The following is a 56,433-nucleotide window of genomic DNA, read 5'->3' on the forward strand; positions in this document are numbered from 1 at the left end:
GGGGGCTGCCGGAGCCGATGCCCAGGCGCCCGCCGCGGGCCAGGTAGTCCACCGCCGGGAAGATGCCGTCGCCGAGGTTGGCCTCGGTGGTCAGGCACAGGCCGGCCACCGCGCCGCTGGCGGCCATGGCGGCGACTTCGTCGGGCTCGGCGTGGGTGGCGTGGACCAGGCACCAGCGCTCGTCCACCTCGATGTTGTCGTACAGCCACTGCAGCGGCCGGCGCTGGCTCCAGGCCAGGCAGTCGTCGACTTCCTTCTGCTGCTCGGCGATGTGGATGTGGATCGGCCCTTCGCTGCTGTCGGACTCCAGCACCTCGGTGATCTGCTGTGGCGTCACCGCGCGCAGCGAGTGGAAGCACAGGCCGACGCGCTGCGCCGGTTGCGCCGCCAGGCGCGGCTGCAGGCCATGGATCAGCTCCAGGTAGGCGTCGGTGCCGTTGATGAAGCGGCGCTGGCCCTCGCTGGGCGGCTGGCCGCCGAAGCCGGAATGGCTGTAGAGCACCGGCAGCAGCGTCAGGCCGATGCCGGCCTCGCGCGCGGCCTGGCTGACGCGCAGCGCCAGCTCGGCCGGCTCGGCGTAGCGCCGGCCGTCCAGGTCGTGGTGCACGTAGTGGAATTCGGCGACGCCGGTGTAGCCAGCCTTGAGCATCTCGATGTACAGCTGGCGGGCGATGACCTGCAACTGCTCCGGGGTGATGCGGCCGACCAGGCGGTACATCAGCTCGCGCCAGGTCCAGAAGCTGTCGTTGGGGTTGCCGGCCACCTCGGCCAGGCCCGCCATGGCGCGCTGGAAGGCGTGCGAGTGCAGGTTGGGCATGCCTGGCAGCACCGGCCCGCGCAGGCGCTCCGCGCCCTCGGCGCTGGCGTTGGCCTCGACCCGCGTCAGCAGGCCGTCGGCGGCAACCTCGAAACGGACATCGCGGGCCCAGCCGCTGGGGAGCAGGGCGTGTTCGGCGAACAGGGCAGGCATGCTGGGGTCCTCGCAGGGCTCTTCGAATTTGTATATACATATACAGACGTTTAGGATGGCCGTAAACTAGGTGATGCGCCCGGCGGTCGCCGCGGGACTTGTATGCACCGGTCGATTCCGGTACATGCCGGAGGACAAGAGCGCATTGCGCCGCTGCCTTCCCGCCACTGCCCACCGTCGCCCCGACAAGGAGTACCCCCGTGCCCGCATCATCCCCGCCCAACCCGCCCGCGGAGGGCTCCTCGCTGGCCTCGCAGATGGGCGAGCTGCCCGCCCCGCTGTACGCGCGGGTGAAGCAGATGATCGTCCAGCAGATCCAGTCCGGCGCCTGGCCGCCGCACCACCGGGTGCCCTCGGAGAGCGAACTGGTCAGCGAGCTGGGCGTCAGCCGCATGACCATCAACCGCGCCCTGCGCGAGCTGACCAACGACGGCCTGCTGGTGCGCATGCAGGGCGTCGGCACTTTCGTCGCCGAGCCCAAGGGCCAGTCGGCGCTGTTCCAGGTGCAGAACATAGCCGAGGAAATCCAGGCCCGCGGCCATCGCCACCATTGCGTGGTGGTGCGCCTGGAAGAGGAGAAGGCCAGCGCCGAGCGCGCCCTGACGCTGGACGTGCGCGAAGGCCAGCGGGTGTTCCATTCGCTGATCGTGCACTTCGAGAACGACGTGCCGGTGCAGATCGAGGACCGCTACGTCAACGCCGCCGTGGCGCCGGACTACCTCAAGCAGGACTTCACCGGGCAGACGCCCTTCGCCTACCTCACCCAGGTGGCGCCGCTCAGCGAGGGCGAGCACGTGGTCGAGGCGGTGCTGCCCGATGCCGAGGAATGCAGGCTGCTGAATATCGACCGCCACGAGCCCTGCCTGATGATCCGCCGGCGCACCTGGTCGGGGCGCAACACCGTGACCAGCGCGCGCCTGCTCTACCCGGGCTCGCGCTACCGCCTGGAAGGGCGCTTCTCGTCATGAACCATCGCCTGCTGCGGGCCGCCGACTACCCGGTGATGCCCTGGAAGAACGGCGCGGGCAGCACCCGCGAAATCCTCCGCGACGCCGGCGACGGCCTGGAGGGCTTCGGCTGGCGCCTGTCCATCGCCGATGTCGGCGCGCCGGGGCCGTTCTCCGCCTTCAGCGGTTACCAGCGGGTGATCACCGTGCTGGAAGGCGAGGGCATGCGCCTGACCGTGGACGGCGAGCCGTCCCGCGAGCTGCGCGCCCTGGACGCCTTCGCCTTCGATGGCGCCAGCGCGGTGGACTGCGAGCTGCTCGGCGGCGCCATCCGCGACTTCAACCTGATCTATGCGCCCGCGCGTTACCGCGCACGCCTGCAGTGGCTGCGGGTGGGCGGTGAGGCGCACTTCTTCAGCAGCGCTTCGACTGTGCTGCTGTTCAGTGCGGGCGAGGGGGTTCACGTCAGCCGGGATGGCGGGGCCGCTGCTGTGCTGGGGCTGCATGACACGCTGCTTGCCGAGGGCGAGGAGCGGCTGCGGGAGTGGCGGCTGAGCGTGGCGGGAAGTGCCGACATCTGCGTGATCGAACTCGAATCACGCTGAGGGAAAAGACTGCCGGGGGAGCCCTTTTTCGTTAGTGGGAGAAGCGCCTTGCAGGTGCTTTCGCGGGCATGGCCCAGCAAACACGACACCCCGTAGGATGGGTTGAGCGAAGCGATACCCATCACCATGGCGCGATGGGGGTCGCTTCGCTCAACCCACCCTACGAAGAGCACCTCGGCAAGGCGCTGTAGGCGCGGGCCACGTCTGCGGTGGCGCAGAACGCCACCGTCGTCCGATCAGCCGTACAACCGCGAGTAGTCCAGCCAGCGGCTGAGCGCGCCTTCCTCCACCCAGGCGCGGGCCGCGGCGATATCCGGGGCGAAGTAGCGGTCCTGCTCGTAGGCCGGGACCTGGGCGCGGATCATCTTCAGCACTTCCTGCAACTGCGGCGAGCTTTGCAGCGGCGCGTGGAATTCCACGCCCTGGGCGGCGGCCAGCAGCTCGATGGCGACCACCGCCGAGCTGTTGCCGGCCATGTCCTGCAGGCGGCGCGCGGCGAAGGTGGCCATGGACACGTGGTCTTCCTGGTTGGCCGAGGTCGGCAGGCTGTCCACCGAGGCCGGGTGGGCGAGGGTCTTGTTCTCCGAGGCCAGGGCCGCCGAGGTCACCTGGGCGATCATGAAGCCGGAGTTCAGCCCGCCTTCCTTGACCAGGAACGCCGGCAGGCCGGACAGCGCCGGGTCCACCAGTTGGGCGATGCGCCGTTCCGACAGGGCGCCGATCTCGGCGATGGCCAGGGCCAGCACGTCGGCGGCCATGGCCACCGGCTCGGCGTGGAAGTTGCCGCCGGAGAGCACGTCGCCGTCGGCGCTGAACACCAGCGGGTTGTCCGACACCGCGTTGGCCTCGCGCAGGAACACCCCGGCGGCGAAGCGCAGGTGATCGAGGCAGGCGCCCATCACTTGGGGCTGGCAGCGCAGCGAGTAGGGGTCCTGCACGCGCTTGCAGTCGATGTGCGACTGGTTGATCTGGCTGTCGTGCAGCAGTTCGCGGTAGAAGGCCGCCACGTCGATCTGCCCGGGCTGGCCACGGACCGCCTGGATGCGCGCGTCGAAGGGCACGTAGGAGCCCTTGAGCGCTTCCACCGTCAGGCTGCCGGCGACCACCGCCGAGACGAACAGCTTCTCCGCCGCGAACAGCCCGCGCAGGGCCAGGGCGGTGGACACCTGGGTGCCGTTGATCAGCGCCAGGCCCTCCTTGGGCCCCAGCACCAGCGGCTGGCAGCCGGCGATGGCCAGGCCTTCGCTGGCCTCCATGACGCGGCCCTGGTGGCGCACCTGGCCGACGCCGATGAGCGCCGAGGACATGTGCGCCAGCGGCGCCAGGTCGCCGGAGGCGCCCACCGAGCCCTGGGACGGGATGCACGGGTAGACGCGCGCCTGGTAGAGCTTGAGCAGGGTGTCGATGACCGCCATGCCCACGCCGGAGAAGCCGCGGGCCAGGGAGCCGATCTTCAGCGCCATGATCAGCGCCACGCTGGCGTCGTCCAGCAACGGGCCGGTGCCGGTGCAGTGCGAGAGGATCAGGTTGCGCTGCAGGGTGACCAGCGAATCCTCGGGGATGGAGGTGCGCGCCAGCAGGCCGAAGCCGGTGTTGATGCCATACACGGTGCGCTGGTCGGCGATGATCTGGCTGACCGTGCGGGCGCTGTTCTCGATGTTCGCGCGGCAGGCTGCATCCAGTTGCAGCGCGGGTTGCCGCTGGTGGATGGCGCGCAGCTGGTCGAGGGAAAACTGGCCGGGGGTGATCTGCAGGGTTTCGGACATGACGGCTCCCGTGTTCCGGAGTGTTACCGCGCTCGGCGGCGAGACTATCTATTCCTGTATATACAAGTATGAGCAATAAGCGAGCCATTCCATTGGGCCGGATTGCGCCGACGCCATGCCTGCGTGCGCGAGCGGGGCGCGGCGTCCCTCTGTAGGAAATAAGGAAGGGCAGCGGCGCCCCCGGGAAATGAGGCGAGCTGTAACGGCGAGGCGTTACCGGATGCTACGAAATGGAGCAGGCGATCACCGTTCTGGTGCGTATGATCGACAGATGTAGCTGCCTTCCTGGACCCGCCCGGCTGTACGAAGTCATCTATTAATACTTTTTAAATCAATAGGTTGAGTTCTATTTTCGCTGTGCACGATGTGCCCGGCGAGGGACTTGGCCTTTCCTTTGCTTATACTTGTATGTACAAGCATATACGTGACAGGAGGCGACGCTTCCTGCACCGATGCCCAACCCGAATCCCGTTGCCGGAAGCCGAACGCCCCGGCTTTCGCATCCGAGCCCAAGACTGCCTTGAAGGAGCCTGCCGTGACCGAATCCAGCAAATTCCGCGACGTCGAAATCCGCGCCCCGCGCGGCACCCAGCTGAACGCCAAGAGCTGGCTGACCGAAGCCCCGCTGCGCATGCTGATGAACAACCTCGACCCGGAAGTCGCGGAGAACCCCAAGGAACTGGTGGTGTACGGCGGCATCGGCCGCGCCGCGCGCAACTGGGAGTGCTACGACAAAATCGTCGCCACCCTTAAAGAGCTGAACGACGACGAGACCCTGCTGGTGCAGTCCGGCAAGCCGGTCGGCGTGTTCAAGACCCACGCCAACGCCCCGCGCGTGCTGATCGCCAACTCCAACCTGGTGCCGCACTGGGCCACCTGGGAACACTTCAACGAACTGGACGCCAAGGGCCTGGCCATGTACGGCCAGATGACCGCCGGCAGTTGGATCTACATCGGCAGCCAGGGCATCGTCCAGGGCACCTACGAAACCTTCGTCGAAGCCGGCCGCCAGCACTATGACGGCAACCTCAAGGGCCGCTGGGTGCTGACCGCGGGCCTGGGCGGCATGGGCGGTGCCCAGCCGCTGGCCGCGACCCTGGCCGGCGCCTGCTCGCTGAACATCGAGTGCCAGCAGAGCCGCATCGACTTCCGCCTGCGCAGCCGCTACGTCGACGAACAGGCCAAGGACCTCGACGACGCCCTGGCGCGCATCGCCAAGTACACCGCCGAAGGCAAGGCCATCTCCATCGCCCTGCTGGGCAACTCCGCCGAAATCCTCCCGGAGCTGGTGCGCCGCGGCGTGCGCCCGGACATGGTCACCGACCAGACCAGCGCCCACGACCCGCTCAACGGCTACCTGCCGATCGGCTGGAGCTGGGAGCAGTACCGCGACCGCGCGCAGACCGAGCCGGCCGCCGTGGTCAAGGCCGCCAAGCAGTCCATGGCCGTGCACGTGAAGGCCATGCTCGACTTCCAGAAGCAGGGCGTGCCGACCTTCGACTACGGCAACAACATCCGCCAGATGGCCAAGGAAGAGGGCGTGGCCAACGCCTTCGACTTCCCCGGCTTCGTTCCGGCCTACATCCGCCCGCTGTTCTGCCGTGGCATCGGCCCGTTCCGCTGGGCCGCGCTGTCGGGCGACGCCGAGGACATCTACAAGACCGACGCCAAGGTCAAGGAGCTGATCCCCGACGACGCCCACCTGCACCGCTGGCTGGACATGGCCAAGGAGCGCATCAGCTTCCAGGGCCTGCCGGCGCGCATCTGCTGGGTCGGCCTGGGCCAGCGCGCCAAGCTCGGCCTGGCGTTCAACGAGATGGTCCGCAGCGGCGAGCTGAAGGCGCCGGTGGTGATCGGCCGCGACCACCTGGACTCCGGCTCGGTGTCCAGCCCGAACCGCGAGACCGAGGCCATGCAGGACGGCTCCGACGCCGTGTCCGACTGGCCGCTGCTCAACGCCCTGCTGAACACCGCCAGCGGCGCCACCTGGGTGTCGCTGCATCACGGCGGCGGCGTGGGCATGGGCTTCTCCCAGCACTCGGGGATGGTGATCGTCTGCGACGGCACCGACGAAGCCGCCGCGCGCATCGCCCGCGTGCTGACCAACGACCCGGGCACCGGCGTGATGCGCCATGCCGACGCCGGCTACCAGATCGCCATCGACTGCGCCAAGGAACAGGGCCTGAACCTGCCGATGATCACCGGCAAGTGAGGCACAGGGGCGGCCCCGCCGCCCCGGGCCAGGGAGGAACCGCCGCGCGGGTGGGGGCGCGGCGGTCGGGCCGAGCGGAATCCGTCCTCTGACACAACAAGAACCCCGGCCCGGCGCCGGGGTGGAGAAGAAAAGCGATGTCCCAGGCCAGTGAGAACTCCAGCAAGCCGCTGATCGAGCGGCGCTCGATCAACTACATCCCCGAGGCCGAGCGCCACGGCAAGCTCTACAGCCAGTTCACCCTGTGGCTGGGCGCCAACCTGCAGATCACCGCCATCGTCACCGGGGCCCTGGCCGTGGTGCTGGGCGGCGACGTGTTCTGGTCGCTGATCGGCCTGCTCATCGGCCAGCTGCTCGGCGGCGCGGTCATGGCCCTGCACGCGGCCCAGGGGCCCAAGCTGGGCCTGCCGCAGATGATCTCCAGCCGGGTGCAGTTCGGCGTCTACGGCGCGGCCATCCCGATCGTGCTGGTGTGCCTCATGTACCTGGGCTTCACCGCCACCGGCACGGTGCTTTCCGGGCAGGCGCTGGGCCAGCTGTTCGGCGTCAGCGACAGCGCCGGCATCCTGATCTTCGCCAGCGTCATCGTCCTGGCGACCGTGCTCGGCTATCGGGTGATCCACTTCATCGGCCGCCTCGCCAGCGTCATCGGGGTGATCGCCTTCGTCTACCTGTTCAGCCGCCTGATGACCCAGACCGACGTCGGCGCGCTGCTGCAGATCCGTCATTTCAGCTGGAGCAGCTTCCTGCTCGCGGTGTCCCTGGCCGCGTCCTGGCAGATCGCCTTCGGCCCCTACGTGGCCGACTACTCGCGCTACCTGCCGAGCAAGACCTCGTCGGTGAAGACCTTCCTCGCCGTCGGCGCCGGTTCGGTGATAGGCGCGCAGGTGGCGATGGTCCTCGGGGTGTTCGCCGCGGCCATGGCCAACGGTCAGTTCGCCGGCCGCGAGGTCGCCTACATCGTCGGCCTGGGCGGCAGCGGCGCCACCGCGGCGCTGCTGTACTTCAGCATCGCCTTCGGCAAGGTGACCATCTCCACGCTGAACTCCTACGGCAGCTTCATGTGCATCGCCACCATCATCAGCGGCTTCCGCGGCCACGTCGAAGTCACGCCCCGGCAGCGCCTGGTGTTCGTGCTGCTGATCGTCGGCGCCGCCACCCTGGTCGCGCTGCTCGGCCAGCATTCGTTCCTCGGCGCGTTCAAGTCCTTCATCCTGTTCCTGCTGGCCTTCTTCACCCCGTGGAGCGCGGTCAACCTGGTGGACTACTACCTGATCACCCGCGAGCGCTACGACGTGCCGGCGCTGGCCGACCCGGACGGCCGCTACGGCCGCTGGAACCTGCCGGGGATCAGCGTGTACGTGATCGGCGTGCTGGTCCAGTTGCCGTTCATCGCCACCAAGTTCTACACCGGCCCGCTGGTGGACTACCTGGGCGGCGTGGACATCTCCTGGATCATCGGCCTGGTGGTGCCCGCCGTCCTCTATTACCTGGTCGCCCGGCGCAGCAGCCGGGCGGTGCCGGACCGGCTGATCCTGCCGGCCCGTACCTGAACCGGCCCGGCCGCGCCCCGCACGGGCGTGGCCCTTGTACTGCCCAACTCCCTTTCCACGTTTAGGAGCATCAGATGAACAATTCCAAGAAGACGCTGCTGGGCCTGATCCTTTGCGCCGGGTTGCTGGGTTCCATGGCATCGGCCCAGGCGGCGGGCTGGTGCGAGAGCGGCAAGCCGGTGAAGTTCGCCGGGCTGAACTGGGAGAGCGGCATGCTGCTCACCGACGTCATGCAGTTCATCCTGAAGAACGGCTACGGCTGCGAGACCGACAGCCTGCCGGGCAACTCCATCACCATGGAGCAGGCCCTGGCCAACAACGACATCCAGATCTTCAGCGAAGAGTGGATCGGCCGCAGCGACGCCTGGAACAAGGCCGCCGCCGCCAACAAGGTGGTCGGCGTGGGCGCGCCCATCGTCGGCGCCACCGAGGGCTGGTACGTGCCGCGCTTCGTGATCGAGGGCGACAAGGCCCGCGGCATCGAGGCCAAGGCGCCGAACCTCAAGGCGGTCACCGACCTGGGCCAGTACGCCGAGCTGTTCCGCGACCCGGAAGAGCCGGGCAAGGGCCGCTTCTACAACTGCCCGGCCGGCTGGACCTGCGAGCTGGAGAACTCCGAGATGCTCAAAAAGTACGGCCTGGAGGACAAGTACACCAACTTCCGCCCGGGCACCGGCCCGGCGCTGGATGCCGCGGTGCTGTCCAGCTACAAGCGCAAGGAGCCGATCCTCTTCTACTACTGGTCGCCGACGCCGCTGATGGGCCAGGCCGACCTGGTCAAGCTGGACGAGCCGGGGGTGAACAAGGACGTGAAGATCCAGGTCGGCCTGTCGCGCAGCTTCCATGACCAGGCGCCGGAGCTGGTCGCGGTGCTGGAGAAGGTCAACCTGCCCATCGACCTGCTGAACCAGAACCTGGCGAAGATGGCCAAGGAGAAACTGTCCTCCGAACAACTGGCCAAGGCTTTCCTCAAGGAGCACCCTGAGGTGTGGACCGCCTGGGTCAGCGAGGACGCCGCGAAGAAGATCCAGGCCGCGCTCTGACGCTGCCCGAGCCGGGGAGGCCAGGCCTCCCCGGCGATGCCTAATCCTTGCGAGTACGAGCCATGTTCCCTGAACGCTTCACCTTCTCCATCGCCGACGTGGTCAACGGCTGGGTCGACGCCCTGGTGACCAACTACGGCGACGTCTTCCGGCACATTTCCGACACCCTGCTGTGGGCCATCGTCAACCTCGAAAGCCTGCTGCGCGCCACGCCCTGGTGGCTGATGCTGGCCATAGTCGCCGGCATCGCCTGGCACGCCACCCGGCGCCTGGTGCCGACCCTGGTGATCACCGGCCTGCTGTTCCTGGTCGGCGCGGTGGGCCTGTGGGACAAGCTCATGCAGACCCTCGCGCTGATGATGGTGGCCACCATCATTTCGGTGCTGATCGGCATCCCCCTGGGCATCCTCGCCGCCCGCAGCGACCGCCTGCGCGCCATCCTGCTGCCGCTGCTGGACATCATGCAGACCATGCCCAGCTTCGTGTACCTGATCCCGGTGCTGATGCTGTTCGGCCTGGGCAAGGTGCCGGCGATCTTCGCCACCGTGATCTACGCCGCGCCGCCGCTGATCCGCCTCACCGACCTGGGCATCCGCCAGGTCGACCGCGAGGTGATGGAAGCGGTCACCGCCTTCGGCGCCAACCGCCGCCAGCAGCTGTTCGGCGTGCAACTGCCGCTGGCCCTGCCGAGCATCATGGCGGGCATCAACCAGACCACCATGATGGCCCTGTCGATGGTGGTGATCGCCTCGATGATCGGCGCCCGCGGCCTGGGCGAGGACGTGCTGGTGGGCATCCAGACGCTCAACGTCGGCAAGGGCCTGGAGGCGGGTCTTGCGATCGTCATCCTCGCCGTGGTCATCGACCGCATCACCCAGGCCTACGGCCGCTCGCGTCACCACGAGGCCAGCAAATGAGCAAGATCCAGGTCAAGAACGTCTACAAGATCTTCGGTGCCCGCGCCGACGCCGCGCTGGCGATGATCCGCCAGGGCAAGAGCAAGGCCGAGGTGCTGGCCGCCACCGACTGCGTGGTCGGGGTGAACGACCTGTCGCTGTCCATCGAGGCCGGTGAAATCTTCGTGATCATGGGCCTGTCCGGCTCCGGCAAGTCGACCCTGGTGCGCCACTTCAACCGCCTGATCGACCCCACCAGCGGCGAGATCCTGGTCGACGGCGAAGACATCCTGCGCTACGACTCGCGCCAGCTGGAGAACTTCCGCCGGCGCAAGATCAGCATGGTGTTCCAGAGCTTCGGCCTGCTGCCGCACAAGAGCGTGCTCGACAACGTCGCCTACGGCCTCAAGGTGCGCGGCGAGAGCAAGGCGCTGTGCCAGGAGCGCGCGCTGCACTGGATCGCCACCGTGGGCCTGAAGGGCTACGAGAAGTCCTACCCGCACCAGCTTTCCGGCGGCATGCGCCAGCGCGTCGGCCTGGCCCGCGCGCTGGCCGCCGACACCGACGTGATCCTCATGGACGAGGCGTTCAGCGCCCTCGATCCGCTGATCCGCGCGGACATGCAGGACCAGCTGCTGGAACTGCAGAAGACCCTGCACAAGACCATCGTCTTCATCACCCACGACCTCGACGAGGCGGTGCGCATCGGCAACCGCATCGCCATCCTCAAGGACGGCCAGTTGATCCAGGTCGGCGCCCCGCGGGAAATCCTCCACCAGCCGGCCGACGAGTACGTCGACCGCTTCGTCCAGCGCCGCGTGGCCAACCTGTAGTCCGGGAGTTCCGATGTCCTCCGCTTCCATCATCACCTTCGGCGACGCGCCCCTGCACTGGCAGGACGTGGTCGCCGTGGCCCGCCATGGCGCGCGCCTGGAGCTTTCGGCGGCGGCCTGGGCGCGCATCGACAACGCCCGCGGCATCGTCGAGCGCATCGTCGAACGCGGCGAGCGCGCCTACGGCATCAGCACCGGCCTGGGCGCCCTGTGCAACGTGGTGCTCGAAGGCGAGCAACTGGCCCAGCTGTCGCGCAACACCCTGCTCAGCCACGCCTGCGGCGTCGGCGAGGCGCTGAAGGACGAGCAGACCCGCGCAATCATCTGCGTCGCCATCGCCAACTACAGCCTCGGCAAGTCCGGCCTGCACCGCCGCGTGGTGCAGGCGCTGCTGGAACTGCTCAACCGCGGCATCACCCCGCGGGTGCCGGCCCAGGGCTCGGTGGGCTACCTGACGCACATGGCCCACGTCGGCGTGGCCCTGCTGGGCGTCGGCGAGGTGAGCTACCAGGGGCGCATCGTCAGCGCCGCCGAAGCGCTGAGCGCCGAGGGCCTGGCGCCGGTGGAGCTGGGCGCCAAGGACGGGCTCAGCCTGGTCAACGGCACGCCCTGCATGACCGGCCTGTGCTGCCTGGCCCTGGAAGACGCGACGCGCCTGGCGCACTGGGCCGACGTCATCGGCGCCATGAGCTTCGAGGCCCTGCGCGGGCAGACCGACGCCTTCGACGCGGAAATCCTCGCGCTCAAGCCGCACCCCGGCGCGCAGCTGGTGGGCGAGAACCTGCGCGCGCTGCTCGACGGCAGCGAAGTGCTCGCCAGCAGCCGCGGCATCCGCACCCAGGACGCCCTGAGCATGCGCTCCATGCCGCAGATCCACGGCGCCTGCCGCGACCAGCTGGCCCACGCCGCGCGCCAGGTGGAGATCGAACTGAATTCGGCCAACGACAACCCGCTGGTGCTGGGCACCCCCGAGCACTACCGAGTGGTGTCCCAGGCCAACCCCCACGGCGAGTCCGTGGCCATGGCCGCCGACCTGCTGTGCATCGCCGTGGCCGAACTGGGCGGCGTCGCCGAACGCCGCCTGGACCGCCTGATCAACCCGCTGGTCAGCGGCCTGCCGGCGTTCCTGGTGAGCCAGCCGGGGGTCAACTCGGGGATGATGATCGTGCAGTACGTGGCCGCCGCCCTGGCCGGCGAGAACCGCCAGCTGGCGCAGCCGGCGGTGGTCGACAACTACGTCACCTCCGGTCTGCAGGAAGACCACCTGAGCCTGGGCACCAGCGCCGCGCTCAAGCTCGGCCGCTGCATCGGCAACTGCCAGCAGATTCTCGCCATCGAGTACCTGCTGGCCGCCCAGGCCTTCGAATTCCTCAAGGAACAACGTTTCGGCGCCGGCACCCAGCGTGCCTGGGAACTGCTGCGCGAGCAGGTGCCGGCCTACGACGCCGACCGCTGGCTGGCCCCGGACATCGCCCGCGCCGCCGCGCTGCTGGCCGACCGCCGGGCGCTGCAGAACGTCGGCGCGAGCATCGGGAGACTGCAATGAAACAGCTCTGGCACAACTGCCACGCCGCCACCATGGCCGGCGGCAAGTACTCGATCATCGAGGACGCCGCGATCCTCACCGAGGGCGCGCGCATCCACTGGATCGGCCCACACGCCGAACTGCCGCTGCACGAGGTGCAGCGCAGCCACGACCTGGGCGGCGCCTGGCTGACCCCGGGGCTGATCGACTGCCACACCCACCTGGTGTTCGGCGGCGACCGTAGCGCCGAATTCGAGCTGCGCCTGCAGGGCGCCAGCTATGCGGAGATCGCGGCGGCCGGCGGCGGCATCGCCAGCACCGTGCGCGCCACCCGCGAGGCCAGCGAGGAAGAATTGCTGGCCAGCGCCATCAAGCGCGCACGGCCGCTGCTGGCCGATGGCGTGACCGTGCTGGAAGTGAAGTCCGGCTACGGCCTGGACCTGCCCAGCGAGCGCAAGATGCTGCGCGTGGCGCGGCGCCTGGGCGAGGTGCTGCCGGTGACGGTGCGCGCCACCTGCCTGTCGGCCCATGCCCTGCCGCCGGAATACGCCAATCGCGCCGACGACTACATCGAGCTGATCTGCGCGGAAATCCTCCCGGCGCTGGCGCAGGAAGGGCTGGTGGATGCGGTGGACGCCTTCTGCGAGCACCTGGCGTTCTCCCCGGCGCAGGTCGAGCGGGTGTTCCAGGCCGCCAAGGCGCTGGGGCTGCCAGTGAAGCTGCACGCCGAGCAGTTGTCGTCGCTGCATGGCTCCAGCCTGGCCGCGCGCTACCAGGCGCTGTCCGCCGACCACCTGGAATTCATGACCGAGGAAGACGCCATCGCCATGGCCAGGGCCGGCACCGTCGCGGTGCTGCTGCCGGGCGCCTTCTTCGTCCTGCGCGAAACCCAGCTGCCGCCGATGGACGCCCTGCGCAAGCACGGCGTGGCCATCGCCCTGGCCAGCGACCTCAACCCCGGCACCTCGCCGGCGCTGTCGCTGCGCCTGATGCTGAACATGGGCTGCACCGCCTTCCGCCTGACCCCGGAAGAAGCGCTGGCCGGCGTCACCCTGCACGCCGCCCGCGCCCTGGGCCTGGAAGCCGACCACGGCAGCCTGGAGGCGGGCAAGCTCGCCGACTTCGTCGCCTGGGACATCCAGCGCCCGGCCGAGCTGGCCTACTGGCTCGGCGGCGACCTGCCCAAGCGCATCATCCGTCACGCAGAGGAAGTCTCCTGTGGATAACGTACTGAGCTTCAGCCGCGGCCGCGTACCGCTGCTGGTGAGCATGCCGCACCCCGGCACGCGCCTGACCCCGGCCGTGGAAAGCGGCCTGGTGGACGAGGCGAAGGAACTGGCCGACACCGACTGGCACATCCCGCGCCTCTACGACTTCGCCCGCGAACTGGGCGCCAGCACCCTGGCGGCGAACTACTCGCGCTACGTCATCGACCTGAATCGCCCGGCCGACGACAAGCCGCTGTACAGCACAGCCACCACCGGCCTGTACCCGGACACCCTGTTCGACGGCCGCCCGCTGTTCCACGAAGGCCAGGCGCCCTCGGCCGAGGAGCGCGCGCGTTACCTGGCGGAAGTCTGGACGCCGTACCACCGCACGCTGGCCGAGGAGCTGGCGCGGTTGAAGGCCGAGTTCGGCTACGCGCTGCTGTGGGACGCGCACTCGATCCGCTCGCACATCCCGCACCTGTTCGACGGCCGCCTGCCGGACTTCAACATCGGCACCAACTCCGGCAACAGCTGCCCGGCGGACCTCGCCGAGCGCCTGCAGGCGGTGTGCGCCGAAGCCGAGGGCTACAGCCACGTACTGAACGGGCGCTTCAAGGGCGGCCACATCACCCGCCATTACGGCCAGCCCGAGCAGAACGTGCACGCGGTGCAACTGGAACTCGCGCAGTGCAACTACATGGATGAACAGGCGCCTTTCGCCTACCGCGAAGACCTGGCCGGCCCGACCGCCGAGGTGCTGCGCAAGATGCTGGAGACCTTCCTGGCCTGGGGCCGCGAGCGTTACGGCCGTTGACGAAACGCCCGCGCACGGTGCTTGCCGAGATGCTTTTCGTAGGATGGGTTGAGCGAAGCGAAACCCATGCGGCCACGGTGATGGGTATCGCTTCGCTCAATCCATCCTACGGGTGGAGGGCGTAGCGGGCCCTGCCCGCGATATCGCGCGCAGGGCGCGCTCCTACAGGGGAATGGCGTGGGTGGGGCAGCGTAGGAGCGGATCCCATCCGCGAATCGCGCCGATATGTCCGGCTATCGCGGACAAGGTCCGCTCCTACGGGGGGAGGAATACCGTGCTTCCCGACAACCTGTAGGAGCGGGCCCTGCCCGCGATTCGCGCGCAGGGCGCGCTCCTACATGGGGGCGATGTGGGTGGGGCGGCGTAGGAGCGGATCTCATCCGCGAATTGCACCGGTATGTCCGGCTATCGCGGACAAGGTCCGCTCCTACGGGGGGAGGAATACTGTGCTTCCCGACAACCTGTAGGAGCGGGCCCTGCCCGCGATTCGCGCGCAGGGCGCGCTCCTACATGGGGACGCTGCGGGTGGGGCAGCGTAGGAGCGGATCTCATCCGCGAATCGCGCCGGTATGTCCGGCTATCGCGGACAAGGTCCGCTTACGGGGGAGGAATACCGTGCTTCCCGACAACCTGTAGGAGCGGGCCCTGCCCGCGATTCGCGCGCAGGGCGCGCTCCTACAGGGGAATGGCGTGGGTGGGGCGGCGTAGGAGCGGATCTCATCCGCGAATCGCGCCGATATGTCCGGCTATCGCGGACAAGGTCCTACTACGAAGAGCACCTCGGCGCGGGGCGCGCGGTCATTCCCAATCCAGCCGGGCCAGCTTCCACTCGCCGTCGTCCAGCCACCACTCCAGCTTCACGTCGTACAGCCGCGCGCTGTCGGGGATCAGTCCCTCGGCGCCGGTCAGGCCGACCTTGGCCTCGGTGTAGCCGCGGCGCGAGACCGCCGGGTCGATCCAGCTGTTCTTCGCCGGGGCTAGCACGCCAACTTTCTGGTGGCGGAGGAACAGCACCGCCATGGTGCGCCGGGCCCAGTCGCGGTCGTTGACCTGCTGGGCGCGGAAGTCGTCGGCCAACTGGTCGAGCACGGCGCCGGTCTTCTTCGCTTCGATGTTCGCCTGCAATTGCTGCACGGCGGCTTCCAGGGCGGCTTGCGGGTCGTCCTTGCCGCAGCCGGCGAGCAGGGCGAGGCACAGCAGCAGGGGCAGGGCGAGGGGCCTGGCCAGCATGTCGAACTCCTTTTCGGAATGAAGGTGAGCCCGGCACCGTAGCGCAGACGCGCGCCCCGCGGCCACGCCGGGAGTGTTTCCAAAGTTCGCCGTTCAGCGCGCCAGGAGGAACTGCCCGGGGTCGACGAAGAACATCTTCTTCCAGCCCTGGGTCTCATCGGTGGCCGCCCAGGGCCGCGGCAGCAGCGACAGCACCGCGTAGTGCAGGTGCGGCGGCTTGCCGGCGGCGTTGCCCGAGCTGCCCACCGCGCCGACCACCTGGCCGCGGCCCACCGGCTGCAGCGGCGCCACGTTCCAGGCCTGCAGGTGCGCCAGGTAGTGCAGACGCCATCTCGGCCCGAGGATCAGCACCACCTTGCCGCCCAGGCCGATCTCGCCGCGGTACAGCACCAGCCCCGGCACCGGCGACAGCGCCGGGGCGCCGGCGTCGGCGAAGATGTCGATGCCCTTGTGCACCCCGGAAATGCCCCAGGGTTCGTACCAGAACGAACGGCGGTTCCAGTCGCGCTGGCTGGCGCCCTGCACCGGGATGACCGGGCGTTCCGGCAACAGCATCGGCAGGACCAGCAGCGCCGCGAGCAGCAGGAGCCAGCGGCGTTTCATACCTGCAGGCCCAGGTGGCGGATCAGCGGCGCCGGCGCGGCCAGGCGTTCCCAGACGTCGTCGAGCAGTTCGGCGGGATAGAAGGAGGGCAGGGCGGTCAGGTCGGCGCGCGGCACCCAGGCCACCTCGTGGATGGCGAACTCGTCGCCGCCCAGGCCGCGCAGGTTGTCCAGGCTCAGGTCGCCGCGCCAGGCGTCGACGCGGTAGAACAGCTCCATGTGGAAGCGCCCGGCCAGCGGCTCGGCGAATTCGCGGACGTACACCAGCGGCCCGACCTCCACCTCCAGCCCGGTTTCCTCGCGGCATTCGCGCTTCACGGTGTCGCGCGTCGATCGGTCGCTGTGCGACTCGAAGCCGCCGCCCGGGGGAATCCAGTAGACGTCGCCGTCGACCTCGTGGCGCACCAGCAGGATGCTCTGCTCGCGGACCAGCAGGCCGGCGGCGCGGATGCGGTGTTGCAGTGGGTTCATCGCCAGTCGAGCCTCGCCAGCTTCCAGGTGTCACCGTCACGTCGCCATTCCAGGCTTACGCTGTAGGGGCGGTTGCGCCTGCGCTCGGGCAGCAGGTCGTCGCCGCCGGTCAGCGCCAGTTCCGCCCGGGTATGGCCGACGTCGGCATAGTTGCGGTCGACGCGGCTGCTGCGGCCCAGGGTGATGAAGCGCACCCGCGGCTGCTGGACGAACAGCTGCGCCAGGGTCCGGCGCACCCAGTCGCGGTCGTACTCGCCCTGGGCGCGGAAATCCTCGTGCAACTGCGCCAGCACGGCGCTGGTGGCGCGCTCGTCGAGGTTGCGCTGCAGCTGGCGCACCGCGTCGTTCAACTGGTCCTGGGAGGAGTCGCTGCTGCACCCGCCCAGCAGACAAATGACGCACAGCAGGCAAAGATACAACTTCCTCGGCATCCCGAGTGAACTCCTTTATCGGTTTTGCGCGGGCACAGGTATCATGCCGGACACGCAAGGGATGGTATCCGGTCGAGGGACGGACCGTACGTAAAGATTCAGGAGTGCGCCATGCAGCTTTTGTATCCGGAAATCAAGCCTTACGCCCGGCACCAGCTGGCCGTCGATGAACCGCACGTCCTCTACGTGGATGAAAGCGGCATACCGGACGGCCTGCCGGTGCTTTTCGTGCACGGCGGCCCGGGTGCCGGTTGCGACGCCCTGTCCAGGCGCTTCTTCGACCCCAACCTGTACCGCATCGTCACCTTCGACCAGCGCGGCTGCGGGCGCTCCACGCCCTTCGCCAGCCTGGACGACAACACCACCTGGCACCTGGTGGCCGACATGGAGCGCATCCGCCAGCACCTGGGCATCGAGAAATGGGTGCTGTTCGGCGGCTCCTGGGGCTCGACGCTGTCGCTGGCCTACGCCCAGACGCACCCCGAGCGCGTCCACGCCCTGGTCCTGCGCGGCATCTTCCTGTGCCGCCCGCAGGATCTGCGCTGGTTCTACCAGGAAGGCGCCAGCCAGCTGTTCCCCGACTACTGGGAGGACTACCTGGCGCCGATCCCGGCGGACGAGCGCGGCGACCTCATGCAGGCTTTCCGCAAGCGCCTGGTGGGCAGCGACCAGATCGCCCAGATGCACGCCGCGCGCGCCTGGTCCACCTGGGAAGGGCGCACCGCGACGCTGCGGCCCAACCCAGCGGTGGTCGACCGCTTCAGCGATCCGCACCGCGCGCTGTCCATCGCCCGCATCGAGAACCACTATTTCGTCAACGCCGCCTTCCTCGAACCGGACCAGCTGCTGCGCGACATGCACCGCATCGCCCACCTGCCCGGCGTCATCGTGCACGGCCGCTACGACGTGGTCTGCCCGCTGGACAACGCCTGGGCGCTGCACAAGGCCTGGCCGAACAGCGAATTGCAGATCGTCCGCGACGCCGGCCACGCCGCCAGCGAGCCGGGCATCGCCGATGCCCTGGTGCGCGCCACCAACGAAATCGGCCGGCGCCTGCTGAACCTGCCCCCGGAGGCCGAATGAAGGGGCTGATCCAGCGGGTGAGCGCCGCACGGGTGGAAGTCGACGGGGAAATCGTCGGCGCCATCGACCAGGGCCTGCTGGCGCTGGTCGGCGTGGAGCCCCAGGACGACGAGGCGAGCGCCCAGCGGCTGCTGCACAAGCTGCTTAACTATCGAGTGTTCGCCGATATTGAAGGTAAGATGAACCTTTCTCTGGGCGATGTCGGCGGCGGCCTGCTGCTGGTCTCGCAGTTCACCCTGGCCGCCGACACCCGCAAGGGCCTGCGGCCGAGCTTTTCCAGTGCGGCGCCGCCAGCCCGGGGCGCCGAGTTGTTCGAACATCTCGTGGATCAGGCACGAGCCCGTCATCCGCTGGTCGCTACCGGCCGGTTCGGCGCCAACATGCAGGTCCACCTGGTCAACGACGGGCCGGTGACCTTTCTTCTGGAGGCGTGAACAGGCGGCAGTCCGTAATCGGGCCGCAGGATGATGGCAACTCGCATGCGACTAGAACAATGGCTCCCCGGAAGCCCAGGCCACAAGGCCGGGCAAGGGTTCTTCGCAATCGCGGGGAATCATTCGGGCTCACCGGGGTCGGAATTCAATCGCCGGCACTTTGGCATTGCCAGGGTCGGCCTTGGTTTTTTCAAGTTCACGGACGAGGGGGACTCGTGATTTTTCGTTCCGTTCAACACACCGCTTCCCGTAATTTCCTGCGCGACCTGATGCTGGTCGGCTCCGCTTTCCTGGCCCTGGGCGCCTCTCACGCCTGGGCTTTCACCATCGATGACGTCGCCGGCGAGGCGAAGAAGCTGGCCAGCGAGAAGTACAGCGCGCCGACCAGCAACCTGCCGTCGGTATTCAGCGAGATGAAATTCGCCGACTACCAGCAGATCCGCTTCCGCATGGACAAGGCCTACTGGGCCGACGAGAAGGAGCCGTTCAAGCTCAGCTTCTATCACCAGGGCATGCACTTCGACACCCCGGTGAAGATCAACGAGGTGACGGCCACCAGCGTCAAGGAGATCAAGTACGATCCCGCGCGTTTCGACTTCGGTACGCTGCAGTTCGACGCCAATGCCACCAAGGACCTCGGCTACGCCGGGTTCCGCGTGCTCTACCCGATCAACAAGGCCGACAAGCTCGACGAGATCGCCACCTTCCTCGGCGCCAGCTACTTCCGCGTGGTCGGCAAGGGCCACGTCTACGGCCTCTCCGCCCGCGGCCTGGCGCTGGACACCGCGCTGCCCTCCGGCGAGGAGTTCCCGCGCTTCCGCGAGTTCTGGATCGAGAAGCCCAAGCCCCAGGACAAGCACCTGGTGATCTACGCCCTGCTCGACTCGCCGCGCGCCACCGGCGCCTACCGCCTGGTCCTGCGCCCCGGCAAGGACACCGTGGTCGACGTGCAGGCCAAGGTCTTCCTGCGCGACAAGGTCACCAAGCTCGGCCTGGCGCCGCTGACCAGCATGTTCCTGTTCGGCTCCAACCAGCCCTCGGAGCAGCACAACTTCCGTCCGGAGCTGCATGACTCCACCGGCCTGCAGATCCATGCCGGCAACGACGAGTGGATCTGGCGCCCGCTGAACAATCCCAAGCACCTGTCGGTGAGCAGCTACGCGGTGGAGAACCCGAAAGGCTTCGGCCTGCTCCAGCGCGGCCGCGAGTTCAGCCGCTACGAAGACCTGGACGACCGCTACGACCTGCGCCCGAGCCTGTGGATCGAGCCGCGCGGCGACTGGGGCAAGGGCAGCGTCGAACTGGTCGAGATCCCCACCCCGGACGAGACCAACGACAACATCGTCGCCTTCTTCAACCCGGAGAAGCGCCCGGAGGCCGGCCAGCCGCTGGAATACGCCTACCGCATGCACTGGACCATGGACGAGGACGCCCTGCATTCGCAGAAGGTCGCCCAGGTCAAGCAGACCCTGCGCTCGGTGGGTGACGTCAAGCAGGCCAACCTGATCCGCCAGCCCGACGGCAGCACCGCCCTGGTGGTGGACTTCGAGGGCGCCAACCTCAAGGTCCTGCCGGCCGACGCCGCGGTGACCACCCAGGTGAGCACCGACGACAACGCCGAGGTCAAGGAAAACAACCTGCGCTACAACCCTGTGACCCAGGGCTGGCGCCTGACCCTGCGGATCAAGGTGAAGGATCCGAAGAAGCCGACCGAAATGCGTGCGGCCCTGGTCAAAGATGGACAGACCCTGTCCGAAACCTGGAGCTACCAGCTGCCTGCCGATGAATAACACGACCACCCACAAGGCTCCGCTGGGCGAATACCTCGAGCACCTTCCGCTGACCGCGGAAGGGCGCGAGCGCCTGGCGCGCAGCGCTTCCTTCAGTGACCTGCACCAGCGCCTGGCGGAGGAGGCCGGCACCGAGCCGGTCGCCACCGACGATGCGGCGCTGGGCTCCATCGGCCCGCGCCTGCTGCTCGGCTACGGCCAGGAGCTGCAGGAAACCGGCATGCTCGGCCTGGACGACAACGGCCGCGCCTACCTCAAGGCGGCGCCTCCGATCCAGCGCACCAAGGTGCTGCCCGAACCCTGGCGGACCAACGTGTTGGTGCGCGGCTGGCGCCGCCTGCTCGGCCGCGGCAACCCGTCCAAGCCCGTGCGCGACCTGCCCAAGGCGCGCTGGCAGCGGGTCGGCTCGCTGCGCCGGATGATCCTGCTGCTGCTGATGCTCGGCCAGACCAGCATCGCCACCTACTACATGAAGGGCATCCTGCCGTACCAGGGCTGGGCGCTGATCGACCTGGAAGAGATCAACCGCCAGACCTGGCTGCAGACCCTGCAGCAGGTGCTGCCGTACCTGATCCAGTTCGGCGTGCTGCTGCTCTTCGCCATCCTCTTCTGCTGGGTCTCGGCCGGTTTCTGGACCGCGCTGATGGGCTTCTGGGAGCTGCTCAGCGGCCGCGACCGCTACCGCATCTCCGGCAGCAGCGCCGGCAACGAGCCGATCGCGGCCGACGCGCGCACCGCCATCGTCATGCCGATCTGCAACGAGGACGTGCCGCGGGTCTTCGCCGGCCTGCGCGCCACCTTCGAGTCGGTGGCGGCCAGCGGCGAGCTGGACCACTTCGACTTCTTCGTCCTCAGCGACACCTACCAGGCCGACATCGCCGTGGCCGAGGAGCAGGCCTGGATCGAGCTGTGCCAGGAGACCAAGGGCTTCGGCAAGCTGTTCTACCGCCGCCGCCGTCGCCGGGTGAAGCGCAAGAGCGGCAACATCGACGACTTCTGCCGGCGCTGGGGCAGCCAGTACAAGTACATGGTGGTGATGGACGCCGACAGCGTGATGAGCGGCGACTGCCTGGCCAAGCTGGTGCGGCTGATGGAAGCCAACCCGGAGGCGGGGATCATCCAGACCGCGCCCAAGGCCTCGGGCATGGACACCCTCTATGCGCGCATGCAGCAGTTCGCCACCCGCGTGTACGGCCCGCTGTTCACCGCCGGCCTGCACTTCTGGCAGCTGGGCGAGTCGCACTACTGGGGCCACAACGCGATCATCCGCATGAAGCCCTTCATCGAGCACTGCGCCCTGGCGCCGCTGCCGGGCAAGGGCTCGTTCTCCGGGGCCATCCTCTCCCACGACTTCGTCGAGGCCGCGCTGATGCGCCGCGCCGGCTGGGGCGTATGGATCGCCTACGACCTGGAGGGCAGCTACGAGGAATTGCCGCCGAACCTGCTGGACGAGCTCAAGCGCGACCGCCGCTGGTGCCACGGCAACCTGATGAACTTCCGCCTGTTCCTGGTCAAGGGCATGCACCCGGTGCACCGCGCGGTGTTCCTCACCGGGGTGATGTCCTACCTGTCGGCGCCGCTGTGGTTCTTCTTCCTGGTGCTGTCCACCGCGCTGCTGGCGGTGCATCAGTTGATGGAGCCGCAGTACTTCCTGGAGCCGCGCCAGCTGTTCCCGATCTGGCCGCAGTGGCACCCGGAGAAGGCCATCGCGCTGTTCTCCACCACCCTGACCCTGCTGTTCCTGCCCAAGCTGCTCAGCGTCATGCTGATCTGGGCCAAGGGCGCCAAGGCCTTCGGTGGCGTGGTCAAGGTCACCCTGAGCATGCTCCTGGAGATGCTCTTCTCGGTGCTGCTGGCGCCGGTGCGCATGCTCTTCCACACCCGCTTCGTGCTGGCCGCGTTCCTCGGCTGGGAAGCGCAGTGGAAGTCGCCGCAGCGTGACGACGACGCCACGCCGTGGAGCGAGGCGCTGCGCCGCCACGGCATGCAGACCCTGCTGGGCCTGGCCTGGGCGCTGCTGGTGGTGTGGCTGAATCCGCGCTTTTTGTGGTGGCTGTCGCCCATCGTCGGTTCGCTGATGCTGTCCATCCCGGTGTCGGTGATCACCAGCCGCGTCAACCTGGGCCTGGCCTCGCGCGACGAGAAGCTGTTCCTCATCCCGGAGGAATACGACACACCGCGCGAGCTGCGTTCCACCGACGAGTACACCTACCAGAACCGCTGGCAGGCGCTGAAGGACGGCTTCGTCCGCAGCGTTTCCGACCCGCTGCTCAACGCCCTGGCCTGCGCCATGGGCACCGCGCGCCATGCGCGCTCCGAGGCCATCGAGGCGGCGCGCCAGCGGCGCGTGCAGCAGGCCCTTGAAGGCGGCCCGCAGGCCGTCGTCGGCGAGGCCCGCCTGGCCCTGCTGAGCGACCCGGTGGCGCTCTCGCGCCTGCACCTGCAGGTGTGGGAAGGCGGCCACGAGAACTGGCTGGAGCCCTGGCGCAAGTCGGTGCAGGCCGACGCGCACAGCCCGGCATTGCCGCTGGCGCCGCCGGCCGGCGCCGGCGTGGGCCTGCCCGCCGCGCAGTCCTGACCGCGAGCCGCTCCCCGTCGCCAGGCGGGGAGTGGCAACGCCTTGCAACGGTTTTCCCGGCGCTTTACTGCTGCTAACCTGCGCCATCGATCCAGAAAGACTCCCGACGGACGGCGACAGAGGGTAGGATTCGCACCCTTCAGCGCCCGGCGAGGCTTCGCGCGGCATAAAGACCGCAGCTGGATGCCGTGCCGACGTGCGCACGACTCAATTTCGACTGTCTGGGAGTGTGGGGAATGAAAAAGTATCTGGCATCGCTGCTGCTGGGCGTCTGCGCCCTGGCCGGCGTGGGCGCGGCACAGGCCGGCGCGGTGGATGACGCGGTCAAGCGCGGCAGCCTGCGGGTGGGCATGGACCCGACCTACATGCCGTTCGAGATGACCAACAAGCGTGGCCAGATCGTCGGCTTCGAGGTCGACCTGCTCAAGGCCATGGCCAAGGCCATGGGCGTCAAGCTGGAGCTGGTCTCCACCAGCTACGACGGCATCATCCCGGCGCTGCTGACCGACAAGTTCGACATGATCGGCTCGGGCATGACCCTGACCCAGGAACGCAACCTGCGGGTCAACTTCTCCGATCCCTTCATCGTGGTCGGCCAGACCCTGCTGATCCGCAAGGAGCTGGAAGGCACCATCAAGTCCTACAAGGACCTGAACGATGCCAAGTACCGCATCACCTCGAAGATCGGCACCACCGGCGAGTTCGTCGCCAAGAAGCAGCTGTCCAAGGCCCAGTACCACGGCTTCGACAACGAGCCCGAGGCGGTCATGGACGTGGTCAACGGCAAGGCCGACGCCTTCATCTACGACTCGCCCTACAACGTGGTCGCGGTCGGCAAGTTCGGCGCCGGCAAGCTGGTGTTCCTCGACCAGCCGTTCACCTACGAACCGCTGGCCTTCGGCCTGAAGAAGGGCGACTACGACTCGATCAACTGGATCAACAACTTCCTCAAGCAGATCCACGAGGACGGGACCTACGATCGTCTGCACGACAAGTGGTTCAAGAGCACCGACTGGCTGAAGGACATGGAGTAATCCGCGTCCGACGCTGTTCGACCCGACGCGCAGGCCCCGGCCTGCGCGTTCGCATTTTCACGGTAAAGATACGTGACTAGAAGCAAACGCCCCACCTGGCCCTGGCATGGGCTGACCGCGCTGATCCTCCTGCTGATCGGCCTGGCCATCTGGTATTCCACCTCGCTGATTTCCTACGAGTGGCGCTGGAACCGCGTTCCCCAGTACTTCGCCTACCAGGCGGAGGAACCGCAACGTGCGGACGCCGTCTCGCGGGTGGAGAAGATCGAGGATTCCGGCCGCGAGGCCCGCGTCACCCTGGTCGACGACGACGGCAAACAGCAGGTGCTGAACGTGGCCGGCGACAGCCTGCAGTTCTCCGAGAACGACGACGTCGGCGAAGGCGACGTGGTCGGCGTGCAGCGCCACTGGGCCGCCGGTCCGCTGGCCTGGGGCCTGTGGACCACGCTGTGGATCTCCTTCGTCTCCGGCGCGATCGGCCTGGCCATCGGCCTGTTCACCGGCCTCTGCCGGCTGTCGAAGAACCCCACGCTGCACGACCTCTCGACGCTCTACGTCGAGCTGGTGCGCGGCACGCCGCTGCTGGTGCAGATCTTCATCTTCTACTTCTTCATCGGCACCGTGCTCAACCTGTCCCGCGAGTTCGCCGGGGTGGCGGCGCTGGCGCTGTTCACCGGCGCCTACGTGGCCGAGATCGTCCGCGCCGGCGTGCAGTCCATCGCCCGCGGCCAGGACGAGGCGGCGCGCTCCCTGGGCCTGAGCGCGGCGCAGTCGATGCGCCACGTGATCCTGCCGCAGGCCTTCAAGCGCGTGCTGCCGCCGCTGGCCGGGCAGTTCATCAGCCTGGTCAAGGACACCTCGCTGGTCTCGGTGATCGCCATCACCGAACTGACCAAGAGCGGCCGCGAGGCCATCACCACCTCGTTCTCCACCTTCGAGATCTGGTTCTGCGTGGCCGCGCTCTACCTCGTCATCAACCTGCCGCTGTCGCATATGGCGAGCCGGCTGGAACGGAGGCTCGGACAAAGTGATTGAAGTCCGCAACCTGACCAAGGTGTTCGACACCCGCGGCCACGTGGTGCGCGCGGTGGACGACGTGACCACCCGCGTGGACAGGGGCGAGGTGGTGGTGGTGATCGGGCCCTCCGGCTCGGGCAAGTCCACCTTCCTGCGCTGCCTCAACGGCCTGGAGGAGTTCGACTCCGGCTCGGTGAGCATCGACGGCGTCGACCTGGCCAACCCGAAGACCGACATCAACGCCTACCGCCGCGAAGTCGGCATGGTGTTCCAGCACTTCAACCTGTTCCCGCACATGACCGTGCTGGAGAACCTGTGCCTGGCGCAGAAGGTGGTGCGCAAGCGCGGCAAGGCCGAGCGCGAGGAGAAGGCGAAGGCGCTGCTGGCCAAGGTCGGCATCGGCCAGAAGGCCAACGAGTACCCCTCGCGCCTGTCCGGCGGCCAGCAGCAGCGCGTGGCCATCGCCCGCGCGCTGTGCATGGAGCCGAAGGTGATGCTGTTCGACGAACCGACCTCGGCGCTCGACCCGGAGATGGTCGGCGAGGTGCTCGACGTGATGAAGGCCCTGGCAGTGGAAGGCATGACCATGGTCTGCGTCACCCACGAAATGGGCTTCGCCCGCGAAGTGGCCGACCGCGTGCTGTTCTTCGACCACGGCAAGCTGCTGGAAGACGCGCCGCCGGCGCAGTTCTTCGAACAGCCGGCCGATCCTCGGGCGCAGAGCTTTTTGCGGCAGGTGCTTTGAGCGGTCGGTGAATGAAGAAGCCGCCTCTTGGGGCGGCTTTTTTGTCACTTGTAGGAGCGAGCTTGCTCGCGAATGGTGTTTCCCTTTGGCAACGACGTGTCGGCTCAACTCCGCTCCCTCTCCCTAACCCTCTCCCTGAAGGGAGAGGGGACCGTTCGGTGTGCCCGGGTGTTTCGGCGTTAGCCGGCTACCACGAAGTTTCCGATTGGCGCCAAAACCTTTCTCGGCACGGACAAGCCCCCCTCTCCCTGAAGGGAGAGGGGCCGTTCGGTGTGCTCGGGTATTTCGGCGTTAGCCGGCTACCACGAAGTTTCCGATTGGCGCCAAAACCTTTCTCGGCACGGACAAGCCCCCCTCTCCCTGAAGGGAGAGGGGCCGTTCGGTGTGCTCGGGTATTTCGGCGTTAGCCGGCTGCTACGAAGTTTCCGATTGACGCCAAGACCTCTCTCGGCACGGACAAGCTCCCTCTCCCTTCAGGGAGAGGGCTGGGGAGAGGGTGCTCTTCGCAAACTCCTGTCGCGAACCCCATTCGCGAGCAAGCTCGCTCCTACAGGAGCAGGCCCTGCGCACAGCCAAGAAAAAACCGCCCCTCGGGGCGGTTTCTTCAGTGGCTGGCACTCAGCGGTTGCGCGTCAGCAGCGCCGGGCGTTCGCCCTTGTCGCGGCGCGGTTCCAGTTCTTCCAGTTGCTCGGCGGTGGGGAAGCGGTCGCCGCGGACCAGGTCGCGCTTGTTGATCACCACCGGCTGGCGGGTCGGCTTGGCGGCGCCGTACTCGCTCGGCTCGCGCAGCGGCGCATCGCTCATCAGCGAGGGTTGGCCCTTGCCGCCGCGCTTGCGGGCGGCGCGCTGCTTGCCCTGGGCGTTGCCGCCCTGGCCGCCGCGGGCCTGGCCGTTGGCGTTCTTGCCACGAGGGCCCTGGCCGCCCTGGCCGGTGCCTTTCTGACCCGGCTTGCCCTGCTTCTGGCCTTGACCTTGGCCCTGAGCCTGGCCGCGGGCACGCTGGCCTTGGGACGCCTGGCCCTGGGGCTGGCCGCCGCGACGGCGCTGGCCGCGTTGCACGTCCTTGTCCGGGAAGGGGCTGACGTAGTCGGCGCGGTTGCCGAAGTTGTCGTAGTCGTCGTCGAGGAATTCCTCGGGGTCGCGGTCGTTGCTCTGCGCGGCCGGCTTGGGTGGCCTGGGCTGCTTGGCCTGGCCGTCGCCGCGCTGGGCCTGCTGGCCCGGCTGCTGGTCGCCCTGGGCCTCGCCCTTCTTCTTGCCGCGGCCGCCACGACGGCGGCGCTTGCCGGCCGGCTTGTCGCCCTGCTCGGCGCCCGCTTCGGCATGGGCTGCCTCGGCGGCGGGTTGCGCCTGCTGCGGCTCCTTGTCCCTGGGCTTGCGCTCGCGTTTGGCCTTGTCCTTGCGCGGCTGGCGCTGGGGCTGTTCCTTGGGCTCGGGCAGGGCCACTTCCGGCAGCACCGCCTCGGGGTCGAAGCCCTGGGTGTCGCCGGCGGGAATCTGTTGCCTGGTCAGGCGCTCGATGGCCTTGAGCAGCTTTTCCTCGTCCGGGGCCACCAGCGAGATGGCCTCGCCGCTGCGCCCGGCACGGCCGGTGCGGCCGATGCGGTGGACGTAGTCTTCCTCGACGTTGGGCAGCTCGTAGTTGACTACGTGGGGCAACTGGTCGATGTCCAGGCCACGGGCGGCGATGTCGGTGGCCACCAGGATGCGCACATCGTTGGTCTTGAAGTCGGCCAGGGCCTTGGTGCGCGCGTTCTGGCTCTTGTTGCCGTGGATCGCGGCGGCCGGCAGGCCGTGCTTGCTCAGGTACTCGGCGAGGCGGTTGGCGCCGTGCTTGGTGCGGGTGAAGACCAGCACCTGCTCCCAGGCGCCCACGGTCACCAGGTGCGCCAGCAGGGCGCGCTTCTGTACCGAGGGGATGCGGAACACGCGCTGTTCGATGCGCTCGACGGTGGTGTTCGGCGGGGTGACCTCGATGCGCTCGGGGTTGTGCAGCAGCTTGTTGGCGAGGTCGGTGATGTCTTTCGAGAAGGTCGCCGAGAACAGCAGGTTCTGGCGCTTGGGCGGCAGCTTGGCGAGGACCTTCTTGACGTCGTGGATGAAGCCCATGTCGAGCATGCGGTCGGCTTCGTCGAGGACCAGGATCTCCACGCGGGAGAGGTCGACGCTGCCCTGGCCGATAAGGTCGAGCAGGCGGCCGGGGCAGGCCACCAGCACGTCGACGCCCTTGGACATGGCCTGGACCTGGGGATTCATGCCGACGCCGCCGAAGATGCAGGCGCTCTTCAGGGGCAGGTCGCGGGCATAGACCTTGAAGCTGTCGTGGACCTGGGCGGCCAGTTCGCGGGTCGGCGTCAGCACCAGCACGCGCGCCTGGCGCGGGCCGTGGCGGTGTTCACGGTCGGGGTGGCCTTCGGGGAACAGCCGCTCGAGCACCGGAAGGGCGAAGCCACCGGTCTTGCCGGTGCCGGTCTGGGCCGCGACCATCAGGTCGCGACCTTGCAATACGGCGGGAATCGCCCGCTCCTGGACAGGGGTGGGCTGGCTGTAGCCCGCCGCCTCTACTGCGCGGGCCAGCGCCTCGGAGAGACCGAGGGAGGAAAAGGACATGCGGGGTATTCCTATATGAGCCGGCGGCTGGCCGGCGAATGTGAAGTCACCAAGTTCTTCGAACTCCTCTGTACCCTCGTTCCCGTGGCGGGAAGAGGGACGGCGCGGGGCGCTGCGTATGCACCCATGGCCGAGCTACTGGCAGGGGCCCTCGCGGGCTCCTCCGGGGGCCGGCGGCAAGGGCCGCCGGCCTGGGGTTTGCGCCCGGCCCCGGAAGGGCAGAGGCGCTGCCAGCGCCGGCCTGCCGTTCAGAGCAGGTCCTGCTGGCGTAGGTGCTGGCGTATCTCCTTGAGCCTTGGGCCGAGGAGATGGCGCAACACCTTGTGGTTCAGCCATTCACCGAGCTGCTCTTGCACCGGCTGGTCGGGATGGCGTGCGATGACGTTGGTCGCGGCCTTTTCCCACCAGACGGGGCCGCAGGCCCGGTCGAACTCGTTGTCGTAGTCGTGGCACCCGTAGAACAGCTCCAGGCTGAACTGGCGCATCGGGACCGGCAACGGCAGTGTTCTCAGCTTGTACAGCAGGCGCGCGGCACGTGGTGGACGCGGCAGGCGGTCGGTCACCAGCAGGGTGTCGTCGAGAGCCAGGGGGCTGAGAAGGGACGTTCGGTGCTTGTGCAGCCAGGCCTGGACTTTCGCCCGGAACAACTGCTTGCGGCTCCAATAATGGTGGATGAGGTCGGTACAGCCGACCGGTTCCAGTTGTCTGTAGGCCGCAATCGCCAGAACGAACTCTTCAAGATTATAGGCTGCGCGGGCAATTGGGTAGAGGTCATCCATCAATTCCAACGAACGGTCGAGTACGAGGGCGTCTTCGCGGGTCAGCCCGATCACCCCGGAATTGATCAGCGGCGTCCGTTCGTCGGCCAGCCCGCGGGCCTTCAGGGGCTCGATCAGTTGGCGATAGACGGGCGCCTGCGAGTCGCCAAGCCGGTGCCGCACGGCGTTGCACAGCAGGGCGCCGGGCCGCACCTGGGCGAACAGCCGGGCCGGCGATACGCGGAAGAAGGTGTCGGTGTCGATCAGCACGGCGGCGGGCAGTTCGTCGAGCGCCTGGCGCAGGGCCACGTGCTTGGCGCGGAAGTGATAGCCGTGGGGCCCGTACCAGCCGGCCAGGGTGCCTGCGTCGATGTGGCGCACCCGCACCGGCAGCCCTGCGTAGGGGGCGCCGTCATCGGTGACGACCTGGATGTCCAGGCGCAGCTGCGGCGTTTCCCGTGCCCGGGCGATGGCGCTGGCGATGCTGAACAGGGCTTCCTGATGGTAGGTCTGGCGACCGTACACGAGGTAGATCAGAGAGGGGGCATGTGCCATGCCATGTGCAACCTCTAGCGTCCTGGCCGGTGAACCGCCGCCCGTGGCGGGCGGCGGAACGCCGTTGCGCTAGCGGGGCAGCTTCAGGTTTTTCCACAGTGCCAGGCTGGGGTCGGCCTGGTTCAGCGTGTAGAAATGCAGCCCGGGGGCGCCGCCGTCCAGCAGACGTTCGCACATCTCGGTGATCACCTGCTCGCCGAAGGACTGGATGCTGGCGATGTCGTCGCCATAGGCTTCCAGCTGCTTGCGGATCCAGCGGGGGATTTCGGCGCCACAGGCGTCCGAGAAACGCGCCAGCTTGGAGTAGTTGGTGATCGGCATGATGCCCGGGACGATCGGGATGTCGACGCCCAACTTCTGTGCACGCTCGACGAAGTGGAAATAGCTGTCGGCGTTGAAGAAATACTGCGTGATTGCACTGTCAGCACCGGCCTTGACCTTGCGTACGAAATTGGCCAGATCGTGCTCGGAATTGCGTGCCTGCGGATGTACTTCCGGGTAGGCAGCGACCTCGATGTGGAAGTGGTCGCCGGTCTCGGCGCGGATGAACTCCACCAGCTCGTTGGCGTAGCGCAGCTCGCCGCTGGCCATGCCCATGCCCGAGGGCAGGTCGCCGCGCAGGGCGACGATGCGGCGGATGCCGGCGTCCTTGTAGTGGGCGAGCAGGGCGCGCAGTTCGGCCTTGGTGTCGCCGACGCAGGACAGGTGCGGCGCGGTGGGGACGTTCACCTCGCCGTCCAGCTGCAGGACGGTGACCAGGGTGCGGTCGCGGGTGGAGCCGCCGGCGCCGTAGGTGCAGGAGAAGAAGTCCGGCTTGTAGCCGGCCAGCTGGCGCGCGGTGGCCAGCAGTTTTTCATGCCCGGCTTCGGTCTTGGCGGGGAAGAACTCGAAGCTGAAGCGGCGATCTTGGGACATGGCTTTTTCCAAGCTTGAAGCTTGAAGCCTGAGGCTGGAAGCGGAGCCGCCAGGGCTTCCAGCTTCCAGCTTCCGGCTTTCGGCTTAGTAGCGGTAAGTATCGGGCTTGAACGGACCTTCGACGGTCACGCCGATGTACTCGGCCTGTTTCGGCGTCAGTTGGGTGACCACGCCGCCGAAGCCGCGGACCATCTCCAGGGCGACTTCCTCGTCGAGCTTCTTCGGCAGCACTTCGACGCTCAGGCGCTTGGCCTTCTCGGCGGCCGGCTGGTCGGCGAACTTGCGCTCGAACAGGTGGATCTGCGCCAGCACCTGGTTGGCGAAGGAACCGTCCATGATGCGGCTCGGGTGACCGGTGGCGTTGCCCAGGTTCACCAGGCGGCCCTCGGCGAGCAGGATCAGGTAGTCGTCGTTGTGCGGATCGAAGCCGTCCTTGCCGGTGCGGTGGATCTTGTGCACCTGCGGCTTGACCTCTTCCCAGGCCCAGGTCTTGCGCATGAAGGCGGTGTCGATCTCGTTGTCGAAGTGGCCGATGTTGCAGACCACGGCGCGCTTCTTCAGGGCCTTGAGCATGCCGGCGTCGCAGACGTTGACGTTGCCGGTGGTGGTGACGATCAGGTCGATCTTGCCCAGCAGGGCGGCATCGACGCTGGCCTCGGTGCCGTCGTTCAGGCCGTTCTTGTACGGCGAGACGACTTCGAAGCCGTCCATGCAGGCCTGCATGGCGCAGATCGGGTCGACTTCCGAGACCTTGACGATCATGCCTTCCTGACGCAGCGACTGCGCCGAGCCCTTGCCCACGTCGCCGTAGCCGATCACCAGCGCCTGCTTGCCCGACAGCAGGTGGTCGGTGCCGCGCTTGATGGCGTCGTTGAGGCTGTGGCGGCAGCCGTACTTGTTGTCGTTCTTGCTCTTGGTCACCGAGTCGTTGACGTTGATCGCCGGGACTTTCAGGGTGCCGGCCTTGAGCATGTCGAGCAGGCGGTGCACGCCGGTGGTGGTCTCTTCGGTGATGCCGTGGATCTTCTCCAGCATCGCCGGGTATTTCTTGTGCAGGATCTCGGTCAGGTCACCGCCGTCGTCCAGCACCATGTTGGCGTCCCACGGCTGGCCGTCCTTGAGGATGGTCTGCTCGATGCACCACTCGTATTCCTGCTCGGTCTCGCCCTTCCAGGCGAACACCGGGATGCCGGCGGCGGCGATGGCGGCGGCGGCCTGATCCTGGGTGGAGAAGATGTTGCAGGACGACCAGCGCACTTCGGCGCCGAGGGCGACCAGGGTCTCGATGAGCACGCCGGTCTGGATGGTCATGTGGATGCAGCCGAGGATCTTGGCGCCTTTGAGCGGCTGGCTGGCGGCGTACTTGCGGCGCAGGCCCATCAGTGCCGGCATCTCGGACTCGGCGATGATCAGCTCGCGGCGGCCCCAGGCGGCCAGGGAAATGTCGGCGACTTTATAGTCGGTGAAACCGGCAGGCGTCATGACAGCGCTCATGCGTAACTCTCCATTCGTTGTCTGCGAATGGGCGCCGTTGATGCGTTAACGGCCGGCGGACGCCGACCGGGACGCGCCCCGTCCGAGCCTGACAAGCCTTGGCTTGCTGCAGCGCCCCTCGGAACGGGTGGCGGGAACGGCCGGAGCGGAGCCGGCCGGTGAAGCCTGCGGATTATAGCGATGCCGGGCGGCAAGCCAAAGGTTTTCCGTCGTCCGCCGGGCGGCGCCCGCGCCAGGGGCCGTGAATACCCTGGCGCGGGCGCCGCGCCGAACTCAGATCACGCCCTGCTCGCGCAGCTTGCCGATGGCGGCGGCGTCCAGGCCGAGCACGCTTTCGAGGATCTGCTCGGTGTGCTGGCCGAGGGTCGGCGGGGCGTTGCGGTACTCGACGGGGGTCTGCGACAGGCGGATCGGGCTGGCCACCTGGGGCACGGTCCCGGCCAGCGGGTGCGGCAGGTCCACGCGCAGGCCGCGGGCGATCACCTGCGGGTCGGCGAACACCTGGGCCAGGTCGTTGATCGGCCCACAAGGCACGCCGGCCTGCTCCAGCGCGGCGATCCACTGCGCGGTGGTGCGCATCACCGTGGCCTGGCGGATCAGTGGGATCAGCACGTCGCGGTGGGCGACCCGCGCCTTGTTGCTGGCGAAGCGTTCGTCGTCGGCCCATTCCGGGTGCCCGGCCAGTTCGCAGAATTTGCGGAACTGCCCGTCGTTGCCGACGGTGAGGATCATGTCGCCGTCGGCGGTGGGGAAGTCCTGGTAGGGCACGATGTTCGGGTGGGCGTTGCCCAGCCGGCGCGGCGGGATGCCGGTGGTCAGGTAGTTCAGCGTCTGGTTGGCCAGGCAGGCCACCTGCACGTCGAGCAGGGCCATGTCGATGTGCTGGCCGATGCCGCTGACGTCGCGGTGGGCGAGGGCGGCGAGGATGGCGGTGGACGAATACAGGCCGGTGAGGATGTCGGTCAGCGCCACGCCGACTTTCACCGGGCCGGCGCCTTCTTCGCTATCGGAGCGCCCGGTGATGCTCATCAGGCCTCCCAGGCCCTGGATCATGAAGTCGTAGCCGGCGCGCTTGGCGTAGGGGCCGGTCTGGCCGAAGCCGGTGATGGAGCAGTAGATCAGCTTCGGGTTGAGCTGCTTGAGCGACTCGTAGTCCAGCCCGTAGCTCTTCAGCCCGCCGACCTTGAAGTTCTCCAGCACGATGTCGGCCTTGGCCGCCAGCTCGCGCACCAGGCGCTGGCCCTCGGGCCGGGTGAAGTCGATGGTGAGGGATTTCTTGTTGCGGTTGGCCGACAGGTAGTAGGCCGCCTCGCTGGTGTCGCGGCCCTCGGCGTCCTTGAGGAACGGCGGGCCCCAGGCGCGGGTGTCGTCGCCGCTGCCGGGGCGTTCGATCTTGATCACTTCGGCGCCGAGGTCGGCGAGGATCTGCCCGGCCCAGGGGCCGGCCAGGACACGGGAAAGGTCGAGAACGCGGATATGGGACAGGGCGCCGGACATGGATGACCTCGCAGAGGAGCTGGAAGCGGGAAGCTTGAAGCCGGAAGCCCGCGCCGGAGAGGCTTCCAGCTTCGGGCTTCCAGCTTATGGCTCGTCTTAGAAGAACGCCTGGATCCCGGTCTGCGCGCGGCCGAGGATCAGCGCGTGGACGTCGTGGGTACCTTCATAGGTGTTCACCACTTCCAGGTTGACCAGGTGGCGGGCCACGCCGAACTCGTCGGAGATGCCGTTGCCGCCGAGCATGTCGCGGGCCATGCGGGCGATGTCCAGGGCCTTGCCGCAGCTGTTGCGCTTCATGATCGAGGTGATTTCCACCGCGGCGGTGCCTTCGTCCTTCATCCGGCCCAGGCGCAGGCAGCCTTGCAGGGCGAGGGTGATTTCGGTCTGCATGTCGGCCAGTTTCTTCTGGATCAGCTGGTTGGCGGCCAGCGGGCGGCCGAACTGCTTGCGGTCCAGGGTGTACTGGCGGGCGGTGTGCCAGCAGGCCTCGGCGGCGCCCAGGGCGCCCCAGGAGATGCCGTAGCGGGCCGAGTTCAGGCAGGTGAACGGGCCGCGCAGGCCGCGCACTTCGGGGAAGGCGTTCTCTTCGGGGACGAACACGTTGTCCATCACGATCTCGCCGGTGATGGAGGCGCGCAGGCCGACCTTGCCGTGGATGGCCGGGGCGGACAGGCCTTCCCAGCCTTTCTCCAGGACGAAGCCGCGGATCTGGCCTTCGTCGTCCTTGGCCCAGACCACGAAGACGTCGGCGATCGGGCTGTTGGTGATCCACATCTTGGCGCCGGACAGGCGGTAGCCGCCGTCGACCTTCTTCGCGCGGGTGATCATCGAGCCCGGGTCGGAGCCGTGGTTCGGCTCGGTCAGGCCGAAGCAGCCGATGTATTCGCCGCTGGCCAGTTTCGGCAGGTACTTCTGCTTGGTGGCTTCGTTGCCGAACTCGTAGATCGGCACCATGACCAGGGACGACTGCACGCTCATCATCGAGCGGTAGCCGGAGTCGACGCGCTCGACCTCGCGGGCGATCAGGCCGTAGCACACGTAGTTCAGGCCGCTGCCGCCGTACTCGGCGGGGATGGTCGCGCCGAGCAGGCCGGTCTCGCCCATCTCGCGGAAGATCGCCGGGTCGGTCTGCTCATGGCGGAAGGCCTCCAGCACGCGCGGGGCCAGCTTGTCCTGGGCGAACTGCTGGGCGCTGTCGCGAACCATGCGCTCTTCTTCGGTGAGTTGCTGATCCAGCAGCAGCGGGTCTTCCCAGTTGAAGCTTGCTTTGGTGGCCATCGGGTTACCTCGGGGCAGTGACAGGGTGTCCGACCAGTTTAGGCGGACGCAGTGCGGTCGATCCTAGTCAGCCGCCGACCGGTGCGGCAACCGACTAATTCGCACGCTGTTGTGCTATTTTCTCACTCCGTGATCGCCTGGGCCCCATGAAACGAATGTTTGAATGGCCTGTTTCCCGGGCTTCGCGGATCACGAGATTCCCAAGAGGCATTCGATGCGGCGCAAGATCCCCACCACCGCGGCGCTGGTCAGCTTCGAGTCGGCGGCGCGCCACGAGAGCTTCACCAAGGCCGCCGAGGAACTGTCGCTGACGCAGAGCGCCATCTGCCGGCAGATCGCCGCTCTGGAAGCCTTCCTCGGCGTCGAGCTGTTCCGCCGTTCGCGGCGCGGCGTCAAGCTCACCGAGGCGGGGCTGGGCTACAGCCGGCGCATCGCCGTGCGGCTGGACGCGGTGGAGCGCGACACCCTGGCGGTGATGGGCCAGCAGGGCGGCGGCAGCATCGAGCTGGCGGTGGTGCCGACCTTCGCCACCCAGTGGCTGTTGCCGCGGCTCAAGGCCTTCAAGGGGCTGTACCCGGAAGTCACGGTGAACCTGACCAACCGCACCCGGCCCTTCCTCTTCGCCGACACCGACTTCGACTGCGCGCTGTACTTCGGCGACGGCGCCTGGTCCGGCACGGTGAAGCATTTCCTCATGCGCGAGAACCCGGTGCCGGTGTGCAGCCCCGAGCTGCTCGAAGGCCGCGCCAGCCTCAGCGCCGAGGCGATCGCCGCGCTGCCGTTGATGCAGCAGACCACCCGGCCCTACGCCTGGCGCCAGTGGTTCGGCTCCCTGGGCATGAGCGTCGCCCACGACATGAGCGGCACCCGCTACGAGCTGTTCTCCATGCTCGCCCAGGCGGCCGAGCAGGGCATGGGCGTGGCGCTGATCCCGCCGATGCTGATCCAGCGCGAATTGGCCGAGGGCCGGCTGATCGTGGCGATGCAACATGCCTATTTGAGCGAGCATGCCTATTACCTGATGATTCCCGAGCGCAAGGTGGAGTCCGCCATCGTCCGCGCCTTCCGCGACTGGCTGGTGGAACAGGCGCGCATCTACCGCGAGGAGGCCGGCCTGGGCTGACTCCAGGCAGGACGCGCAGCGGCGATCCGCGCGATAATTGCGCAGCCGGCGGGGCTCGACCCGTCAACTTGCCGACAAGGCATCGCGCTCACGAGGCGCAACCAGCAAGGAGTTCCCATGAATTTCCACACCCGCAAATGGGTAAAACCCGAAGACCTCAACCCCAACGGCTCGCTGTTCGGCGGCAGCCTGCTGAAGTGGATAGACGAAGAAGCGGCCATCTACGCCATCGTCCAGCTGGGCAACCAGCGCGTGGTCACCAAGTTCATCTCCGAGATCAACTTCGTCAGCTCGGCGCGCACCGGCGACATCATCGAGATGGGCATCACCGCCACCGACTTCGGCCGCACCTCGATCACCTTGACCTGCCACGTGCGCAACAAGATCACCCGCAAGAGCATCCTCACCATCGACAAGATGGTCTTCGTCAACATGGGCCCGGACGGCCTGCCGGCGCCCCACGGCAAGACCGAGATCACCTATATCAAGGACCAGTTCAAGGACGGGGACGACCTCGAACCCTGAGCCTGCGGGCCTGCAGCGACGCATCCAGGCTTTGCATCCGCGCGGTTTCGTGTGAGCCTGTGCCCGCCCACGGCGGGTGCGGGCCAAGGCTCCCTCGTCGTACCACCACAGAAAAAGACCGGGGAGACACCATGCAAGCGCCCATCGCATCCACGCTGCGCCGCCTCGTCGCGGCCACCTGCTGCGCCGTCCTGCTGGGCGGCGCCGCCCAGGCCGCCGAGCCCAAGGCCGACCTCAAGCCCGAGGCCGGCACCTTCAAGATGGGCATGCAGCCCTGGCTGGGCTACGGCCAGTGGTACGTCGCCGAGCAGGCCGGGGCCTTCAAGGCCAACGGCCTGGACAAGGTCGAGCTGGTCAACTTCACCGAAGACAAGGATATGAACGCCGCCCTGGCCAGCGGCCAGATCGACGGCGGCAACCTCGCCACCCACACCGCCATGGCCATGGTCGCCGCCGGCCTGCCGGTGAAGATCGTCCTGCTGCTGGACCAGAGCACCAGCGCCGACGCGCTGATCGTCGACCCCTCGATCAAGACGCTGAAGGACCTCAAGGGCAAGCAGGTCGCCTATGAAGAGGGCACCACCAGCGACATCCTCCTGCACAGCGCCCTGCGCAAGGCCGGCCTGAGCCTGGCCGACGTGCAGCCGGTGCCGATGCCGGCGGCCAACGCCGGTTCCGCGCTGATCGCAGGCCAGGTGCCGGCGGCGGTGACCTACGAGCCCTACCTGAGCGCCGCCAGGCAGCAGAACCCGAAAGTGAACCTGCTGTACAAGGGCTCGGACGACCCGGGCATCATCAGCGACGTGTTCGTGGTCCGCGACGAGGTGCTCAAGCAGCGCCCCGGCCAGGTGCTGGCCCTGCTCAAGAGCTGGGAAGCCGGCCTGAAGCACTACCAGGCCCACACCGCCGAAGGCCGCGCGGCCATCGCCAAGGGCGTCGGCGCCGAGCCGGCGGAGCTGCAGAGCGCCTTCGACGGCGTGCGCTTCTATTCCCTGGGCGAGAACAAGGCCGAGCTGAAGGGCGCCTTCGTCAAGGACTCCTTCGCGCACATCCAGAAGGCCGCCAGCGAAGCCGGCATCATCCAGCAGCCGGTGACCCCGGAGCAGGCCGTCGACGCGCGCTTCGCCGAGGCGCTCTGACGCACCCCGCGCGCCGGCCGCAGGGTCGGCGCGTTTTCCCCGTTACCCCGAGCCTCGCATGAACGCCCGTAAACCCTCCCCGCTGTTCGTCATCGGCAAGCCGCTGGCGCGCACCCACCTGCTGCTGATCGGCGGCGGCGTATTCGTCCTGCTGGCCCTGGCCTGGTGGGCGGCCGGCGCCAGCGGCGCGGTGCCGAAGATCTTCCTGCCGGCGCCCGGCGACGTCTGGGCGCGCATGCTCAGGCTGGCCGCCGACGGCACCCTCTGGGCCGACCTGAAGGTCAGCGTCTACCGCATCCTGGTGGCCTTCGCGATTTCCTCGGCGATGTCCATCGTCATCGGCGTGTTCGCCGGCTGCTACGGCTTCTGGAAGGCCGCCACCGAACCGCTGGTGGACTTCGTGCGCTACATGCCGGTGGTGGCCTTCGTGCCGCTGAGCATCCTCTGGGCCGGCACCAGCGACTTCCAGAAATTCCTCATCATCTGGATCGGCACCTTCTTCCAGCAGGTGCTGATGGTGATGGACGCCATCAAGCGCGTGCCGCCGGACTTCGTCGGCCTCGGCCGGACCCTGGGCATGCCCGACCGGCGCATCCTCCTGAAGATCGTCCTGCCCAGCGCCCTGCCGGGCATCTGGGACGCCCTGCGCATCAGCCTCGGCTGGGCCTGGACCTGGCTGGTGCTGGCCGAGCTGGTGGCCGCCACCTCGGGCCTGGGCTACCGCATCGTGGTGTCGCAGCGCTTCTTCCAGACCGACACCATCATCGGCTACATCCTGCTGCTCGGCCTGCTGGGGCTGGTCACCGACCAGGCCATGCGCGCCGCCGAGCGCGTCCTGTTCCGCTACAACCGGAGGCGCGGCTGATGGCGACCCTGGAGATTTCCGGCCTGAACAAGAGCTTCGCGGTCGGCAGAGAGCGCCGCGAGGTGCTGCGCAACATCGACCTGACCCTGGCGGACAACGAGTTCGTCTCCATCGTCGGCACCTCCGGCTGCGGCAAGAGCACCCTGCTGTCCATTGCCGCGGGGCTCGAGGACTTCGACAGCGGCAGCGTCAAGGTCGATGGCGTGCCCATCGCCGGCCCCGGCCTGGACCGCGGCGTGGTGTTCCAGGCCTACACCCTGCTGCCCTGGCTGACCGCGCGGCAGAACGTCGAGTTCGCCCTCAAGGCCGCCGGCCGCTCCCGCGCCGAGTGCCGCGAGATCGCCGCCGAGCACCTGCAGCTGGTGAAGCTGGAGAAGTTCGCCGACGCCTATCCCACGGAGCTGTCCGGCGGCATGAAGCAGCGCGTGGCGATCGCCCGGGCGCTGTCCTACCGGCCGAAGATCCTGCTGATGGACGAGCCCTTCGGCGCCCTGGACGCCATGACCCGCCACCAGATGCAGGAGCTGCTCACGCGTATCTGGGAGACGCACCGGCTGACGGTGATGTTCGTCACCCACGACGTCGAGGAGGCGGTCTACCTGTCCGACCGCATCGTGGTCATGGGCCTGGGCCCGGGGCGGATCAAGACCACCTTCGACGTGGGCCTGCCGCGCCCACGCCGCGAGGAGATGGCCGGCAGCGCCGAGTTCATCGAACTGCAGCGCCAGGTGCTGCGCTCGATCCGCGAGGAAGAGGCCGGCGCCGCGGTGCTCTGAGGCTCACCAGCGGCCGGAGGCCCCGCCGCCGCCGCTGGAACCCCCGCCCCCGCCGAAGCCGCCGCCACCCCGGCCACCGAAGCCGCCCCCGCCGAAACCGCCGCCGCGCCCGCCGCGGAAAAAGCCGGCCGGCAGCAGGAAGAAGGGGTAGGCGATGAGGGCGAAGACGAAGGCGCTGACGCCGTTGTTGACCAGCGCGGCGAAGCTGAAGGTCAGCACCAGGCTGAGCACGCCGGCCAGCACCCCGACGACCACGCTGCACACCACATAGCGGCCGAAGCTGCGCTGGCGCATGAACGGCAGCGGCAGCAGGCGCCCCAGCAGCGGCACGCCGGCCAGCAGGGCGAACAGCGGCAGCAGGCTGCCGGCCGGCAGGCCCAGGTCGTCGCCCTGCGCAGCCTGCTGGGGCTCGGGCAGCGCCTCGCCGTCGATCAGCTTCTCCAGGCTGTCCACCCCGGCCTGCACGCCGCCGGCGAAGTCGCCTTCGCGGAAGTGCGGGACTATCTGCTCGCGGATGATGCGCCCGGCCAGGACGTCGGTGATGGCGCCTTCCAGGCCGTAGCCGACCTCGATGCGCAGGGCGCGGTCGTCCTTGGCCACCACCAGCAGCACGCCGTCGTCCACGCCCTTGCGGCCCAGCTTCCACTGCTCGAAGGCGCGCACCGCGTACTGCTCGATGCTCTCCTCGCCGGTGCTGGGGATCATCAGCACCGCCAGTTGCGCGCCCTTGCGCTGCTCCAGCGCCGCCAACTGCTGTTCAAGGCGGCCGCGCTGCTCGGCGTCGAGGGTGGCGGTGAGGTCGGTGACCCGCGCGCTCAGCTGCGGCACGGCCACCTCGGCCCGCGCCAGGCCCGCGCAGCACAGCAGGGCCAGCGCCAGCAGCCAGGCGCGCATGCTCATTGCGCCGGTTGCGGCTGCGGCGTGCCGAAATCGACCTTGGGCGCGGTGGAGATGGCCGCCTCGTTCTCCACGCTGAAGTTGGCCTTGGGCTGGTAGCCGAAGATCTTCGCGGTGATCACCTGCGGGAACTGGCGGATCAGCACGTTGTAGTCCTGCACCGCCTTGACGTAGCGGCCGCGGGCCACGGTGATGCGGTTCTCGGTGCCTTCGAGCTGCGTCAGCAGGTCCTTGAACAGGCCGTCGGCCTTGAGCTGTGGATAATTCTCGGTGACCACCAGCAGCCGCGAGAGTGCCGAGCTGAGCTCGCCCTGGGCCTGCTGGAAGCGCTGCATGGCCGCCGCGTCGCCGAGCTGGTCGGCATTGAGGGTGGTGCTGCCGACCCTGGCCCGGGCCTCGGTGACCTGGGTGAGCACGGCGGCCTCGTGGGCGGCGTAGCCCTTCACGGTGTTGACCAGATTGGGCACCAGGTCGGCGCGCCGCTGGTACTGGTTGAGCACTTCGGACCAGGCCGCCTTGACCTGCTCGTCGCCGGCCTGCATGGCGTTGTAGCCGCAGCCGGTGAGCAGGGAGACGAGGACGTAGCAGCACAGGAACTTGAGCATTCGGGGCATGGCAGGGGACTCTGGCGATCGCGAAACCCCCAGTCTAGACCAGTCACGCCCCTCGGTGCGGAGCCGCGTGCGCACTTCAGGCCTTTCCGAGGCTTGCCGGGCATGGGGAGCGAGGCGCTAGAATCGCAACTGGTCTATACCAGGAAGCCCCGCCTTGTTCGCCACCGCCCTGGTGCTGCTCGCCGCCGTGCTCCACGCGGCCTGGAACACCCTCGTCAAATTCAGCGCCGACCGTCTGCTGGTGGTGGCCTGCATGGACCTCGTCGGCCTGCTCGTGGCCCTCGCCCTGCTGCCCTGGATCAGCCTGCCGCCGGCCGAGGTCTGGCCCTGGCTGGGCAGCGCCGTGGCCCTGCAGCTGGTCTACCGGGTGCTGCTGATCCAGGCCTACAAGGTCGGCGACCTCGGCCTGGTCTACCCGCTGATGCGCGGCCTGTCGCCGCTGGTGGTGCTGGCGTTGACGCTGCTGGTGGGCGGCGAGCAGCTCAGCGACCGGCAGGTCCTCGGCATCCTGCTGATCCCGCTGGGCATGCTGTTCCTGCTCAAGGGCGGCGGCGGTTCGCGGCTGCCCTGGATCGCCTTCCCCGTGGTGCTGCTGATGGGCCTGTGCATCGGCAGCTACACCTGGACCGACGGCCACGCCCTGAAGCGCTGGCCGCAGCCGCTGGACTACCTGGTGTGGCTGACGCTGCTCTCCGGCGTGCCCTTCCCGCTGCTCGCCCTGGGCGCGCGCACCCGCGCCTTCGCGCGCTTCTGGCAGACGCAGTGGAAGCTCGGCCTGAGCGTCGGCATCTGCGTGATGGCCAGCTACGGCCTGGTGCTCTGGGCCATGCAGCTGGGCTCGGTGGCCGAGGCCGCGGCGCTGCGCGAGACCAGCGTGGTGCTGGTGGTGCTGTTCGGCATGCGCTTCCTCAAGGAGCCCTTCGGGCTGCCGCGCCTGCTGGCGTGCAGCCTGGTGCTGGCGGGGATGCTGGTGATGAAGCTCTGAGCTAGGCGAACAGGCCGCGAGATTGGCCGCTTTGGCGCACGCATCCGCCCGCCGGCCACTGACCTTCGCCTATGCTTGGCGGCAACCTGCCGACTTCCCAGCCGACGAGACCTCCGTCCATGCCCATCGCCTTCTGGTGCATCCTGATCGCATTCTTCCTGCCCTACCTGGGCACCAGCATCGCCAAGTTCACCGGCGGCGGCTTCGGCCCCCGGCAGAACCACGACCCGCGCACCTTCCTGGCCAGCCTGGAGGGCTACCGCAAGCGCGCCAACGCCTTCCAGCTGAACAGCTTCGAGGTCACCCCGGCCTTCGCCATCGCCGTGCTGGTGGCCTACGTGGTGGGCAACGCCGAGCCGGCGACCCTGGATACCCTGGCCATCGCCTGGCTCACCAGCCGCCTGCTCTACCTGATCTTCTACCTCGCCGACCTGGCGCTGCTGCGTTCGCTGGTGTGGTTCGTCGGCATGGCGCTGATCGCTGCCTTCTTTGTGGTCTCCGCCTGAACCGCAGCTGAACGGTTCGCGCATCGCTGCGGCGGATGGCCGCAGGCGGGCGCGCGGGCTCTGGATCAATGCCGGGTAGCGGCGGATAATCCGCCGCTCCCGTGTCTGGCCTGTCCTACAAGAGTCCGCTCATGAAGCTGAAGACCCTGCTCGTCCTGCTGTTGGCCGGTGCCGCCCTGGCCGGTTGCCACCGCCTCGATCCGAATTCTCCGCTGGCCAAGCGCCAGGCGATCTTCAAGCAGATGCTCCACGCCAGCGAGGACATGGGCGGCATGCTGCGCGGCCGCGTGGTCTTCGACGCCGAGAAATTCCGCGCCGACTCGGTCAAGCTCAACGAGCTGGCCGGCCAGCCCTGGCAGTATTTCCCCACCAGCAAGCCGACCGACGAGGGCGGCGACAGCCGCGCCAAGGACGAGCTGTGGCAGCGCCAGCTGGAGTTCCAGGCCGACGCCAAGACCTTCCAGCAGGCCGCCGCCGCGCTGGAGGCCAACACCCGCCAGGCCACCCCGACCGCCGACGGCGTGCGCAAGGACCTGGCCGCGGTGGAAGATGCCTGCGAGGCTTGCCACAAGAAATTCCGGGCGCTCTGACGGGCGCTCCGTTTTTTGTAGGAGCGAGCTTGCTTGCGAACGGTGTTCTGCCGATGGGGCGGTGCGCATCCTCAAGAGCGCCCTCTCCCTAACCCTCTCCCTGAAGGGAGAGGGGACCGTTCGGCGTGTGCTGATGTTTCGGGGTTAGCCGGCCTGTACCGAGCCCCCGGCTGACACCAGATCCTTTCTCGGCACGGACAAGCCCCCTCTCCCTTCAGGGAGAGGGCTGGGGAGAGGGAGCGGAGCCGAACCAAAACACCGAGGCCGCCTGGAAACGCTGTTCGCGAGCAAGCTCGCTCCTACAGGTAGCCAGCCAGGCAACCACCCCCACTCACTCCTCCAACTCCCGCTTCGCCTGCTCCAGCTCCGCGCGGGCCTCGGCCAGCTTGTCCTTGCGCTTCTCGATCTTTTCCGCGTCGCCCTTGTTCATGGCCTTGCGCAGGTCGCTTTCGCGCTGGCTGACTTCGCGCTCGGCGTCCAGCACGCGCTGGGTGCGCTTTTGCGTCAGGCTGCCGTCGGTGCAGTAGGTGCGGGCCTTTTCCAGGGCGGTTTCCAGGCCGGCGATGGCGCCCTTGTCGCCGCGGGCGCGGGCTTCTTCCAGCTTGCCGGCGATGGCCGCCTGCTTGGCGGCGCAGCCGCTCAGGGGCTGCTCGGGTTGCGCGGCGAAGGCGCCGGTGCAGAGCAGTGCGGCGAGGCTGAGGGTAATGGATCGGAACATTCTCGGGTCCTGCGTTACCAAATGAGATATCGATGCTGACGAACGTCTAGAGTTTGCCATTAAGCGCGCGCGTGGGGGTTGCCCCATGGCAGTCCGCGGCCTGGTCGATCCATTGAACGCGCTCCGTCGGGCGGAGCGGGGGAGGCTGGATGCGTATCGCGATTCGCCTGGTTCAGACGCTGATCCTGCTGTTGCTTGCGGCCCTGCTGGTGGGCGCCTGGTACCTGCTGCCCGGCGAGCAACTGCGCCCGCCGATGCTCACCGGGGTGAGCGAGGACAGCTCCCTGCGCGCCGGCGGCCTGCGTCGCGGCTACGTGCTCTACGTGCCGCCCAGCCTGGCGCCGAACCCGGCGCTGCTGGTGGTGCTGCACGCCTCGCGCAGCAACGGCCAGCTGATGCGCCGCGACAGCGGCTTCGGCTTCGACGCCCTGGCCGACCGCGACGGCTTCCTGGTGCTCTACCCCGACGGCTTCGAGGGCCACTGGAACGACTGCCGCAAGGTGGCCAGCTACAGCGCGCGCGCCCGCAACATCGACGACGTGGCCTTCCTCACCCGGCTGGTGCGGCGGATCCAGCGCGAGCGCCAGGTGGACCCGCAGCGGGTGTTCTTCGCCGGCTACTCCAATGGCGGGCAGATGGCCCTGCGCATGGCTGCGGAGTCCAGGCTGCCGCTGGCCGGCATCGCCCTGGTGGCGGCCAGCCTGCCGAGCGCGGCGAACGACGCCTGCAGCGAGTCGCAGCGGGCCGTAGCGGCGCTGCTGATGAACGGCACGCGCGACCCGATCAACCCCTACGGCGGCGGGCGGGTGAAGCTGTTCGGCTTCGGCGACCGCGGCGAAGTGCTCTCCAGCGAGGCTTCGGCCGGCGAGCTGGCGCGGCGCAACGGCATCAGCGCGCCGGCGCAGCGCGAGCCGCTGACGCGCCCCGGCCCGGTCTGGTCGGAGCGCTGGCAATGGCGGGGCGAGGGAATGCCGCCGGTGGAACTGGTGAGCGTGCACGGCGGCGGCCATCTGTTGTCGCAGCCGGGCTATCGGCCGCCGCGCCTGTTCGGCATGGCCGACCCCGAGCTGGACGGGCCGGCGGAGATCTGGCGCTTCTTCAAGCAGTTGCCGGTGGCTCAGACTTCCACGGTGCCGTAGGCGTCGAAGCCGCCCTTCTCGCCCGGGTAGCCGCCCGGGTTGGCCACCACCCGGGCGCGGCCGATGCGGTAGTCCAGGGCGTCGTGCACGTGGCCGTGCAGCCACAGGTCGCATTGCTGCACCAGATGCTCCAGGTCCGAGGCGAAGGCCGGCGACAGGCTGTCGCCGACATATTGCGGCGGAATGGAACGGGCGCTGGGCGCATGGTGGGTGACCACCACGGTCGGCCCGGCGAAGGGCTCGGCCAGCTGCGCCGCCAGCCAGTCCCGCGAGGCCTCGAACAGTTGCTGGCTGAGCGCCGGGGTGAAGGGCGCGGTGAACCAGTCGATGCAGCTGAAATCGGGCATCAGGCGCAGCGCGCGTTGCAGCGTCAGCGGCAGGGTTTCCTCGCCGTAGAGCAGGAAGTCCGTCCACAGGGTGGCGCCGAGGATGCGCACGCCGTCGATGACCACCGCGTCGTTCTCCAGGAAGTGGATGTCCAGGGCGCGGGCCAGGTTGCGCATGGCCTGGGTCAGCTCGGGCAGGTCGGAATGGTAGAACTCGTGGTTGCCGGCGACGTAAACCACCGGCGTGTCGGGGAAGGTCTCGCGGGCCCAGTGCAGGCCCTGCAGGTGCTCATGGATGTCGCCGGCCAGCACCACCAGGTCGGCGTCCACCGCGGGCAGCTCGCGGCGGCCGCCGAAGTGCTCGTGGTGCAGGTCGGAAAGGACGCGGATACGCATGCGGGTTGTCTCCTGGCCGGGTCCGGCATTGTGCGGCACGCCCGCGGCCTTGCCCAGCGCTTGACCTGGGTCATGGCAAGGCCGAACAGCGGAAAATTCCCATACGAACTTCAGGGATGATTAAGGCCGCGCGCCCAGTCTCGGACCAGGCTCGCAACCAGGGAGGCCATATGAAGTTCGTAGGCATCGTCATCGCCACCGTGTTGGCGGCGTTCGGGCTGGCGCTCGCGCTCGATCCGCCGGCCACTTTCGATATCTGGGTCCTGCGCAAGCAGGCCATCCTGCTGAGCGGCGTCGTCGCCTTCGCGCTGATGTCGCTGATCATGCTCCTGGCGGTACGCCCGGCCTGGCTGGAGCGGCCGCTGGGCGGGCTCGACCGCATGTACCGGGTGCACCGCTGGGCGGGCATCCTGGCCATCAGCCTGGGTCTGCTGCACTACCTGCTGGAGCTGGGCGGGCCGCTGCTGGCGAAATTCGTCGCCAAGCCGGCGAAGGGGCCGCGGGTGGAGACCTTCCTCGAGGTCTTCCGCGGCTCGGCCAAGGAGCTGGGCGAGTGGTCGGCCTGGCTGCTCGCCGCCATGCTGGTGCTGACGCTCTGGCAGCGCTTCCCCTACCACCTGTGGCGCTACGTGCACAAAGCGCTGGCGCTGGTCTATCTGGTGCTGGCCTTCCATGGCGTGGTGCTGGCGCCGGCCGGCTACTGGGCGCAGCCGCTGGGCTGGCTGCTGGCGCTGTGCGCGGCGCTGGGTTCGGTGTGCGCGCTGATTGCCCTGAGCGGACGCATCGGCCGGCGGCGCACGCACCAGGGCGTGGTGGTGGCGGTGGCGCGGCCCGGCGAGCGCATGCTGGAAGTCACCTGCCGGCTCGGCCGCAACTGGCGGCACAAGGCTGGGCAGTTCGCCTTCCTCACCTGCGACCGCCTGGAGGGGCAGCATCCCTTCAGCATTTCCAGCGCCGACCAGGGCAACGGCGAGGTGCGCTTCAGCATCAAGGCCCTGGGCGACTACACCCGGCGCCTGCAGGACTCTCTGGCGCCGGGCGATGCGGTCAAGGTCGAGGGGCCCTATGGCTGCTTCGACTTCCGCCGCGGCGGCGAGCGCCAGGTGTGGATCGCCGGCGGCATCGGCATCACGCCCTTCCTGGCCTGGCTGGAGGCGCTGCAGCAGCACCCCGCCGATGCGCCGGAAGTGGAGCTGCACTACTGCGTGCGCAGCCCTGCCGACGCCATCTATGCTGGGCGCCTGCGCGAGCTGTGCGACGGCCTGCCCAGCGTGGCGCTGAAGGTCCACTACAGCGCCGAAGAGGGCTACCTGCGCGGCGACGACCTGAGCATGGCCCCGGACGCCTCCGGTCGCTGGCCGAGCCTGTGGTTCTGCGGCCCGCAGGGCCTGGCCGACCTGCTGCGGCGCGACCTCGGCCGGCGCGGCATGCCGGCGCGCAATTTCCACCAGGAAGCCTTCCGCCTGCGCTGAGGGCTTAGAAGCCGGCTACCCCGGCGGCGGCGAGCTGGGCGCCCAGGCGCTGCACCTCGTGGTCGGCGAAGAAGGCCTGCAGTTGCCGGGCCCGGACCGGCCCGACGCCCGGCAGCTGGCGCCAGTCGCTGGCCTGCCGGGCGCTCAGTTCGGCCCAACCTTCGGTGGCCGGCAGGCTGTCGACCTGGGGCACGCCCAGCGCCCGCAACCAGTGCTGGAAGGGACGTTGCCGCGCGGCGCGGAACTGGGCGTGCAGGCGTTCGCCACTGTGCTCGGCGAAGCCCGGCAGTTGGCGCAGGGCTTCCGGCGGCAATTCCAGCCAGTCGAGCAGGCCGGCAATCTGGCCGGCTTCCAGCAACGTCTGCCAAGTCCCAGGCCCCACGCCTTCCAAGGCCAAACCCTGTTCGCCGCCCAGCCAGGCGAGACGGGCGAGGAACTGTTCCTCGCAGCCGGGCGTTGCCCGCCAGCAACTGAGCGCGTGGTAGCGCCCGGGCTGCGGCGGCTCTACTGCAAGGCGTTGCGGCGAGCGCCAGACCACGCTTTCCAGCCGCGGGATGGTCAGGCCGGCCAGGGCGATGGCCACCTGGTCGCCGGGGCGGATGTCCAGGGCCTGCCAGCGCCGCGTCGAGCCGAGGCTGACTTGGGCGATGCGGCGCTCGTCCAGCGTCACCGGTTGCAGTTCCAGCAGCGGCGTCACCCGTCCGGTGCGGCCGATGCGGAAATGCACCCGGCGCACCTCGGCCAGGGCCTGGCGGTAGGGGTATTTCCAGGCCAGCGCCCAACTGGCGCTGCCAGCCTGCCAGGCCTTCGCGGCGGGGCGCGAGCCTTGGCGGAGGACGATGCCGTCGCTGGCGAAGGGCAGGGGGCTGCGGTACCAGTGCTCGCGCTGGCGCTGGGCGTCCTCGAAACCCGTCACCGGCAGCGTCAGGGCCGCGCTGTCCGCGAGGCCCAGCGCTCTCAGGCGCTCCAGGCGTTGCGTCATGTTCCCGGGGCCGTGCGGCAATTCCCAGACGAACAGGCCGACCTGCGAAACCTGTTCGCCCGGTTCGCTGCGCGCCATCAGCCCGGCGACCTTGCCGCGGGCGCCGAGGCCGCCCTTTTGCGCCTGCACGTGGCCCGGCAGGCGCCAGTAGAGTTCGCCCTGCAACACCAGCCGCCCCGTGGCGGGCAGACGTTGCGGCACGGCCGGCAGGCGGCGGGCGTTGGCGGTCCAGTCCTGGCCGCGGATGCCGTCGCCACGGCTGATGGCCTGGACCAGTTCGCCGTCCTGGTAGACCAGCGTCACGGCCACGCCATCGACCTTGGGCTGCACCCAGAGGTCCTTGCGCCCGGCCATCCACAGGCGGACTTCGTTGGTGTCGGCGGCCTTGTCCAGGCCGGTATGGGCGGCGGGGTGGCGCAGCTTGCCGCGGCTGGCCGGCAGCGGTGGGGTCGGCTCGATGGCGAGCTGTGGATAACAGCCGCGCCAAAGGCTGAAGCGTTGCCGGGCCTGGTCGTAGAGTTCGTCGGCGATCGGGCTTTCGCCGCGCAGGTGGTAGGCCTGGTCCCAGGCTTCCAGTCGCTGGCGCAGGCCCAGCAGCTCTTCGCGGGCGCGCTGTTCGGGCCAGTCGGGGCAGGCCAGGGAGAGGCTGGGGAGGAGCAGCAGGGCTGAGGCGAGCAGGGCTTTCATCGGCGGGCTTCCTTGCGCCTGGAGGGGGTTCCAGACTAGGTGCGCCGCCGCCGCGAAGGGGCCGGGTGGAGTGTGGGAGGCTTCCGGGATGCGGCGCCATCGCGAACAGGATTCAGGGACCGTCGTGATTTCACTTCACGCCAAACGGTGAATCCAATCGCGGACAGAGTCCGCTCCTACGCCCAAGCTTCCCTGAATCGTAGGAGCAACTGTCTCACCGACTGCGCCGAGCTGCTTTACGTAGGATGGGGTGAGCCTGTGAAACCCATGCGGTTGCGCTGATGGGTATCGCTTCGCTCAACGCCATCCTACGGACTCGGCTGTACGCCAGGTGAGCGATCATGGGTGTCAGGGAGACTCGGTCGTAGGAGCAACTGTCTCACCGACTGCGCCGAGCTGCTTTACGTAGGATGGGTTGAGCCTGCGAAACCCATGCGGTTGCGCTGATGGGTATCGCTTCGCTCAACACCATCCTACGAAAAGCCATGCTCGCTCATGCGGTAGGAGACTCTGTCCGCGATGGGATCGAGGTCGGAGCGAAGGACAGGATGCGCGCGCGAAGCCATGGCCCACCCCATACGAAAAATGCCGTTTCCCCCAGATAGAGAAACGGCATTCTTTCTTACCATGAACGGCCCGCTGGAGCAGGGCTATTCCGTCGGACGGACCTTACAGGCCAGCCGCATCACGTAGGGCGGCGGCCTTGTCGGTGCGCTCCCAGGTGAAGGCGGTGAAGGTATCGTCACCGTAGGTCAGCTCATACGGATTGCGGCCGAAGTGACCGTAGGCCGCAGTGGGCTGGTACATCGGGTGCAGCAGGTCGAGCATCTTGGTGATCGCGTACGGACGCAGGTCGAAGTGCTCGCGAACCAGCTGGACGATCTTCTCGTCGCTGATCTTGCCGGTACCGAAGGTGTTCACCGAGATGGAGGTCGGCTGGGCCACGCCGATGGCGTAGGACACCTGGATCTCGCAACGCTCGGCCAGGCCCGCTGCAACGATGTTCTTGGCCACGTAGCGGCCGGCGTAGGCGGCGCTGCGGTCGACCTTGGACGGGTCCTTGCCGGAGAAGGCGCCGCCGCCGTGGCGGGCCATGCCGCCGTAGGAGTCGACGATGATCTTGCGCCCGGTCAGGCCGCAGTCGCCCACCGGCCCGCCGATGACGAAGTTGCCGGTCGGGTTGATGTGGAACTGGGTGTCCTTGTGCAGCAGCTCGGCCGGCAGCACGTGCTTGATGATCAGTTCCATCACGCCTTCGCGCAGGTCGGCGTAGGAGACTTCCGGGTTGTGCTGGGTGGACAGCACGATGGCGTCGATGCCCACCACCTTGCCGCCTTCGTAGCGGCAGGTGACCTGGCTCTTGGCGTCCGGGCGCAGCCACGGCAGCAGGCCGGACTTGCGCGCTTCGGCCTGGCGCTCGACCAGGCGGTGGGAGAAGCAGATCGGCGCCGGCATCAGTACGTCGGTCTCGTTGCTGGCGTAGCCGAACATCAGGCCCTGGTCGCCGGCGCCCTGGTCCTCGGGCTTGGCGCGGTCGACGCCCTGGTTGATGTCCACCGACTGCTTGCCGATGATGTTCAGCACGCCGCAGGTGGCGCCGTCGAAGCCGACGTCGGAGCTGTTGTAGCCGATGTCGATGATGACCTTGCGCACCAGGTCTTCGAGGTCGACCCAGGCCGAGGTGGTGACTTCGCCGGCGATGATGGCGACGCCTGTCTTCACCAGGGTCTCGCAGGCCACGCGGGCGTACTTGTCCTTGGCGATGATGGCGTCCAGCACCGCGTCGGAGATCTGGTCGGCGATCTTGTCCGGATGGCCTTCGGATACGGATTCGGAGGTGAAAATCGAGTATTCGCTCATCTAACGGTTCCTGTCTTTACCGGTGGGTGAGGACGCTTCGCGAATCCGGCTTGGCGAAATGCCGCACCTGGATCTGAAAGCCATTACGTAAACCAATGTACAAGCTCTCGCCGGGGGCGAGCCCCGCGGCATCGGCCCAAAGGGCCAGGTCTTCCTGTTCGAACCCCAGCCAGAGGTCCCCGCAGGCTTCGCGGGCCCAGCTCTGGTCGTGGCTGCACAGTTCGGTCACCAGCAGGCTGCCGCCCGGCTTCACCAGGCGCGCCAACTGGCGCAGGGCCTCGGCGGGCGCCGCGAAATGGTGCAGCACCATGTTCAGCACCACGCAGTCGGCCGGTTCGGCGGCGTCCTGCAGGGCGTCGGCCAGGTCCAGCCGCACGTTCGTCAGCCCTGCCTCCAGGCAGCGCCGGCGGGCCAGGTCGAGCATGGCCACGCTGTTGTCCAGCGCGGTCACCCGCGCGAAACGCCGGGCCAGCTCGGGGAGGAACCCGCCGTCGCCGGGGCCGACTTCCAGCGCCGTGGCGCCGGGGGCGAAGCTCAGTGCGTCGAGCAGCGCCAGAACACTTTCACGGTATTGCGGCAGCCCCGCGATCAGGTCCTGCGTGGCCTGGAACTTCTCCGCGCTGCGGGCGAAGTAGTCGCGGCTCACCGCCGCGCGCTGGGCATGCACCGCGGCGACGCGGGCGTCCACCTCGGGCGGCAGCGCCAGCTCGTCCACTTCCGCCAGCAGCGCCCCGTGCAGCTTGCCGCCGAGGCTGTCGGCCTGGGGCAGGGCGCGGCGGTAGAAGATCGCGTTGCCTTCGCGGCGCGTCGCCACCAGGCCGGCCTGGGCCAGCACCTTCAGGTGGTGGCTCATGCCCGACTGGCGGATGGCGAAGATCTGCGCCAGCTCCAGCACGCCGAACGAGTCGTTGGCCAGCACCCGCAGCACGTTCAGCCGCAGCGGGTCGCCGCCGGCCTTGCACAGCGCGGCCAGCTCGTCGCAGGCATCGTGGCGGATCAGGGGCATGCGCAGGCTCATAGGGGGCGGAGTCTAGAGCCCCGGGAGGATGGTGGCAACGGCTGTATCAAAAAGTTTTGATATTGGAGACGGAAGGTAGCGGCAACGCCAGGGCTGCAGGAGCGAGCTTGCTCGCGAACCGGCCTGGCACGGCGCTCGTTCGCGAGCAGGCTCGCTCCTGCCAAAGGCGGCTCGCGTCAGAAACCTGCCGCCTGTAGCCTGCGGCCCGATTGTCATTGCCCCGCGATGGCCGGCTGGGCGAAAATGACCGCCTTTTTTCATCCCTTCGATCAATCGAAGCAGCCCCCGCAGGAGATTCAGCGATGCCCAGCCGTCGTGAGCGAGCCAATGCCATCCGCGCACTGAGCATGGATGCCGTGCAGAAAGCCAACAGCGGCCACCCAGGCGCCCCCATGGGGATGGCGGACATCGCCGAAGTGCTCTGGCGCGACTACCTCAAGCACAACCCGGGCAACCCGCAGTGGGCCGACCGCGACCGCTTCGTGCTGTCCAACGGCCACGGCTCGATGCTGATCTACTCGCTGCTGCACCTGACCGGCTACGACCTGGGCATCGAGGACCTGAAGAACTTCCGCCAGCTCAACTCGCGCACCCCGGGCCACCCGGAGTACGGCTACACCGCGGGCGTGGAGACCACCACCGGCCCGCTCGGCCAGGGCATCGCCAACGCCGTGGGCATGGCCCTGGCGGAGAAGGTGCTGGCCGCGCAGTTCAACCGCGAAGGCCATGGCATCGTCGACCACTACACCTACGCCTTCCTCGGCGATGGCTGCATGATGGAAGGCATCTCCCACGAGGTCGCCTCCCTGGCCGGCACCCTGCGCCTGAACAAACTGATCGCCTTCTACGACGACAACGGCATCTCCATCGACGGCGAGGTCCACGGCTGGTTCACCGACGACACCCCGAAGCGCTTCGAAGCCTACGGCTGGCAGGTGATCCGCAACGTCGACGGCCACGACGCCGACGAGATCAAGACCGCCATCGAGACCGCGCGCAAGAGCGACGCCCCGACGCTGATCTGCTGCAAGACCGTGATCGGCTTCGGCTCGCCGAACAAGCAGGGCAAGGAAGAGTGCCACGGCGCGCCGCTGGGCAATGACGAGATCGTCGCCACCCGCGCCGCCCTGGGCTGGAACCACGGCCCGTTCGAAGTCCCCGCCGAGATCTACGCCGAGTGGGACGCCAAGGAAGCCGGCGCCGCCCGCGAGGCCGAGTGGAACCAGCGCTTCGCCGCCTACCAGGCCGCGCACCCGGAACTGGCCGCCGAGTTCCAGCGCCGCGTCAAGGGCGAGCTGCCGGCCGACTTCGCCGAGCAGGCCGCGGCCTACGTCGCCGAAGTCGCCGCCAAGGGCGAGACCATCGCCAGCCGCAAGGCCAGCCAGAACGCGCTGAACGCCTTCGGCCCGCTGCTGCCGGAACTGCTCGGCGGCTCCGCCGACCTGGCCGGCTCCAACCTGACCCTGTGGAAGGGCTGCAAGGGCGTGACCCCCAGTGACGCCTCGGGCAACTACGTGTTCTACGGCGTGCGCGAGTTCGGCATGAGCGCCATCATGAACGGCGTGGCCCTGCACGGCGGCTTCATCCCCTACGGCGCGACCTTCCTGATCTTCATGGAATACGCCCGCAACGCGGTGCGCATGTCCGCCCTGATGAAGCAGCGCGTGCTCTACGTGTTCACCCACGACTCCATCGGCCTGGGCGAGGACGGCCCGACCCACCAGCCCATCGAGCAACTGGCCAGCCTGCGCCTGACGCCGAACCTGGACACCTGGCGCCCGGCCGACGCAGTCGAGTCCGCGGTGGCCTGGAAGTACGCCATCGAGCGCAACGACGGCCCCTCGGCGCTGATCTTCAGCCGCCAGAACCTGCCGCACCAGGCGCGCGACGCCGAGCAGCTGGCCAACGTCGCCCGCGGCGGCTACGTGCTCAAGGACTGCGCCGGCGAGCCGGAACTGATCCTGATCGCCACCGGCTCGGAAGTCGGCCTGGCCGTGCAGGCCTACGACAAGCTCAGCGCCGAAGGCCGCAAGGTGCGCGTGGTCTCCATGCCCTCCACCAGCGTCTTCGAGCAGCAGGACGCCGGCTACAAGCAGGCCGTGCTGCCGGTGCAGGTCGGCGCGCGCATCGCCATCGAGGCCGCCCACGCCGACTACTGGTACAAGTACGTGGGCCTGGAAGGCCGCGTGATCGGCATGACCACCTTCGGCGAGTCGGCCCCGGCGCCGGCGCTGTTCGAGCACTTCGGCTTTACCGTCGAAAACGTTCTCTCCACTGCCCAGGAATTGTTGGAGGACTGAGCCTGATAGCTGGAAGCCTGAAGCTGGAAGCTTGAAGCGCAAGCATGCCCCTGGCTGCTTTTGCTCTCGGCTTCCAGCTTCCAGCTTCCAGCTTTCGGCTTCCGAAGGCTTATGCCCAAACGCCCTTACCGTGTCGCCCTCAATGGCTACGGCCGCATCGGCCGCTGCGTGTTCCGCGCCCTGCACGAGCGCGGCGCGAAGGCCGGCTTTTCCATCGTCGCGCTGAACGACCTGGCCGACCTGCCGAGCCTGGAATACCTGACCCGCTTCGACTCCACCCACGGCCGCTTCCCCGGCGAGGTGAGCGTGGCCGACGGCTGCCTGCACGTCGGCGGCGACTGCGTGAAGGTGCTGCGCCAGGCCGAGCCCGAGGCCATCGACTGGGCGGCGCTGGACATCGACCTGGTGCTGGAGTGCTCCGGCGTCTACCACAGCCGCGCCGATGGCCAGCGCTTCCTCGCCGCCGGCGCGCCGCGGGTACTGTTCTCCCAGCCCATGGCCAGCGAGGCCGACGTCGACGCCACCGTGGTCTTCGGCATCAACCAGCAACAGCTGTCCGGCGCCGAGAAGCTGGTCTCCAACGCCTCCTGCACCACCAACTGCAGCGTGCCGCTGCTCAAGCTGCTGAACGAGGCCGTGGGCATCGAGTATGTCTCGATCACCACCATCCACTCGGCGATGAACGACCAGCCGGTGATCGACGCCTACCACCACGAGGACCTGCGCCGCACGCGCTCGGCCTTCCAGTCGGTGATCCCGGTGTCGACGGGGCTGGCGCGGGGCATCGAGCGCCTGCTCCCGGAACTTGCCGGGCGAATCCAGGCCAAAGCCATCCGGGTGCCGACGGTGAACGTCTCGGCCCTGGACATCACCCTGCAGGTTTCCCGCGACACTTCCGCCGCGGAAATCAACAGGGTGCTGCGCGAGGCCGCCGGCAGCGGGCCGCTCAAGGGCCTGCTGGACTACACCGAGCTGCCCCACGCCAGTTGCGACTTCAACCACGACCCGCACTCGGCGATCGTCGACGGCAGCCAGACCCGCGTTTCCGGGCCGCGCCTGGTGAACCTGCTGGCCTGGTTCGATAACGAGTGGGGCTTCGCCAACCGCATGCTCGACACCGCGGGGCACTTCCTGCGGGTCGCCGCCAGCGAACGTTAAACAACCAGCCCAGACAGGACTGATGTCATGACCGTTTTGAAGATGACCGACCTCGACCTCCAAGGTAAGCGCGTGCTGATCCGCGAGGACCTCAACGTGCCGGTGAAGGACGGCGTGGTGAAGAGCGACGCCCGCATCCTGGCCTCGCTGCCCACCATCAAGCTGGCCCTGGAGAAGGGCGCGGCGGTGATGGTCTGCTCGCACCTGGGCCGCCCCACCGAGGGCGAGTTCTCCGAGGAGAACAGCCTCAAGCCGGTCGCCGACTACCTGAGCAAGGCCCTGGGCCGCGACGTGCCGCTGGTGCGCGACTACCTCGACGGCGTCGAGGTCAAGCCGGGCGAGCTGGTGCTGTTCGAGAACGTGCGCTTCAACAAGGGCGAGAAGAAGAACGCCGACGAGCTGGCGCAGAAGTACGCCGCGCTGTGCGACGTCTTCGTCATGGACGCCTTCGGCACCGCCCACCGCGCCGAGGGCTCGACCCACGGCGTGGCCAAGTTCGCCAAGGTCGCCGCGGCCGGCCCGCTGCTGGCCGCCGAGCTGGACGCCCTGGGCACGGCCCTGGGCAACCCGGCCCGGCCGATGGCGGCCATCGTCGCCGGCTCCAAGGTCTCCACCAAGCTCGACGTGCTCAACAGCCTGGCGCAGATCTGCGACCAGCTGATCGTCGGCGGCGGCATCGCCAACACCTTCCTCGCCGCGGCCGGCTACAAGGTCGGCAAGTCGCTGTACGAGGCCGACCTGGTCGACACCGCCAAGGCCATCGCGGCCAAGGTCAGCGTGCCGCTGCCGGTCGACGTCGTGGTGGCCAAGGAGTTCGCCGAAAGCGCCGCCGCCACCGTCAAGGCCATCGCCGACGTCGCCGACGACGACATGATCCTCGACATCGGCCCGCAGACCGCCGCGCAGTTCGCCGAGCTGCTGAAGTCGTCGAAGACCATCCTGTGGAACGGCCCGGTGGGCGTCTTCGAGTTCGACCAGTTCGGCGAAGGCACCAGGACCCTGGCCCTGGCCATCGCCGAGAGCCCGGCGTTCTCCATCGCCGGCGGCGGCGACACCCTGGCGGCCATCGACAAGTATGGCGTGGCCGAGCGGATCTCCTACATTTCCACCGGTGGCGGTGCCTTCCTCGAGTTCGTCGAAGGCAAGGTCCTGCCGGCCGTGGAAGTGCTGGAGCAGCGCGCCAAGCAGTGAGCCTGGCGGCGTCCGACCCCCGGTGAATGCCCCTGAACCGGGGCGCCGGGGCGGCGCGGGGCTGAATGGACATACGGCATCGCCGTGAGAGGGAGAATTGCCCGATGAAGCGTTACCTCGCCGCCCTGGCCCTGGGCGCCCTGCTGGCCGGTTGCTCCAGCCACCCCGCGGGAAGCGGCGCCGGCACCGCCAAAGGCGGCTGGAGCCACTGGACCTGCGACAGCGGCGCCGTGGTGATCTGGCGCTACGTCGAGGGCACCCGCTCGTCGGTGGTG

General features: G+C 68.3%; 50 protein-coding genes and 1 riboswitch (1 of these 51 only partly in view). Of the genes, 31 read left to right on the top strand and 19 right to left on the bottom strand.

The window, feature by feature from the left end; genetic code table 11:
- A partial coding sequence (gene hutF, locus RN02_RS03780) for a formimidoylglutamate deiminase (RefSeq protein WP_043313130.1) occupies nt 1-970 on the bottom strand: 970 nt, incomplete at its 3' end.
- Between the two features lie 257 nt (nt 971-1,227).
- On the opposite strand from hutF, the gene hutC reads away from it, so the two are divergent.
- Nucleotides 1,228-1,938: a histidine utilization repressor gene (gene hutC, locus RN02_RS03785; RefSeq protein ID WP_051878704.1), complete on the top strand. Its 711-nt coding sequence runs from the start codon at nt 1,228-1,230 to the stop codon at nt 1,936-1,938.
- A complete protein-coding gene (locus tag RN02_RS03790; RefSeq protein WP_043313131.1) occupies nt 1,935-2,522 on the top strand; it encodes a HutD/Ves family protein in 588 nt (195 codons plus the stop codon). The genes hutC and RN02_RS03790 overlap by 4 nt, the downstream gene beginning before the upstream one ends.
- Nucleotides 2,523-2,758: 236 nt before the next feature.
- Here the strand turns inward: RN02_RS03790 and hutH (RN02_RS03795) are convergent, their stop codons facing one another.
- On the bottom strand, nt 2,759-4,288 hold the full coding sequence (gene hutH / locus RN02_RS03795) for a histidine ammonia-lyase (protein ID WP_043313132.1): 1,530 nt from the start codon (nt 4,286-4,288) through the stop codon (nt 2,759-2,761).
- A gap of 535 nt (nt 4,289-4,823) precedes the next feature.
- On the opposite strand from hutH (RN02_RS03795), the gene hutU reads away from it, so the two are divergent.
- The 8 genes from hutU to hutG all read left to right on the top strand — a co-directional run bounded on the left by hutU (nt 4,824) and on the right by hutG (nt 14,372).
- Entirely contained in the window at nt 4,824-6,500 is a 1,677-nt protein-coding gene (hutU, locus tag RN02_RS03800) for a urocanate hydratase (RefSeq protein WP_043313134.1), read from the top strand.
- A 137-nt stretch (nt 6,501-6,637) separates the two neighbouring features.
- Nucleotides 6,638-8,053 carry a purine-cytosine permease family protein gene (locus RN02_RS03805; protein WP_043313136.1) on the top strand — a complete coding sequence of 472 codons (1,416 nt, stop codon included), beginning with the start codon at nt 6,638-6,640 and terminating at the stop codon, nt 8,051-8,053.
- A gap of 74 nt (nt 8,054-8,127) precedes the next feature.
- Nucleotides 8,128-9,096: an ABC transporter substrate-binding protein gene (locus RN02_RS03810; protein WP_043268395.1), complete on the top strand. Its 969-nt coding sequence runs from the start codon at nt 8,128-8,130 to the stop codon at nt 9,094-9,096.
- Nucleotides 9,097-9,158: 62 nt separating this feature from the next.
- Nucleotides 9,159-10,013, top strand: coding sequence for an ABC transporter permease (locus tag RN02_RS03815; protein WP_043313138.1), 855 nt, complete (start codon nt 9,159-9,161; stop codon nt 10,011-10,013).
- Complete coding sequence (locus tag RN02_RS03820; protein WP_051878578.1) at nt 10,010-10,825, top strand: quaternary amine ABC transporter ATP-binding protein; 816 nt, start codon at nt 10,010-10,012, stop codon at nt 10,823-10,825. Before RN02_RS03815 ends, RN02_RS03820 begins: the two co-directional genes overlap by 4 nt.
- 13 nt (nt 10,826-10,838) lie before the next feature.
- A complete protein-coding gene (gene hutH / locus RN02_RS03825) occupies nt 10,839-12,371 on the top strand; it encodes a histidine ammonia-lyase (RefSeq protein WP_043313140.1) in 1,533 nt (510 codons plus the stop codon).
- Complete coding sequence (gene hutI, locus RN02_RS03830) at nt 12,368-13,576, top strand: imidazolonepropionase (protein WP_043313142.1); 1,209 nt, start codon at nt 12,368-12,370, stop codon at nt 13,574-13,576. Before hutH (RN02_RS03825) ends, hutI begins: the two co-directional genes overlap by 4 nt.
- The gene (hutG, locus tag RN02_RS03835; protein ID WP_043313143.1) at nt 13,569-14,372 is read left to right on the top strand and encodes an N-formylglutamate deformylase; all 804 of its coding nucleotides are present in this window, start codon (nt 13,569-13,571) and stop codon (nt 14,370-14,372) included. Before hutI ends, hutG begins: the two co-directional genes overlap by 8 nt.
- A gap of 798 nt (nt 14,373-15,170) precedes the next feature.
- Here the strand turns inward: hutG and RN02_RS03840 are convergent.
- The 4 genes from RN02_RS03840 to RN02_RS03855 all read right to left on the bottom strand — a co-directional run bounded on the left by RN02_RS03840 (nt 15,171) and on the right by RN02_RS03855 (nt 17,106).
- Nucleotides 15,171-15,602: a hypothetical protein gene (locus RN02_RS03840; RefSeq protein ID WP_043268405.1), complete on the bottom strand. Its 432-nt coding sequence runs from the start codon at nt 15,600-15,602 to the stop codon at nt 15,171-15,173.
- A 93-nt stretch (nt 15,603-15,695) separates the two neighbouring features.
- A complete protein-coding gene (locus tag RN02_RS03845; RefSeq protein WP_043313145.1) occupies nt 15,696-16,205 on the bottom strand; it encodes a M23 family metallopeptidase in 510 nt (169 codons plus the stop codon).
- Nucleotides 16,202-16,675: an NUDIX domain-containing protein gene (locus tag RN02_RS03850; protein ID WP_009613717.1), complete on the bottom strand. Its 474-nt coding sequence runs from the start codon at nt 16,673-16,675 to the stop codon at nt 16,202-16,204. Before RN02_RS03850 ends, RN02_RS03845 begins: the two co-directional genes overlap by 4 nt.
- Entirely contained in the window at nt 16,672-17,106 is a 435-nt protein-coding gene (locus RN02_RS03855; protein WP_043313147.1) for a hypothetical protein, read from the bottom strand. Before RN02_RS03855 ends, RN02_RS03850 begins: the two co-directional genes overlap by 4 nt.
- Before the next feature lie 111 nt (nt 17,107-17,217).
- Here RN02_RS03855 and pip point away from each other — a divergent pair, with 111 nt between their 5' ends.
- The 7 genes from pip to RN02_RS03890 all read left to right on the top strand — a co-directional run bounded on the left by pip (nt 17,218) and on the right by RN02_RS03890 (nt 25,787).
- Nucleotides 17,218-18,189 (top strand): prolyl aminopeptidase, encoded by a 972-nt coding sequence (pip, locus tag RN02_RS03860; RefSeq protein ID WP_009613715.1) that lies wholly within the window; start codon nt 17,218-17,220, stop codon nt 18,187-18,189.
- Complete coding sequence (dtd, locus tag RN02_RS03865; RefSeq protein WP_009613714.1) at nt 18,186-18,623, top strand: D-aminoacyl-tRNA deacylase; 438 nt, start codon at nt 18,186-18,188, stop codon at nt 18,621-18,623. The genes pip and dtd overlap by 4 nt, the downstream gene beginning before the upstream one ends.
- Nucleotides 18,624-18,838: 215 nt before the next feature.
- Nucleotides 18,839-20,413, top strand: a complete 1,575-nt coding sequence (locus tag RN02_RS03870) for a glucan biosynthesis protein G (RefSeq protein ID WP_009613713.1) — start codon at nt 18,839-18,841, stop codon at nt 20,411-20,413.
- On the top strand, nt 20,406-22,991 hold the full coding sequence (mdoH, locus tag RN02_RS03875; RefSeq protein WP_043313148.1) for a glucans biosynthesis glucosyltransferase MdoH: 2,586 nt from the start codon (nt 20,406-20,408) through the stop codon (nt 22,989-22,991). The genes RN02_RS03870 and mdoH overlap by 8 nt, the downstream gene beginning before the upstream one ends.
- A gap of 236 nt (nt 22,992-23,227) precedes the next feature.
- Nucleotides 23,228-24,025, top strand: a complete 798-nt coding sequence (locus RN02_RS03880) for a transporter substrate-binding domain-containing protein (protein ID WP_009613710.1) — start codon at nt 23,228-23,230, stop codon at nt 24,023-24,025.
- A 72-nt stretch (nt 24,026-24,097) separates the two neighbouring features.
- The gene (locus RN02_RS03885) at nt 24,098-25,060 is read left to right on the top strand and encodes an amino acid ABC transporter permease (RefSeq protein ID WP_009613709.1); all 963 of its coding nucleotides are present in this window, start codon (nt 24,098-24,100) and stop codon (nt 25,058-25,060) included.
- A complete protein-coding gene (locus tag RN02_RS03890) occupies nt 25,053-25,787 on the top strand; it encodes an amino acid ABC transporter ATP-binding protein (protein ID WP_043268418.1) in 735 nt (244 codons plus the stop codon). Before RN02_RS03885 ends, RN02_RS03890 begins: the two co-directional genes overlap by 8 nt.
- Before the next feature lie 618 nt (nt 25,788-26,405).
- Here the strand turns inward: RN02_RS03890 and RN02_RS03895 are convergent.
- The 6 genes from RN02_RS03895 to RN02_RS03920 form a co-directional block, all read right to left on the bottom strand.
- Complete coding sequence (locus tag RN02_RS03895; RefSeq protein WP_043313150.1) at nt 26,406-28,394, bottom strand: DEAD/DEAH box helicase; 1,989 nt, start codon at nt 28,392-28,394, stop codon at nt 26,406-26,408.
- 248 nt (nt 28,395-28,642) lie between these two features.
- Nucleotides 28,643-29,707 (bottom strand): hypothetical protein, encoded by a 1,065-nt coding sequence (locus RN02_RS03900; RefSeq protein ID WP_043313151.1) that lies wholly within the window; start codon nt 29,705-29,707, stop codon nt 28,643-28,645.
- 69 nt (nt 29,708-29,776) lie between these two features.
- Complete coding sequence (metF, locus tag RN02_RS03905) at nt 29,777-30,622, bottom strand: methylenetetrahydrofolate reductase [NAD(P)H] (RefSeq protein ID WP_043313153.1); 846 nt, start codon at nt 30,620-30,622, stop codon at nt 29,777-29,779.
- 84 nt (nt 30,623-30,706) lie between these two features.
- Nucleotides 30,707-32,116 carry an adenosylhomocysteinase gene (ahcY, locus tag RN02_RS03910; protein WP_043313154.1) on the bottom strand — a complete coding sequence of 470 codons (1,410 nt, stop codon included), beginning with the start codon at nt 32,114-32,116 and terminating at the stop codon, nt 30,707-30,709.
- Nucleotides 32,117-32,138: 22 nt separating this feature from the next.
- A riboswitch (S-adenosyl-L-homocysteine riboswitch) is annotated at nt 32,139-32,242 on the bottom strand.
- Nucleotides 32,243-32,389: 147 nt separating this feature from the next.
- Nucleotides 32,390-33,613 (bottom strand): CaiB/BaiF CoA transferase family protein, encoded by a 1,224-nt coding sequence (locus RN02_RS03915; RefSeq protein ID WP_043313156.1) that lies wholly within the window; start codon nt 33,611-33,613, stop codon nt 32,390-32,392.
- Nucleotides 33,614-33,709: 96 nt separating this feature from the next.
- A complete protein-coding gene (locus tag RN02_RS03920; protein WP_009613692.1) occupies nt 33,710-34,891 on the bottom strand; it encodes an acyl-CoA dehydrogenase in 1,182 nt (393 codons plus the stop codon).
- Between the two features lie 214 nt (nt 34,892-35,105).
- Between RN02_RS03920 and RN02_RS03925 the strand changes: the two genes are divergently transcribed.
- The 5 genes from RN02_RS03925 to RN02_RS03945 all read left to right on the top strand — a co-directional run bounded on the left by RN02_RS03925 (nt 35,106) and on the right by RN02_RS03945 (nt 39,319).
- Nucleotides 35,106-36,014: a LysR substrate-binding domain-containing protein gene (locus RN02_RS03925; RefSeq protein WP_043313158.1), complete on the top strand. Its 909-nt coding sequence runs from the start codon at nt 35,106-35,108 to the stop codon at nt 36,012-36,014.
- A gap of 117 nt (nt 36,015-36,131) precedes the next feature.
- The gene (locus RN02_RS03930; protein ID WP_009613689.1) at nt 36,132-36,539 is read left to right on the top strand and encodes an acyl-CoA thioesterase; all 408 of its coding nucleotides are present in this window, start codon (nt 36,132-36,134) and stop codon (nt 36,537-36,539) included.
- A gap of 131 nt (nt 36,540-36,670) precedes the next feature.
- Nucleotides 36,671-37,678, top strand: coding sequence for an ABC transporter substrate-binding protein (locus RN02_RS03935; protein WP_009613687.1), 1,008 nt, complete (start codon nt 36,671-36,673; stop codon nt 37,676-37,678).
- Between the two features lie 58 nt (nt 37,679-37,736).
- Complete coding sequence (locus RN02_RS03940) at nt 37,737-38,543, top strand: ABC transporter permease (protein WP_009613685.1); 807 nt, start codon at nt 37,737-37,739, stop codon at nt 38,541-38,543.
- Complete coding sequence (locus RN02_RS03945; protein WP_043313159.1) at nt 38,543-39,319, top strand: ABC transporter ATP-binding protein; 777 nt, start codon at nt 38,543-38,545, stop codon at nt 39,317-39,319. The genes RN02_RS03940 and RN02_RS03945 overlap by 1 nt, the downstream gene beginning before the upstream one ends.
- A gap of 3 nt (nt 39,320-39,322) precedes the next feature.
- On the opposite strand, the gene RN02_RS03950 is transcribed toward RN02_RS03945, so the two are convergent.
- Entirely contained in the window at nt 39,323-40,213 is an 891-nt protein-coding gene (locus tag RN02_RS03950; RefSeq protein ID WP_236695151.1) for a TPM domain-containing protein, read from the bottom strand.
- A gap of 2 nt (nt 40,214-40,215) precedes the next feature.
- Nucleotides 40,216-40,830 (bottom strand): LemA family protein, encoded by a 615-nt coding sequence (locus RN02_RS03955; RefSeq protein WP_009613681.1) that lies wholly within the window; start codon nt 40,828-40,830, stop codon nt 40,216-40,218.
- A gap of 154 nt (nt 40,831-40,984) precedes the next feature.
- On the opposite strand from RN02_RS03955, the gene RN02_RS03960 reads away from it, so the two are divergent.
- From RN02_RS03960 to RN02_RS03970, 3 genes are all read left to right on the top strand, one after another.
- Nucleotides 40,985-41,815, top strand: a complete 831-nt coding sequence (locus RN02_RS03960) for an EamA family transporter (protein WP_043268436.1) — start codon at nt 40,985-40,987, stop codon at nt 41,813-41,815.
- Nucleotides 41,816-41,934: 119 nt separating this feature from the next.
- Entirely contained in the window at nt 41,935-42,321 is a 387-nt protein-coding gene (locus RN02_RS03965; protein WP_043313163.1) for an MAPEG family protein, read from the top strand.
- 131 nt (nt 42,322-42,452) lie between these two features.
- On the top strand, nt 42,453-42,911 hold the full coding sequence (locus RN02_RS03970) for a c-type cytochrome (RefSeq protein WP_009613678.1): 459 nt from the start codon (nt 42,453-42,455) through the stop codon (nt 42,909-42,911).
- A gap of 331 nt (nt 42,912-43,242) precedes the next feature.
- Here the strand turns inward: RN02_RS03970 and RN02_RS03975 are convergent, their stop codons facing one another.
- Complete coding sequence (locus RN02_RS03975; RefSeq protein ID WP_043268440.1) at nt 43,243-43,629, bottom strand: DUF1090 domain-containing protein; 387 nt, start codon at nt 43,627-43,629, stop codon at nt 43,243-43,245.
- A gap of 149 nt (nt 43,630-43,778) precedes the next feature.
- Between RN02_RS03975 and RN02_RS03980 the strand changes: the two genes are divergently transcribed.
- Nucleotides 43,779-44,768, top strand: a complete 990-nt coding sequence (locus RN02_RS03980; protein ID WP_043313165.1) for an alpha/beta hydrolase family esterase — start codon at nt 43,779-43,781, stop codon at nt 44,766-44,768.
- On the opposite strand, the gene RN02_RS03985 is transcribed toward RN02_RS03980, so the two are convergent.
- Nucleotides 44,747-45,490, bottom strand: coding sequence for a metallophosphoesterase (locus tag RN02_RS03985; protein ID WP_043313167.1), 744 nt, complete (start codon nt 45,488-45,490; stop codon nt 44,747-44,749). The two genes, RN02_RS03980 and RN02_RS03985, sit on opposite strands and share 22 nt — an antisense overlap.
- Nucleotides 45,491-45,660: 170 nt before the next feature.
- Here RN02_RS03985 and RN02_RS03990 point away from each other — a divergent pair, with 170 nt between their 5' ends.
- Entirely contained in the window at nt 45,661-46,962 is a 1,302-nt protein-coding gene (locus RN02_RS03990; protein ID WP_043313168.1) for a ferredoxin reductase family protein, read from the top strand.
- Nucleotides 46,963-46,966: 4 nt separating this feature from the next.
- Here RN02_RS03990 and ligB read toward each other — a convergent pair whose 3' ends face one another.
- From ligB to RN02_RS04005, 3 genes are all read right to left on the bottom strand, one after another.
- Nucleotides 46,967-48,631, bottom strand: a complete 1,665-nt coding sequence (gene ligB, locus RN02_RS03995; protein ID WP_043313170.1) for an NAD-dependent DNA ligase LigB — start codon at nt 48,629-48,631, stop codon at nt 46,967-46,969.
- Nucleotides 48,632-49,300: 669 nt separating this feature from the next.
- Nucleotides 49,301-50,491 carry a methionine adenosyltransferase gene (gene metK / locus RN02_RS04000; protein ID WP_009613672.1) on the bottom strand — a complete coding sequence of 397 codons (1,191 nt, stop codon included), beginning with the start codon at nt 50,489-50,491 and terminating at the stop codon, nt 49,301-49,303.
- A 16-nt stretch (nt 50,492-50,507) separates the two neighbouring features.
- Nucleotides 50,508-51,509 carry an ArsR/SmtB family transcription factor gene (locus RN02_RS04005; RefSeq protein WP_043313171.1) on the bottom strand — a complete coding sequence of 334 codons (1,002 nt, stop codon included), beginning with the start codon at nt 51,507-51,509 and terminating at the stop codon, nt 50,508-50,510.
- Nucleotides 51,510-51,811: 302 nt separating this feature from the next.
- Between RN02_RS04005 and tkt the strand changes: the two genes are divergently transcribed.
- The 4 genes from tkt to RN02_RS04025 all read left to right on the top strand — a co-directional run.
- Nucleotides 51,812-53,809 (top strand): transketolase, encoded by a 1,998-nt coding sequence (gene tkt, locus RN02_RS04010; RefSeq protein WP_043313172.1) that lies wholly within the window; start codon nt 51,812-51,814, stop codon nt 53,807-53,809.
- A gap of 111 nt (nt 53,810-53,920) precedes the next feature.
- A complete protein-coding gene (gene epd, locus RN02_RS04015; RefSeq protein ID WP_009613667.1) occupies nt 53,921-54,967 on the top strand; it encodes an erythrose-4-phosphate dehydrogenase in 1,047 nt (348 codons plus the stop codon).
- 27 nt (nt 54,968-54,994) lie between these two features.
- Entirely contained in the window at nt 54,995-56,158 is a 1,164-nt protein-coding gene (locus RN02_RS04020; protein WP_043313173.1) for a phosphoglycerate kinase, read from the top strand.
- A 104-nt stretch (nt 56,159-56,262) separates the two neighbouring features.
- Nucleotides 56,263-56,433 carry the 5' end (the start) of an MliC family protein gene (locus RN02_RS04025; protein WP_043313174.1) on the top strand. The gene runs 171 nt beyond the window's last position, so the window shows 171 of its 342 coding nt (coding positions 1-171); the start codon lies at nt 56,263-56,265; its stop codon lies off the right edge, out of view.

The organism is Pseudomonas sp. PI1, assembly GCF_000812405.1.
Taxonomy (GTDB): Bacteria; Pseudomonadota; Gammaproteobacteria; order Pseudomonadales; family Pseudomonadaceae; genus Pseudomonas; species Pseudomonas citronellolis.

Excerpts from the sequence above, each read along its gene's own strand:
- hutC (WP_051878704.1), top strand. The coding sequence starts at position 1,228 with ATGGGCGAGCTGCCCGCCCCGCTGTACGCGCGGGTGAAGCAGATGATC.
- RN02_RS03790 (WP_043313131.1), top strand. The coding sequence starts at position 1,935 with ATGAACCATCGCCTGCTGCGGGCCGCCGACTACCCGGTGATGCCCTGG.
- hutH (WP_043313132.1), bottom strand. The coding sequence starts at position 4,288 with ATGTCCGAAACCCTGCAGATCACCCCCGGCCAGTTTTCCCTCGACCAG.
- RN02_RS03805 (WP_043313136.1), top strand. The coding sequence starts at position 6,638 with ATGTCCCAGGCCAGTGAGAACTCCAGCAAGCCGCTGATCGAGCGGCGC.
- RN02_RS03810 (WP_043268395.1), top strand. The coding sequence starts at position 8,128 with ATGAACAATTCCAAGAAGACGCTGCTGGGCCTGATCCTTTGCGCCGGG.
- RN02_RS03815 (WP_043313138.1), top strand. The coding sequence starts at position 9,159 with ATGTTCCCTGAACGCTTCACCTTCTCCATCGCCGACGTGGTCAACGGC.
- RN02_RS03820 (WP_051878578.1), top strand. The coding sequence starts at position 10,010 with ATGAGCAAGATCCAGGTCAAGAACGTCTACAAGATCTTCGGTGCCCGC.
- hutH (WP_043313140.1), top strand. The coding sequence starts at position 10,839 with ATGTCCTCCGCTTCCATCATCACCTTCGGCGACGCGCCCCTGCACTGG.
- hutI (WP_043313142.1), top strand. The coding sequence starts at position 12,368 with ATGAAACAGCTCTGGCACAACTGCCACGCCGCCACCATGGCCGGCGGC.
- RN02_RS03840 (WP_043268405.1), bottom strand. The coding sequence starts at position 15,602 with ATGCTGGCCAGGCCCCTCGCCCTGCCCCTGCTGCTGTGCCTCGCCCTG.
- RN02_RS03845 (WP_043313145.1), bottom strand. The coding sequence starts at position 16,205 with ATGAAACGCCGCTGGCTCCTGCTGCTCGCGGCGCTGCTGGTCCTGCCG.
- RN02_RS03850 (WP_009613717.1), bottom strand. The coding sequence starts at position 16,675 with ATGAACCCACTGCAACACCGCATCCGCGCCGCCGGCCTGCTGGTCCGC.
- RN02_RS03855 (WP_043313147.1), bottom strand. The coding sequence starts at position 17,106 with ATGCCGAGGAAGTTGTATCTTTGCCTGCTGTGCGTCATTTGTCTGCTG.
- pip (WP_009613715.1), top strand. The coding sequence starts at position 17,218 with ATGCAGCTTTTGTATCCGGAAATCAAGCCTTACGCCCGGCACCAGCTG.
- dtd (WP_009613714.1), top strand. The coding sequence starts at position 18,186 with ATGAAGGGGCTGATCCAGCGGGTGAGCGCCGCACGGGTGGAAGTCGAC.
- mdoH (WP_043313148.1), top strand. The coding sequence starts at position 20,406 with ATGAATAACACGACCACCCACAAGGCTCCGCTGGGCGAATACCTCGAG.
- RN02_RS03880 (WP_009613710.1), top strand. The coding sequence starts at position 23,228 with ATGAAAAAGTATCTGGCATCGCTGCTGCTGGGCGTCTGCGCCCTGGCC.
- RN02_RS03895 (WP_043313150.1), bottom strand. The coding sequence starts at position 28,394 with ATGTCCTTTTCCTCCCTCGGTCTCTCCGAGGCGCTGGCCCGCGCAGTA.
- RN02_RS03900 (WP_043313151.1), bottom strand. The coding sequence starts at position 29,707 with ATGGCACATGCCCCCTCTCTGATCTACCTCGTGTACGGTCGCCAGACC.
- metF (WP_043313153.1), bottom strand. The coding sequence starts at position 30,622 with ATGTCCCAAGATCGCCGCTTCAGCTTCGAGTTCTTCCCCGCCAAGACC.
- ahcY (WP_043313154.1), bottom strand. The coding sequence starts at position 32,116 with ATGAGCGCTGTCATGACGCCTGCCGGTTTCACCGACTATAAAGTCGCC.
- RN02_RS03915 (WP_043313156.1), bottom strand. The coding sequence starts at position 33,613 with ATGTCCGGCGCCCTGTCCCATATCCGCGTTCTCGACCTTTCCCGTGTC.
- RN02_RS03920 (WP_009613692.1), bottom strand. The coding sequence starts at position 34,891 with ATGGCCACCAAAGCAAGCTTCAACTGGGAAGACCCGCTGCTGCTGGAT.
- RN02_RS03925 (WP_043313158.1), top strand. The coding sequence starts at position 35,106 with ATGCGGCGCAAGATCCCCACCACCGCGGCGCTGGTCAGCTTCGAGTCG.
- RN02_RS03930 (WP_009613689.1), top strand. The coding sequence starts at position 36,132 with ATGAATTTCCACACCCGCAAATGGGTAAAACCCGAAGACCTCAACCCC.
- RN02_RS03935 (WP_009613687.1), top strand. The coding sequence starts at position 36,671 with ATGCAAGCGCCCATCGCATCCACGCTGCGCCGCCTCGTCGCGGCCACC.
- RN02_RS03940 (WP_009613685.1), top strand. The coding sequence starts at position 37,737 with ATGAACGCCCGTAAACCCTCCCCGCTGTTCGTCATCGGCAAGCCGCTG.
- RN02_RS03945 (WP_043313159.1), top strand. The coding sequence starts at position 38,543 with ATGGCGACCCTGGAGATTTCCGGCCTGAACAAGAGCTTCGCGGTCGGC.
- RN02_RS03950 (WP_236695151.1), bottom strand. The coding sequence starts at position 40,213 with ATGCGCGCCTGGCTGCTGGCGCTGGCCCTGCTGTGCTGCGCGGGCCTG.
- RN02_RS03955 (WP_009613681.1), bottom strand. The coding sequence starts at position 40,830 with ATGCCCCGAATGCTCAAGTTCCTGTGCTGCTACGTCCTCGTCTCCCTG.
- RN02_RS03965 (WP_043313163.1), top strand. The coding sequence starts at position 41,935 with ATGCCCATCGCCTTCTGGTGCATCCTGATCGCATTCTTCCTGCCCTAC.
- RN02_RS03970 (WP_009613678.1), top strand. The coding sequence starts at position 42,453 with ATGAAGCTGAAGACCCTGCTCGTCCTGCTGTTGGCCGGTGCCGCCCTG.
- RN02_RS03975 (WP_043268440.1), bottom strand. The coding sequence starts at position 43,629 with ATGTTCCGATCCATTACCCTCAGCCTCGCCGCACTGCTCTGCACCGGC.
- RN02_RS03980 (WP_043313165.1), top strand. The coding sequence starts at position 43,779 with ATGCGTATCGCGATTCGCCTGGTTCAGACGCTGATCCTGCTGTTGCTT.
- RN02_RS03985 (WP_043313167.1), bottom strand. The coding sequence starts at position 45,490 with ATGCGTATCCGCGTCCTTTCCGACCTGCACCACGAGCACTTCGGCGGC.
- RN02_RS03990 (WP_043313168.1), top strand. The coding sequence starts at position 45,661 with ATGAAGTTCGTAGGCATCGTCATCGCCACCGTGTTGGCGGCGTTCGGG.
- ligB (WP_043313170.1), bottom strand. The coding sequence starts at position 48,631 with ATGAAAGCCCTGCTCGCCTCAGCCCTGCTGCTCCTCCCCAGCCTCTCC.
- metK (WP_009613672.1), bottom strand. The coding sequence starts at position 50,491 with ATGAGCGAATACTCGATTTTCACCTCCGAATCCGTATCCGAAGGCCAT.
- RN02_RS04005 (WP_043313171.1), bottom strand. The coding sequence starts at position 51,509 with ATGAGCCTGCGCATGCCCCTGATCCGCCACGATGCCTGCGACGAGCTG.
- tkt (WP_043313172.1), top strand. The coding sequence starts at position 51,812 with ATGCCCAGCCGTCGTGAGCGAGCCAATGCCATCCGCGCACTGAGCATG.
- epd (WP_009613667.1), top strand. The coding sequence starts at position 53,921 with ATGCCCAAACGCCCTTACCGTGTCGCCCTCAATGGCTACGGCCGCATC.
- RN02_RS04020 (WP_043313173.1), top strand. The coding sequence starts at position 54,995 with ATGACCGTTTTGAAGATGACCGACCTCGACCTCCAAGGTAAGCGCGTG.